General features: G+C 58.9%; 64 protein-coding genes, 3 tRNA genes and 1 pseudogene (2 of these 68 running past the window's edge). 28 read left to right on the plus strand and 40 right to left on the minus strand.

The annotated features are described in order from the left end of the window. Positions 1 to 17, minus strand: partial view of a GIY-YIG nuclease family protein gene (locus AKJ29_RS08250; protein WP_074963753.1) — the beginning only. It extends 562 nt beyond the left edge of the window; the window shows 17 of its 579 coding nt (coding positions 1–17); the start codon lies at positions 15 to 17; the stop codon falls past the left edge of the window. A 136-nt stretch (positions 18 to 153) separates the two neighbouring features. Here AKJ29_RS08250 and AKJ29_RS08255 point away from each other — a divergent pair, with 136 nt between their 5' ends. Both AKJ29_RS08255 and AKJ29_RS08260 read left to right on the plus strand, forming a co-directional pair. Beyond that, positions 154 to 363, plus strand: a complete 210-nt coding sequence (locus AKJ29_RS08255; RefSeq protein ID WP_235477355.1) for a helix-turn-helix domain-containing protein — start codon at positions 154 to 156, stop codon at positions 361 to 363. Between the two features lie 65 nt (positions 364 to 428). Next, positions 429 to 629: a hypothetical protein gene (locus tag AKJ29_RS08260; RefSeq protein WP_055189769.1), complete on the plus strand. Its 201-nt coding sequence runs from the start codon at positions 429 to 431 to the stop codon at positions 627 to 629. A 112-nt stretch (positions 630 to 741) separates the two neighbouring features. Here the strand turns inward: AKJ29_RS08260 and AKJ29_RS08265 are convergent, their stop codons facing one another. Next, a complete protein-coding gene (locus AKJ29_RS08265; RefSeq protein ID WP_055189771.1) occupies positions 742 to 1638 on the minus strand; it encodes an ImmA/IrrE family metallo-endopeptidase in 897 nt (298 codons plus the stop codon). After that, positions 1635 to 1958, minus strand: a complete 324-nt coding sequence (locus tag AKJ29_RS08270; protein ID WP_055189772.1) for a helix-turn-helix domain-containing protein — start codon at positions 1956 to 1958, stop codon at positions 1635 to 1637. The genes AKJ29_RS08265 and AKJ29_RS08270 overlap by 4 nt, the downstream gene beginning before the upstream one ends. Before the next feature lie 195 nt (positions 1959 to 2153). Between AKJ29_RS08270 and AKJ29_RS08275 the strand changes: the two genes are divergently transcribed. From AKJ29_RS08275 to AKJ29_RS08285, 3 genes are read left to right on the plus strand one after another with little or no spacing between them, the layout of a single operon-like run. Next, the gene (locus AKJ29_RS08275; protein WP_055189773.1) at positions 2154 to 3401 is read left to right on the plus strand and encodes a nucleotidyltransferase domain-containing protein; all 1248 of its coding nucleotides are present in this window, start codon (positions 2154 to 2156) and stop codon (positions 3399 to 3401) included. Continuing rightward, positions 3398 to 3877, plus strand: a complete 480-nt coding sequence (locus AKJ29_RS19995; RefSeq protein WP_139231440.1) for a hypothetical protein — start codon at positions 3398 to 3400, stop codon at positions 3875 to 3877. Before AKJ29_RS08275 ends, AKJ29_RS19995 begins: the two co-directional genes overlap by 4 nt. Next, positions 3867 to 4940: a CBASS cGAMP-activated phospholipase gene (locus tag AKJ29_RS08285; RefSeq protein ID WP_055189776.1), complete on the plus strand. Its 1074-nt coding sequence runs from the start codon at positions 3867 to 3869 to the stop codon at positions 4938 to 4940. Before AKJ29_RS19995 ends, AKJ29_RS08285 begins: the two co-directional genes overlap by 11 nt. Positions 4941 to 5122: 182 nt before the next feature. Here the strand turns inward: AKJ29_RS08285 and AKJ29_RS08290 are convergent. The 14 genes from AKJ29_RS08290 to AKJ29_RS08355 all read right to left on the minus strand — a co-directional run bounded on the left by AKJ29_RS08290 (position 5123) and on the right by AKJ29_RS08355 (position 14114). Beyond that, positions 5123 to 5197, minus strand: a tRNA-Phe gene (locus AKJ29_RS08290). A gap of 113 nt (positions 5198 to 5310) precedes the next feature. Next, positions 5311 to 5505, minus strand: coding sequence for a DNA gyrase inhibitor YacG (locus AKJ29_RS08295; RefSeq protein ID WP_055189778.1), 195 nt, complete (start codon positions 5503 to 5505; stop codon positions 5311 to 5313). Then, positions 5502 to 6536, minus strand: a complete 1035-nt coding sequence (locus AKJ29_RS08300; RefSeq protein WP_055189780.1) for a ribonuclease E/G — start codon at positions 6534 to 6536, stop codon at positions 5502 to 5504. The genes AKJ29_RS08295 and AKJ29_RS08300 overlap by 4 nt, the downstream gene beginning before the upstream one ends. A 12-nt stretch (positions 6537 to 6548) precedes the next feature. Further along, positions 6549 to 7130 (minus strand): Maf family protein, encoded by a 582-nt coding sequence (locus AKJ29_RS08305; protein ID WP_055189782.1) that lies wholly within the window; start codon positions 7128 to 7130, stop codon positions 6549 to 6551. Positions 7131 to 7146: 16 nt separating this feature from the next. Beyond that, the gene (infA, locus tag AKJ29_RS08310; protein WP_008186030.1) at positions 7147 to 7365 is read right to left on the minus strand and encodes a translation initiation factor IF-1; all 219 of its coding nucleotides are present in this window, start codon (positions 7363 to 7365) and stop codon (positions 7147 to 7149) included. Positions 7366 to 7451: 86 nt separating this feature from the next. Next, positions 7452 to 8339, minus strand: coding sequence for a carbon-nitrogen hydrolase family protein (locus AKJ29_RS08315; RefSeq protein ID WP_055190506.1), 888 nt, complete (start codon positions 8337 to 8339; stop codon positions 7452 to 7454). Between the two features lie 168 nt (positions 8340 to 8507). After that, a complete protein-coding gene (locus tag AKJ29_RS08320) occupies positions 8508 to 9104 on the minus strand; it encodes a GNAT family N-acetyltransferase (RefSeq protein WP_055189784.1) in 597 nt (198 codons plus the stop codon). Beyond that, the gene (locus AKJ29_RS08325) at positions 9101 to 9496 is read right to left on the minus strand and encodes a ketosteroid isomerase-related protein (protein WP_055189786.1); all 396 of its coding nucleotides are present in this window, start codon (positions 9494 to 9496) and stop codon (positions 9101 to 9103) included. The genes AKJ29_RS08320 and AKJ29_RS08325 overlap by 4 nt, the downstream gene beginning before the upstream one ends. A 138-nt stretch (positions 9497 to 9634) precedes the next feature. Next, positions 9635 to 10099, minus strand: coding sequence for an arsenate-mycothiol transferase ArsC (locus tag AKJ29_RS08330; protein ID WP_055189790.1), 465 nt, complete (start codon positions 10097 to 10099; stop codon positions 9635 to 9637). 3 nt (positions 10100 to 10102) lie between these two features. Continuing rightward, positions 10103 to 10585: a UPF0262 family protein gene (locus tag AKJ29_RS08335; RefSeq protein ID WP_055189791.1), complete on the minus strand. Its 483-nt coding sequence runs from the start codon at positions 10583 to 10585 to the stop codon at positions 10103 to 10105. Between the two features lie 10 nt (positions 10586 to 10595). Further along, complete coding sequence (gene hisD / locus AKJ29_RS08340; RefSeq protein WP_055189792.1) at positions 10596 to 11897, minus strand: histidinol dehydrogenase; 1302 nt, start codon at positions 11895 to 11897, stop codon at positions 10596 to 10598. A 264-nt stretch (positions 11898 to 12161) separates the two neighbouring features. Beyond that, entirely contained in the window at positions 12162 to 12644 is a 483-nt protein-coding gene (locus AKJ29_RS08345; protein ID WP_175502294.1) for a DUF2948 family protein, read from the minus strand. Between the two features lie 6 nt (positions 12645 to 12650). Further along, on the minus strand, positions 12651 to 13916 hold the full coding sequence (murA, locus tag AKJ29_RS08350; protein ID WP_055189793.1) for a UDP-N-acetylglucosamine 1-carboxyvinyltransferase: 1266 nt from the start codon (positions 13914 to 13916) through the stop codon (positions 12651 to 12653). Between the two features lie 15 nt (positions 13917 to 13931). After that, positions 13932 to 14114, minus strand: coding sequence for a hypothetical protein (locus tag AKJ29_RS08355; RefSeq protein ID WP_055189795.1), 183 nt, complete (start codon positions 14112 to 14114; stop codon positions 13932 to 13934). 90 nt (positions 14115 to 14204) lie between these two features. Between AKJ29_RS08355 and AKJ29_RS08360 the strand changes: the two genes are divergently transcribed. The 4 genes from AKJ29_RS08360 (at position 14205) to AKJ29_RS08375 (ending at position 16773) form a co-directional block, all read left to right on the plus strand. Further along, positions 14205 to 14279, plus strand: a tRNA-Thr gene (locus tag AKJ29_RS08360). Positions 14280 to 14518: 239 nt separating this feature from the next. Continuing rightward, the gene (locus AKJ29_RS08365; RefSeq protein WP_055189797.1) at positions 14519 to 15130 is read left to right on the plus strand and encodes an autoinducer binding domain-containing protein; all 612 of its coding nucleotides are present in this window, start codon (positions 14519 to 14521) and stop codon (positions 15128 to 15130) included. Between the two features lie 76 nt (positions 15131 to 15206). Then, positions 15207 to 15794 (plus strand): acyl-homoserine-lactone synthase, encoded by a 588-nt coding sequence (locus tag AKJ29_RS08370; protein WP_055189799.1) that lies wholly within the window; start codon positions 15207 to 15209, stop codon positions 15792 to 15794. Positions 15795 to 16191: 397 nt separating this feature from the next. Further along, positions 16192 to 16773, plus strand: a complete 582-nt coding sequence (locus tag AKJ29_RS08375) for an outer membrane protein (protein ID WP_055189801.1) — start codon at positions 16192 to 16194, stop codon at positions 16771 to 16773. Positions 16774 to 16889: 116 nt separating this feature from the next. On the opposite strand, the gene AKJ29_RS08380 is transcribed toward AKJ29_RS08375, so the two are convergent. Beyond that, positions 16890 to 18782: an acyl-CoA synthetase gene (locus AKJ29_RS08380; RefSeq protein ID WP_235477356.1), complete on the minus strand. Its 1893-nt coding sequence runs from the start codon at positions 18780 to 18782 to the stop codon at positions 16890 to 16892. A gap of 321 nt (positions 18783 to 19103) precedes the next feature. Then, on the minus strand, positions 19104 to 20903 hold the full coding sequence (locus AKJ29_RS08385) for an ABC transporter transmembrane domain-containing protein (protein WP_055189803.1): 1800 nt from the start codon (positions 20901 to 20903) through the stop codon (positions 19104 to 19106). A gap of 235 nt (positions 20904 to 21138) precedes the next feature. Between AKJ29_RS08385 and AKJ29_RS08390 the strand changes: the two genes are divergently transcribed. After that, positions 21139 to 22293 (plus strand): THUMP domain-containing class I SAM-dependent RNA methyltransferase, encoded by a 1155-nt coding sequence (locus AKJ29_RS08390; RefSeq protein WP_055189805.1) that lies wholly within the window; start codon positions 21139 to 21141, stop codon positions 22291 to 22293. 12 nt (positions 22294 to 22305) lie between these two features. Here AKJ29_RS08390 and AKJ29_RS08395 read toward each other — a convergent pair whose 3' ends face one another. Further along, positions 22306 to 22695, minus strand: a complete 390-nt coding sequence (locus AKJ29_RS08395) for a carboxymuconolactone decarboxylase family protein (RefSeq protein WP_055189807.1) — start codon at positions 22693 to 22695, stop codon at positions 22306 to 22308. A 39-nt stretch (positions 22696 to 22734) separates the two neighbouring features. Beyond that, the gene (locus AKJ29_RS08400) at positions 22735 to 23433 is read right to left on the minus strand and encodes a GntR family transcriptional regulator (protein WP_055189809.1); all 699 of its coding nucleotides are present in this window, start codon (positions 23431 to 23433) and stop codon (positions 22735 to 22737) included. A 100-nt stretch (positions 23434 to 23533) separates the two neighbouring features. Between AKJ29_RS08400 and AKJ29_RS08405 the strand changes: the two genes are divergently transcribed. The 4 genes from AKJ29_RS08405 to AKJ29_RS08420 are packed head-to-tail and all read left to right on the plus strand — an operon-like array spanning position 23534 to position 28366. After that, on the plus strand, positions 23534 to 24136 hold the full coding sequence (locus AKJ29_RS08405) for an amino acid synthesis family protein (RefSeq protein WP_055189811.1): 603 nt from the start codon (positions 23534 to 23536) through the stop codon (positions 24134 to 24136). Continuing rightward, positions 24108 to 25850, plus strand: coding sequence for an alpha/beta fold hydrolase (locus AKJ29_RS18465; protein ID WP_063139428.1), 1743 nt, complete (start codon positions 24108 to 24110; stop codon positions 25848 to 25850). Before AKJ29_RS08405 ends, AKJ29_RS18465 begins: the two co-directional genes overlap by 29 nt. Continuing rightward, positions 25847 to 26884, plus strand: a complete 1038-nt coding sequence (locus AKJ29_RS08415) for an LLM class flavin-dependent oxidoreductase (protein WP_055189813.1) — start codon at positions 25847 to 25849, stop codon at positions 26882 to 26884. The genes AKJ29_RS18465 and AKJ29_RS08415 overlap by 4 nt, the downstream gene beginning before the upstream one ends. A gap of 18 nt (positions 26885 to 26902) precedes the next feature. Further along, positions 26903 to 28366: an aldehyde dehydrogenase gene (locus AKJ29_RS08420; protein ID WP_055189815.1), complete on the plus strand. Its 1464-nt coding sequence runs from the start codon at positions 26903 to 26905 to the stop codon at positions 28364 to 28366. A gap of 31 nt (positions 28367 to 28397) precedes the next feature. Here AKJ29_RS08420 and AKJ29_RS08425 read toward each other — a convergent pair whose 3' ends face one another. The 5 genes from AKJ29_RS08425 to ubiT form a co-directional block, all read right to left on the minus strand. Continuing rightward, complete coding sequence (locus AKJ29_RS08425) at positions 28398 to 29621, minus strand: NnrS family protein (RefSeq protein WP_055189817.1); 1224 nt, start codon at positions 29619 to 29621, stop codon at positions 28398 to 28400. Positions 29622 to 29718: 97 nt separating this feature from the next. Continuing rightward, positions 29719 to 30240, minus strand: coding sequence for a DUF2478 domain-containing protein (locus AKJ29_RS08430; protein WP_055189819.1), 522 nt, complete (start codon positions 30238 to 30240; stop codon positions 29719 to 29721). 14 nt (positions 30241 to 30254) lie between these two features. Next, positions 30255 to 31160 (minus strand): ubiquinone anaerobic biosynthesis protein UbiV, encoded by a 906-nt coding sequence (gene ubiV, locus AKJ29_RS08435; protein ID WP_055189821.1) that lies wholly within the window; start codon positions 31158 to 31160, stop codon positions 30255 to 30257. Positions 31161 to 31173: 13 nt separating this feature from the next. Beyond that, positions 31174 to 32151 (minus strand): ubiquinone anaerobic biosynthesis protein UbiU, encoded by a 978-nt coding sequence (gene ubiU / locus AKJ29_RS08440; RefSeq protein ID WP_055190515.1) that lies wholly within the window; start codon positions 32149 to 32151, stop codon positions 31174 to 31176. Beyond that, positions 32151 to 32693: a ubiquinone anaerobic biosynthesis accessory factor UbiT gene (gene ubiT, locus AKJ29_RS08445; protein WP_235477357.1), complete on the minus strand. Its 543-nt coding sequence runs from the start codon at positions 32691 to 32693 to the stop codon at positions 32151 to 32153. Before ubiT ends, ubiU begins: the two co-directional genes overlap by 1 nt. Positions 32694 to 32836: 143 nt before the next feature. On the opposite strand from ubiT, the gene AKJ29_RS08450 reads away from it, so the two are divergent. Both AKJ29_RS08450 and AKJ29_RS08455 read left to right on the plus strand, forming a co-directional pair. Next, complete coding sequence (locus AKJ29_RS08450; RefSeq protein WP_055190519.1) at positions 32837 to 34342, plus strand: UbiD family decarboxylase; 1506 nt, start codon at positions 32837 to 32839, stop codon at positions 34340 to 34342. Then, entirely contained in the window at positions 34339 to 34905 is a 567-nt protein-coding gene (locus tag AKJ29_RS08455) for a UbiX family flavin prenyltransferase (RefSeq protein ID WP_055189823.1), read from the plus strand. The genes AKJ29_RS08450 and AKJ29_RS08455 overlap by 4 nt, the downstream gene beginning before the upstream one ends. A gap of 45 nt (positions 34906 to 34950) precedes the next feature. On the opposite strand, the gene AKJ29_RS08460 is transcribed toward AKJ29_RS08455, so the two are convergent. From AKJ29_RS08460 to AKJ29_RS08505, 10 genes are all read right to left on the minus strand, one after another. Beyond that, on the minus strand, positions 34951 to 35364 hold the full coding sequence (locus tag AKJ29_RS08460) for a CBS domain-containing protein (protein WP_055189825.1): 414 nt from the start codon (positions 35362 to 35364) through the stop codon (positions 34951 to 34953). Beyond that, complete coding sequence (locus tag AKJ29_RS08465) at positions 35361 to 35714, minus strand: P-II family nitrogen regulator (protein ID WP_055189827.1); 354 nt, start codon at positions 35712 to 35714, stop codon at positions 35361 to 35363. Before AKJ29_RS08465 ends, AKJ29_RS08460 begins: the two co-directional genes overlap by 4 nt. Further along, complete coding sequence (locus tag AKJ29_RS08470) at positions 35711 to 36493, minus strand: DUF1538 domain-containing protein (protein WP_055189829.1); 783 nt, start codon at positions 36491 to 36493, stop codon at positions 35711 to 35713. The genes AKJ29_RS08465 and AKJ29_RS08470 overlap by 4 nt, the downstream gene beginning before the upstream one ends. Continuing rightward, positions 36490 to 37245: a DUF1538 domain-containing protein gene (locus AKJ29_RS08475; RefSeq protein ID WP_055189831.1), complete on the minus strand. Its 756-nt coding sequence runs from the start codon at positions 37243 to 37245 to the stop codon at positions 36490 to 36492. The genes AKJ29_RS08470 and AKJ29_RS08475 overlap by 4 nt, the downstream gene beginning before the upstream one ends. 269 nt (positions 37246 to 37514) lie before the next feature. Beyond that, positions 37515 to 38738 carry an NADH:ubiquinone reductase (Na(+)-transporting) subunit F gene (nqrF, locus tag AKJ29_RS08480; protein WP_055189833.1) on the minus strand — a complete coding sequence of 408 codons (1224 nt, stop codon included), beginning with the start codon at positions 38736 to 38738 and terminating at the stop codon, positions 37515 to 37517. A gap of 10 nt (positions 38739 to 38748) precedes the next feature. Further along, positions 38749 to 39357, minus strand: coding sequence for an NADH:ubiquinone reductase (Na(+)-transporting) subunit E (gene nqrE / locus AKJ29_RS08485; RefSeq protein WP_055189835.1), 609 nt, complete (start codon positions 39355 to 39357; stop codon positions 38749 to 38751). Next, positions 39357 to 40010 carry an NADH:ubiquinone reductase (Na(+)-transporting) subunit D gene (locus AKJ29_RS08490; RefSeq protein WP_055189837.1) on the minus strand — a complete coding sequence of 218 codons (654 nt, stop codon included), beginning with the start codon at positions 40008 to 40010 and terminating at the stop codon, positions 39357 to 39359. The genes nqrE and AKJ29_RS08490 overlap by 1 nt, the downstream gene beginning before the upstream one ends. Next, complete coding sequence (locus AKJ29_RS08495) at positions 40010 to 40828, minus strand: Na(+)-translocating NADH-quinone reductase subunit C (RefSeq protein WP_055189839.1); 819 nt, start codon at positions 40826 to 40828, stop codon at positions 40010 to 40012. The genes AKJ29_RS08490 and AKJ29_RS08495 overlap by 1 nt, the downstream gene beginning before the upstream one ends. After that, positions 40821 to 42020: an NADH:ubiquinone reductase (Na(+)-transporting) subunit B gene (locus tag AKJ29_RS08500; protein ID WP_055189841.1), complete on the minus strand. Its 1200-nt coding sequence runs from the start codon at positions 42018 to 42020 to the stop codon at positions 40821 to 40823. The genes AKJ29_RS08495 and AKJ29_RS08500 overlap by 8 nt, the downstream gene beginning before the upstream one ends. A gap of 3 nt (positions 42021 to 42023) precedes the next feature. Next, a complete protein-coding gene (locus AKJ29_RS08505; protein ID WP_055189843.1) occupies positions 42024 to 43376 on the minus strand; it encodes a Na(+)-translocating NADH-quinone reductase subunit A in 1353 nt (450 codons plus the stop codon). 173 nt (positions 43377 to 43549) lie between these two features. Here AKJ29_RS08505 and AKJ29_RS08510 point away from each other — a divergent pair, with 173 nt between their 5' ends. Beyond that, positions 43550 to 44578 (plus strand): FAD:protein FMN transferase, encoded by a 1029-nt coding sequence (locus AKJ29_RS08510; RefSeq protein ID WP_235477359.1) that lies wholly within the window; start codon positions 43550 to 43552, stop codon positions 44576 to 44578. A 106-nt stretch (positions 44579 to 44684) separates the two neighbouring features. Further along, positions 44685 to 44933, plus strand: a complete 249-nt coding sequence (gene nqrM, locus AKJ29_RS08515) for a (Na+)-NQR maturation NqrM (protein WP_055189845.1) — start codon at positions 44685 to 44687, stop codon at positions 44931 to 44933. Between the two features lie 42 nt (positions 44934 to 44975). On the opposite strand, the gene AKJ29_RS08520 is transcribed toward nqrM, so the two are convergent. Beyond that, entirely contained in the window at positions 44976 to 45170 is a 195-nt protein-coding gene (locus tag AKJ29_RS08520; protein WP_055189847.1) for a hypothetical protein, read from the minus strand. Between the two features lie 80 nt (positions 45171 to 45250). Here AKJ29_RS08520 and AKJ29_RS08525 point away from each other — a divergent pair, with 80 nt between their 5' ends. From AKJ29_RS08525 to AKJ29_RS08540, 4 genes are all read left to right on the plus strand, one after another. Continuing rightward, positions 45251 to 45772, plus strand: a complete 522-nt coding sequence (locus tag AKJ29_RS08525) for a CBS domain-containing protein (RefSeq protein WP_055189850.1) — start codon at positions 45251 to 45253, stop codon at positions 45770 to 45772. Positions 45773 to 46163: 391 nt separating this feature from the next. Further along, positions 46164 to 47600, plus strand: coding sequence for an ATP-binding protein (locus tag AKJ29_RS08530; protein WP_055189852.1), 1437 nt, complete (start codon positions 46164 to 46166; stop codon positions 47598 to 47600). Positions 47601 to 47859: 259 nt separating this feature from the next. Then, positions 47860 to 48405, plus strand: a complete 546-nt coding sequence (locus AKJ29_RS08535; protein WP_055189854.1) for a hypothetical protein — start codon at positions 47860 to 47862, stop codon at positions 48403 to 48405. Further along, entirely contained in the window at positions 48402 to 48647 is a 246-nt protein-coding gene (locus AKJ29_RS08540) for a hypothetical protein (RefSeq protein ID WP_055189855.1), read from the plus strand. Before AKJ29_RS08535 ends, AKJ29_RS08540 begins: the two co-directional genes overlap by 4 nt. Before the next feature lie 5 nt (positions 48648 to 48652). Here AKJ29_RS08540 and AKJ29_RS08545 read toward each other — a convergent pair whose 3' ends face one another. Further along, positions 48653 to 48922, minus strand: a complete 270-nt coding sequence (locus AKJ29_RS08545) for a hypothetical protein (RefSeq protein WP_055189857.1) — start codon at positions 48920 to 48922, stop codon at positions 48653 to 48655. Between the two features lie 61 nt (positions 48923 to 48983). On the opposite strand from AKJ29_RS08545, the gene AKJ29_RS08550 reads away from it, so the two are divergent. The 4 genes and pseudogenes from AKJ29_RS08550 to AKJ29_RS08565 form a co-directional block, all read left to right on the plus strand. After that, positions 48984 to 49463 (plus strand): hypothetical protein, encoded by a 480-nt coding sequence (locus AKJ29_RS08550; RefSeq protein WP_055189859.1) that lies wholly within the window; start codon positions 48984 to 48986, stop codon positions 49461 to 49463. Between the two features lie 89 nt (positions 49464 to 49552). Then, positions 49553 to 50155 carry a hypothetical protein gene (locus AKJ29_RS08555; protein ID WP_055189861.1) on the plus strand — a complete coding sequence of 201 codons (603 nt, stop codon included), beginning with the start codon at positions 49553 to 49555 and terminating at the stop codon, positions 50153 to 50155. A 111-nt stretch (positions 50156 to 50266) separates the two neighbouring features. Beyond that, complete coding sequence (locus tag AKJ29_RS08560) at positions 50267 to 50566, plus strand: hypothetical protein (RefSeq protein WP_139231438.1); 300 nt, start codon at positions 50267 to 50269, stop codon at positions 50564 to 50566. Continuing rightward, positions 50563 to 51534 (plus strand): annotated as a pseudogene (locus AKJ29_RS08565) (recombinase family protein); the annotation flags it as partial. The gene AKJ29_RS08560 and the pseudogene AKJ29_RS08565, both read left to right, overlap by 4 nt. On the opposite strand, the gene AKJ29_RS20000 reads toward AKJ29_RS08565, so the two are convergent. Continuing rightward, a complete protein-coding gene (locus AKJ29_RS20000; protein WP_235477367.1) occupies positions 51484 to 51738 on the minus strand; it encodes a hypothetical protein in 255 nt (84 codons plus the stop codon). The pseudogene AKJ29_RS08565 and the gene AKJ29_RS20000 overlap by 51 nt on opposite strands. Before the next feature lie 340 nt (positions 51739 to 52078). Continuing rightward, positions 52079 to 52165 (minus strand) — tRNA-Leu (locus tag AKJ29_RS08570). Positions 52166 to 52336: 171 nt separating this feature from the next. Between AKJ29_RS08570 and lipB the strand changes: the two genes are divergently transcribed. Continuing rightward, a complete protein-coding gene (gene lipB / locus AKJ29_RS08575; protein ID WP_235477369.1) occupies positions 52337 to 53008 on the plus strand; it encodes a lipoyl(octanoyl) transferase LipB in 672 nt (223 codons plus the stop codon). Between the two features lie 87 nt (positions 53009 to 53095). Next, positions 53096 to 53957: the 5' portion of an HPP family protein gene (locus tag AKJ29_RS08580; protein WP_055189865.1), read on the plus strand. The gene runs 284 nt beyond the window's last position; the window shows 862 of its 1146 coding nt (coding positions 1–862); it begins with the start codon at positions 53096 to 53098; the stop codon falls past the right edge of the window.

Here is a 53957-nt window from a genome sequence, read left to right on the forward strand (position 1 = left end):
GACAGACTATGAGTCAACCACGAGGGCGCATGTCCCCCTGCCTCTTCCTGCATTCTTGAATGTCGCCAGTGACTTCGGGCCTTCCGTCAGCCTAAGTCGAATATGACTTATAGTCTATGGTCGAAAGCGTGACCACCATGCGCGATGCCGCGCATGTCAATTCAATCGCGCGTTTCGAGAAATATCCAGAGGATCAGGAGGGAGAAGGACCTTTCGCAAGAAGAGGTCGCCCATCGCGCGGACATTCACCAGACCTACCTGAGCGGCGTCGAAACCGGGAAGCGCAACCCGTCGATCTTGGTGGTCGAGCGCATCGCCAAGGCCCTCGGCGTGGACGTGTCGAAAATCTTCAAGCCGAACTAGGGTTATCCCTGACACGCTCTGGCCTTGCGTCTTATCGATCTTCATCAGCATCTTAGGAGATCGAAATGACCGACATCGTGACACTCAAAGCCATCTGCGAAGAACTCAAAATTGACCCGCGCGAAGCCCGTGAGCGCCTGCGTGCCGCCGCCAGCGACGCCAAGGCAAACCCCGAACTGGCGAAGGCTCGAAAACCGCGCACCGCTTGGCAGTGGGTGAAGGGGTCCGCCGCCGAGAAGGAGGCTCGAAAAGCGCTCGCCATCTGAGACTTGTACTAATGAAATGCTGGGGTCGCTTGTTTGCGGCCCTTTGCATTGGCATGGGACCGAAGGCCATTTCGACGTTTTCTATCGACCTGCTCTTTCGTCAGACCGGCTATTAGGGGCGCGAAAAACGACTGAAGTAGTCGACTGCGTCCTCCTCTTGTTCCTCTTCAATATCCGCCAGTGGCGCGCGCGCACCCAACGTCAAGAGCGACAGGGAAAGATCGTACCGCTCTGAGATCATTGAGTGTTCTGTGACAGGCTCCCTCAGCCAAGTCCCTCCATCGTGTCTAGTCGGTTCGATCAGCCCAACACTTCCGGCATTGCGCGCCACCGGCGACATCAAGGGGATTTCTCGCGGCGGCAATCCAGCAACTTTGATAAACGCACCCGATTTGAACGCAGGTTCGCTGGACCTGGCCCAAAGAACGTAACCATCACGACTTACAACAAGGATGGCTCTTTTCTGGGTGTATGAAAGCCACCGGAGCGTTGCTGCTGTCAACGAGACTTCGTAGCGCTCGGCACAAGCACCCAGCATGTCGAAATCAGCAGCGCGGTTCGCGGGAATCTGTGCTCGAAAATCATCCAGCGGCATTAGTAGACCGGCGGCGAAGCGGTTGGCCTCGGCTTCGACACGATTATATTCGCTATCCCATCTCACCATGTCCTCGGGACGGCATTGAAAGCCGTTTGGGTATTTCTTTCGGTGAAGCAAGTAGTGGCCGAACTCGTGCGCAATTGTGAAATTCACCCGCCCTTTTAAGCGGAGAGAATCGGAGTAGCCGATCCCCCACTCACCAGATCCATCCGGTTTTGGAATAAGTGCGCCCTCAAAACCGTCAAATCCCCGCGGGCGCACGCGTGTAATGGGATCGTCTGGAAATACCTGTTGACTGTACTTTTGAGCCAAACTCGCCACGTCTACTGGAAAGCGAGCGGCCCCAAAGGCTGTAGTCAACAGGATTGAAAGGTCATTCGCCCACCGCTCCGGGCCTTTGTCTTGCTTCATTCGTCATCCCAGAGGTCAAGCATCTTGCGCATCGTATCACGTTTGTCCGGGTCCAATCCGACGAATTTCCGAAAGAAAACCTTGTCCTCAGGAGATAAGTCGTCTGCGGTATTAATTGGCGTGCCGATAAGAACATCGACCGTCGTGTCCAAGGCAGCCGCAATCGCAGCCAATTTGTCCGCAGACGGCCTCGGGGGATTCTTGTTTTCGAGTTCCCAAATGTAACCTTTGCTGCATCCCGCCTTGGCCGCGAGTTGGTCGAGAGTGAGGCCGCTTCCTTTTCGGCGATCCCGAATCCGCTGGCCCATTGGTGTGGTCATGTCCGCCCTCCGTGTGCTTTGTTCAGAGTAGACATATTTTTCCTCCTTGACAAACGTGACGGCAGGTCACACCTTTGTGTTCAGAGTAGCGGTATTTTGCGTGACACGTTTCTTGGCTATCATCAACATATCGGGCAGTGACGATAGGCCAACCCTACACATAGGGGCGGCCAAGCGACCTAGAAAGGGTCCACGATGAACAAGCACTTGGGGACCCCGGCCGCACCGTGGGACAGTGTTTCGGAACAGATGTTGGCGGCCGTGGCCATCAAGATCGAACTACCACCGAGCATGCACGCACTTCTGGCAGAGCGGAAAGCGGCTATCGAGAAGCACCTTGAACGCGATGGAAGCCCTTTGAAAGGGAAGATCCGTCTCTTCTACCAGCAAGGCTCGGCAGCCATCGGCGCAACCATTCGAGCCAAATTTCGCTTCGAAGGTTTCGACATTGACATCATTGTCGAACTGAATACACCGGGCTTGACGCCTTGGGAGGCCCTTGAGTTGCTCTACGAGGCCATGCGGGGGGAGCGTGGCTCGCGTTACTACGACATGACTGAGCGCCAGACTCGGTGTGTGACGATCCACTATGCTGACGGGATGCACCTTGACCTGTCTCCTGCTGAATTGATCAGCGAAATCGACCCGCGCCGTAGCTACATCTTCCATTCCAAACCTGAAGATCAGCGCAACAAAGACCACAGGGTGTTGACCAACAGTTTCGGGTTTGTCGAGGAGTACAATTCGACCTGCCCGGTCGATCTGTCGTTTCAGCAGGAGTACGCTCGGCGGGCACTCCAAGCCGATCAAGGCCTGGTCGTCATGCAGAAGGATGCAGACTCTTTGCCTGTACCAGCCCACTCGACTGTCGTGGGAGGGAAATCAGCGGTCACCGTGGCACTTCAACTTCTCAAAAGGAACCGCAACATCCGATGGGCAACCCGGGACGGGCGCATGCCCGCCTCTGTGATGCTGAGTTGTCTGACGTTGGAGGTCGCAGAATCAGGGCGGACCATTGGTCAGAACCTCAAGATCATCGCGCAGCACATCCTCGACCGCCTGCTGTGGGCGAAAAGCGTAGGTGAACTGATCCATGTGGAGAACCCGCGATGCCCCGGCGATGTGTTCACTGATCGCTGGCCCGAAAACCACTCCGCACAAGACAAGATGATCGCGGACATGAAGCTGTTCTTGGAACAACTCAGCGTGCTTCTCGATGATCGACGGACTTTGCGTGAACGTCGCGACACCTTGAAAGCCATGTTCGGCGAAGACATTGGCCAGCAAGTCGTGGACGACATGGAACGCGAGATTGGTGAGGCTATTCGCACTGGTCGTCATGGCTTCGGCGCGCTCGGCGGCCTTGCTATGAGCCCAACCATCGCACGGGCCAAACCAGCGGTGAAGCCTTCGACATTCTATGGCACGCGGTTTTGGAAATGATGAAATCCCTTCTGGCACAAGTGGACGCAATGCAGCGCGATTGGCCGCAGTTCCAACCCACGAAGGGGTTCGGGCCGCAGTCCGTTGTCTGGTTTGGCGATATTAAGGGCATAGATCGAAAATTTCAGATCAGCATCGAGTACGGCCTGCCGCTGACCGGGCGAACTGAACTATACCGGCGCATGCCCGTGGTTCGCGTCCTGAGGCCCTCGCTAGTCCCAAATTGGGACGCCGAAGAGGAGTCGCCACTCCCTCACGTTTACTTCGAGCTTCCAGACATCAGGTTGTCTCCGCTTTGTTTGTTCGACCCTAAGGCTCGTGAATGGGACCCATCCATGCTCATCAGCCGAACGACCGTTGGCTGGACTGTGCGCTGGCTCGCCGCTTACGAGTTCTGGGAAATGACCGGGCGTTGGATCGGCGGCGGGCGACACGAGGAAATTGGGACAGAAAAGGGCGACAGCCATGCCGCGTGACAGCGAATATGACCACACCGTTCCTCGACGCTCTGACGGAACGAGACAAACTCTCAGACCGGTTCAGCCGTGGCCTGCGGAGAAGCCGTTCAAGATACTTTCCATCGATGGCGGCGGCATCTTGGGCATTCTTCCATGCATGGTGTTGGCTGAAGTCGAGAAACGGTTCCTTGGAGGTGAGCCAATCGGGCAGCACTTCGACATGATCGTGGGCACATCGACCGGGGGCATTATCGCGTTGGGCCTTGGACAAGGGAAATCTGCACAAGAAATCTCCAAACTCTACATTGAGCGTGGCCGGTTCATTTTTCCTGGAAATCGCCTTACGCGGTGGTTTCGCGGTTTGGCGGGCTGGGCATTCACCCCATACAACCGGGCCAACCTCGAAAACGAGCTGCGTCGAGAGTTTGCTGATGGTCTCTTCGGCTCTTCATCTGTCGCAACCTGCATACCGTCCTTCGATGGCAGATATGGTGAGCCATATGTTTTCAAGACGCCTCACCACCCCGACTACAAGAAAGACCAGTATGAACGACTTGTGGATGTCGGGCTTTCCACTGCGGCGGCGCCAACGTTCTTTGCTGCGGTGAAAAGAAACGGATATGTGTTCGCAGATGGTGGCATTTGGGCGAACAATCCCGCCATGATCGGTGTTGTGGACGCACTGACCTGCTATGACATTGATCGCACCCAGATCCGGCTACTGAGCCTCGGATGCGGTCAAGAAAGCTATCGGATGCGCTGGTGGCACCGCATCGGGGGGAAATTCATCTGGGCCAGCGCGTTTGTTGCCTCTGCTATGAGGGCACAATCGCACAACGCGTTGGGTCAAGCCGGATTGTTGATTGGTCGCCCCCATTTGCTGCGGCTAGATGCCCCTGAGGTCGCCAATAGGATTGGAATGGACAATGTCGACAGGGCTTTGGCGGAAATGCCCCCCGTCGCAAGATCGCTTGTGGAAGCATCGGGCCAAAGGATTTCCCAGATATTTCTCCAAGATGAGCACCCGGAACCATCGCGGGCTCAACACACCGAGCCAAGCGACAGTGCGATTTCAGTCTAAGCAGGGCATTATGAAATTCGGCAGGGGCCTTCCCGCCAGATACGAAGGCTTCTTAGCGTCGCAAGCGTTGCGCAGACATCCTGTCTCTGCTCGATATGCTACCCAAATGATACCCACGGGAAGCAAGGGCTAGTTTCGCGCAAAGACGACAGCGTCTAGTCTCTTGTTTTTATTTATTAAAATGGTGCCCGGGGGCGGAATCGAACCACCGACACGAGGATTTTCAATCCACTGCTCTACCCCTGAGCTACCCGGGCACGGGAGAAGCGATTTACGTCTGACACGTTACTGTGCGCTGGACGTTGCATCGTTCGGGTAGCGGGGTTCTAGTCTTGGGCGACGGGGGTGTCCAGAGGAAAAATCGACTTTTTCACTGCGGGCGCAAAGTTTTTTCCGAAAGCGCCTTTGCGATCTCCTCCATCGCTTCATCCGCATCCTCCGGTGCGTCAGCCGGAACGGCGTAGGAGCCGTTCAGCCAACGTCCCAGGTCCACATCTGCACAACGCCGCGAACAGAACGGGCGGTATTTCGGATCGGTATCCTTGGCGCAGATCGGGCAGCTCATGACAGGCTTTCCTTAAGCGCGATACGCTCTCTTTTACGCTGCAATTCGAAATTGCCCAGCACGGTCCACCCCGCCAGAGAGGTCTCAACCCCATCCGCCCTGAAGGCGTTGCGCAAAGCCGTTTCGATCTGGCGGCGTTCTTTCTTGGGGCTGGGGGCAAAATCGACAACAATCTGCCCGCCGAGCCCCCGCACCCGCAACGCACGCGGCAAAACCTTTGCCAGGGCGATATTGGCCTTAAGACCCGCCGCAGGGCTGGCATCCGGGCCGGTATTCACATCCACCGCAACCAATGCCCGCGTGGCTTCAACAAAGGCATACGCCCCGCCCGGAAGACGCACCAGCGCCCCGAGGGCCTCATCAATCAGATCCTCGACACCATGACGTTCAAACGCCCCCTCGGCATCATCAAGCTGGTCGGGCAGGTCCCATTCACGCCAGGCAAGCGCATGGGCATCGGCCCCTTCCACCAAAAGCTCCGGACTGCTCCCCTCAGCATCGGCCAAGACCGCGCGGGACAGATCCAGCATCGCCACGATATCATCCGCCACATCCGCATCGGATCCGCTGACCGAGACCGACCGCAGAATCAGCCCCTCCTCGGCCTCCCCCATCACGTCATGGGCAATTTCCAACAGGCGCTCGCGTTCCTCTTCATCCCGAATGGCGCGGCTGACATTCAGACCGGGCGCGCCGGGGGTGACAATGGCGTAGCGGCTTTTAAAGAGCACTTTTTGCGTGACCGGCACCGCCTTGCCAGCCTCGGCAAATCCGATCACCTGCACCAGGATCGCCTGACCGGGCGAAAGCCCTTTGCCCTGACGCAGAAACGCCGTTTCCCCATCCGGCAGACGCAGCATCATGCCCCCCTGCCCCTTCAACGGACGATCACAGATCGCCCGGTAAATGGCACCGGGCAGAGCGTATTGCTCAGGCGGTTCGATCAGAAGGTCATCCAGTTGCCCATCGACAATGCGCGCAGCCGCGAGGCGGCCCCGATAGGTATCAAGCGCGACAATGCTGCCCTTCATGATCTTCGCTCCTTATATATCGTAAAGCGGAAAGCCGGCGGCGATCAGCAGGTTGGCGGTCTCATGCACCGGCAATCCCACCACCGAGGTATAGCTCCCCTCGATCCAGCTGACAAAAGCGCCCGCCGGACCCTGAATGGCATATCCACCCGCCTTGCCCTGCCAGTCACCCGAGGCCAGATAGGCTGCAAGTTCCTGATCTGACAGGCGTTTCATCTTGACCGCGGTCACGACATCCCGCGCCCAGCGGCCTGTCGCAGTCCGGACCACAACCGAGGTGATCACCTTATGACGCCGCCCCTCTAGCGCGCGCAGGAACGCGGCGGCCTCGGCCTCATTACGGGGTTTTCCCATGATCCGACGCCCAAGCGCGACGGTGGTATCGGCGCACAGCACCACCTCATCGGTGGCCACGTCCATCGCATCGGCCTTGGCACCGGCAATGCGGCGGCAATAATTCAACGGAAGCTCGCCCTTCAGCGGGGTTTCATCCACATCCGGTGGGCGCACCGCATCAGCACGAAAGCCGAGCTGACCCAACAGCTCGGCCCTTCGGGGGCTTCCAGACCCGAGAATCAACTTGGGACGCGTCATGCGCCTGTGATCCCGATTACTTGAAGCGATAATTGATCCGACCTTTGGTCAGATCATAGGGGGTCATTTCGACCTGCACCTTGTCGCCAGCCAGAACGCGGATGCGGTTTTTCCGCATCTTGCCTGCCGTATGCGCGATGATCGTATGGCCGTTTTCCAGCTCGACCAGAAATGTCGCGTTCGGCAGGAGTTCCTTCACGACACCGGGGAATTCGAGCAGTTCTTCCTTGGCCATGTTCACTCCTGTAAAAACACCCGTCCATCACGGGCGCCCTCTAAATGGTCCCAAACGGGAGGGTTTTCAAGGGAAATTCGGCCGTTTCAGCACAAAGTGACATTTGTGACGGGGAAAACGCGGTTTTCCTGTTCATCCCAATGGGTTTTGGTCAGCACATTGCCGTCACGCCGCACCTCTCGGATCGCCTGTAAATCGACCTCGGCCCAGGTCCATCCCGGCGTGTCGAAACTGCCCTGTGCAAGGATGCCATTGGCGGGGAACCCCTTGTCGGGTGGGCCATATATGGCCGCAGCCCCCGTGTTGACATCCACCACTTCGTTCCAATCCGCCCGTCCCTGCGTCGGGGCGTGAACGGTGATGCATTGCCCTTCCAATGCCCGCGCCATGGCCCCCACCCGCACGCGGGTATAGCCCTCCAGCCCTTCCGTGGCAGAGGGCACCAGAATGATCTCGGCCCCCACGTCGATCAGCGCCCGCCCCAACAGGGGAAACTCGCTGTCATAACAGATCAAGACACCAATCTTGCCCAGCGCAGTGTCCATCACGACAAGCGGCCGCCCGCCCTGCACCTGCATCGGGTCCCGCTCCCACCGGGTCATGATCTGCTTGTCATGAATGACCTGCGCCCCGTCCGGGGTGAAAAATGTGGCACGGTTTACCGGGTGTGGAAAATCCGGGTCAAAACACGGGCCGGAGGGACCAAGGATGTGGACACCCCGCGCCGCCGCAAGCCCCGCGAGAACCGCGTTCATCTCATCCATCCGATCCGCAACCGCCCGCATCGAGCCCTGCACGTCAGCGGCAATATCGCGCCCGGCCAGCGACGCGAGCTCCATTGCACCATATTCGGGAAAAACCAAAAGCTCTGCCTTCTGCTCCACCGCCGCCCCGACCCAGCGCGTGAGCTTGCCTTCAACGCTGGCCCAGTCGTCATGCCAGTCAATCGGATAGGCCGCCGCCGCAATACGCAGTTTGCTCATGATCTTCCTCTTATCGTTCAGGGGTGCTGCCCCTCGCCTCTTCGAGGCTCACCCCGGGATATTTTAAACCAGAAAATAGAGGCACCCGTCCCGGTCATTTTCTGGTCAGAAATATCCTGGGGTGAGGACAAAGTCCGAGGGGCAAAGCCCCTGCTTCCCTCACAGGGCGCGGATCCAGAATTGAAGTTGTTTTACATCTTCGTTCACTTTTCCAACATCTTTCCAGGGAAAAGACGCCAGAACCCCGTCAATCTTTTCATATCCCCGCTTTCGCCAAAACTCATCCAACGGGCGATAGTTGGCGGGCCTGGCCGGGTGGTCCAATGGGCGGATCACGCTGCAAAACGCGGCGTATCGGCGCCCGAGGGTGCGGGCATGTGCTTCGCGGATGTCAAAAAAGCGATGCCCGATACCGCGCCCACGAAAGCTCGGCAACAGCACGCTTTCCGCATGATAAAAGATGTCGCCAAGCTCATATCCGCTCTTTGCAAAAGCCGCGGCGAAATCATCGGCATGATCTTCCATCGGCGTGCCGGTTGCCGCCCCGACCAGCCTATCATCCTCAAAGGCCCCAACCAGCACCGCCCCTGCGGATTTGCGATAGCTCTGCAGGTAGCGGTGTTCATATTCGAATGTCCCATCATAAAGATAAGGCCAGTCGCGAAACACCTGCATGCGCAGCCGGGCCACATCTGCCAGATGATCCTCCAGATCCGCACCTGTCAGGGGGCGAACATCAATTCCCGCGGACGTCATGAGACCTGCCGGATCCAGTCGTTGAGGTTGTAATAGGTGGTCACCCGCGTGATCAGCCCGTCCTTGAGCGAGAAGAATGCCCCGGCGGGCAGCACATAGGTCTGGCCATGCGCCTCTGGCAGTCCCGGATCGGTTTTCAGATAGGTGCCATTCACGGTAAATTCGGCCGCGCCACGGGTGCCATCCGCGCTGACCATCACCACCATATCGGTGAGCTGCTCGCTATAGGTTTCATTCATATGGGCGCAAAATTCACCAAACGCGTCTTTGCCCACGCGCCGCGCCCCTTCATTCACGTCATGCACGAACTCATCCGACAGGCAGGCCACCATGCCCGCGATGTCCCCCGCATTGAATGCGGCATAGTAGCGTTGAATAGTGTCGCGGCTCATCCGGTTTCCTCAGCTGATCTCATGGACTTTTTGCCAAACTGCCGCCATGGCACCAGCAGCACAAGCCGGAATGCGACGCTTCACGCCGTATTCCCACCGCAAGTGTCCCGTTCCCGCCCGGCAAAAGCGCCCGGATGATTAAAGTGGTGGCACCCCTTCGGGCAGACCGAAATGCGCCTGCAGTTTTGCGCGGATCTGGTCGCGGGCCTGACGGTAGGCGTCAAGCTTTTCCTCGCGCCGCGTTCCAATCGCGGTGGGATCAATAATGGGCCAGTAGATCACCTCAAGATGACAGCGCCGGGCCAGTTCCTCAGCGCGGGCCTGACTGGCGGGCGACAGCGCAATCACCAGATCGAAACTGGACAGGTCATCCCCCCATTCCTCCATCTGGTCAAAACTGCGCACCTTATGCGCCGACAGTTCGACCCCAAGTTCGGAACAGACCGCCACGGCAAAGCCGTCGATTTCCAGCTCGGAATGCACCCCCGCTGACTGGACATAGATGTCCTGCCCGTAAAGTGCCTTCATCAGCCCTTCGGCCATCGGTGAGCGCACCGAATTATGATCACAACAAAAAAGAACCGACTGCGGCCGATCAACCATGTATTATCCCCAGTGCAATACACAGATCAGAGTGAACAGGCGGCGCGCGGTGTCAAGATCAATTTCCGCTTTGCCCTCAAGCCGCTCCTGCAACACCCGCGCCCCTTCGTTATGAATCCCGCGCCGCGCCATGTCGATGGCTTCGATCTGGCTGGGCGGCAGGGCCTTGACCGCATCGAAATAGCTTTCACAGATCGCGAAGTAATCCTTCACCACCTGACGAAATGGCCCAAGCGACAGAAGAACCAGACCCGCAGGCGTGCCCTCTTCGGTCTGGGCCTCCATCACCAGACGTTTTTCCTGAATGGCCAGACGCAGATGATAGGGGCCTTCCGGCACGACCTGGTCGCCCCGTGCCTCTAGGGCAAAACTGTTGTCTTCCAGCAGATCAAACACCGCCACCTTCCGCTCCTGCTCAATCGCAGGGGTGGGGGCGGCCAGTCCGGTCTCGTCAATGTCGATATGGGTGATACGGTTTGTGCTCATGGTCTCAGGTCTACTCGTTCAGGGCGTCAAGCCGCGCACGCACGGACAGGCCATGCGCCTCAAGGCTTTCGGAAATGGCAAGGGTTTCAGCCGCCGGCCCGATCGCGGCCAGTGCGGCCGGGGTCATCCGCGCCAGGGTGGTGCGCTTAATGAAATCCATCACCGACAGACCCGACGAAAACCGTGCCGAGCGCGCCGTCGGCAGCACATGGTTTGGCCCCCCAACGTAGTCGCCAATGGCTTCCGGCGTGAATTGACCAAGGAAAATCGCACCGGCATGGGTGCATTTCTGCCCCAGCGCATCCGGGTCCGCGACGCAAAGCTCCAGATGTTCCGGCGCAATGCGGTTCGACAACGCCGCCGCCTCATCCAGATCGCGCACGGTGATCACCGCGCCAAAATCACGCCAGCTTGCCCCGGCAATCGCACGCCGTTCCAGCGTCTGCAGACGGGCATCAACGGCATCAGCCACCGCGCGCCCGAACCCCTCATCGGTGGTGATCAGGAGCGATTGCGCGCTCTCATCATGTTCGGCCTGGCTCATCAGATCCAGCGCCAGCCAGTCCGGGTTGTTATCCGCATCCGCAATCACAAGGATTTCCGACGGGCCAGCAATCATGTCGATGCCCACCTTGCCAAACACCCGGCGCTTGGCAGCTGCCACAAATGCGTTGCCCGGCCCGGTGATCTTGTCGACCGGTTGAATGCTCTCTGTTCCATAAGCCAGCGCCGCAATCGCCTGCGCCCCGCCAACCCGGTAAATCTCATCCACACCTGCAATTTTTGCAGCAAGCAGCACAAGCGGATTGACCTGTCCATCCGGCGTGGGCACGGTGATCGCCAGACGCTCAACCCCCGCCACCTTGGCCGGAATCGCGTTCATCAAAACCGAGGACGGATAGGTCGCCAGCCCGCCGGGCACATAAAGTCCTGCCGCCGAGACCGGCGTCCAGCGCCAGCCCAGATCAGCACCGCTGTCATCGGTCCACATGGCATCCGCAGGCAGTTGTTTCTCGTGATAGGCCCGGATCCGCGCCGCCGCCAGTTCCAGCGCCTCCCGGTCGGCCCCTGCCACCTTCGCGCATTCCGCCGCAATCTCGCTTTCGCTAAAACGCAGACGATCTGCCGTCAGCTCCAGACGGTCAAACTTCGCGGTCAGGGCCAGAACCGCCGCATCCCCACGCGCACGCACATCCGCAATGATCCCGGCCACGATATCATCCACTTCGGGGCTGTCCTCGCGCTTCATCGACAAAAGCCCGGCAAAGCGCGCTTCGAAATCGGCGTCCTGACTGTTCAGAAACTGGGGCATGGTGATCTCCTTTGACCAACCTCTAACGGCCCGCCCCCCTGCCCTCAAGCCCGCACCCGCCCCCTCGGCGCAATTTTCCGCCCTTATTTTCTGGTTTGAAATATCCTGGGGTGAATTGGCGCAGCCAAGAGGGGCAAAGCCCCTGTTTACCCGAGCGTTTCGGGAGCAACCTGTGACACATGGTTATTCCGAAACGCCCACGACATTGATGTCTCTTACCGGGTGTCCACTTATTGCTGCGTCCCAACAAAAAATAGAAACGCTTCAGGGATGCTCGGGCGTATGTTTCGAGGGCGCAATATAGGGTCGGGTCACATCCTGAAGCGTGACATCCAGCGTCTCGACCTCCAGCTGGATCGCACCATCCCCCGCCAGTGTCAGTTCAACCACGCCGGTGCCATCCTCTCCGGCGGTAAATGACAGCGACAACAGGGACAGGATCGTGTCCGCGTCTCGCGACACACCCTGACTTTTGACCTTCATCACATCGGATACCGACAGCACCGCCTGCACCCGCTCCACCTCGCGTCCCCGCAGCTTTGCCGCCTCCAGGTCTTCCCAGCGGAATCGGTTCAGAAGCAGGGAAAACCGGCGTTTCCCTGCCTGCCACGACATCTCGGACGCCGGAAACACCGCATCTTGCGTCAGCGTCGACAGAACCTGCAGATCTTCCGTGTCATAGGCCAGAAGGCGCAGCGCCTCTTCGCCGCCATCTTCGAACCGGGCATCCGCGATCTCGTGTGTCATGTGGGCTTACTCCTTGATCCGTTCGATCTTTGCCCCGATCGACGACAGTTTGCGCACCACTTTCTCATACCCCCGATCAAGGTGATAGACCCGGCTGACAATGGTTTCCCCCTCGGCCGCCATGGCCGCCAGGATCAACGAGACCGAGGCGCGCAGATCGGTGGCCATCACCGGTGCGCCCTTCAGCTTTTCAACCCCATGCACAGTGGCCGTCCCCCCATGCACCTCGATATTGGCCCCCATCCGCATCAGCTCCGGCGCATGCATGAACCGGTTTTCAAAGATCGTTTCATGCAGGGTCGACGTCCCTTCAGCGGTGCAGAGCATCGCCATCATCTGCGCCTGAAGATCGGTCGGGAAGCCGGGGAACGGTTCGGTGGTCACATCCACCGCCGAGACACGCCCGTTGCGACGGGCCACTTTCAGCCCCTTTTCGGTCTCTTCCACATGGATGCCCGCCGCGTCGAGCTTTTCGCAAAAGCTCTCAACCAGCGAAATGCGCCCGCCGAGGCATTCCACCTCACCCCCGGCAATCGCAGGCGCCAGCATATAGGTGCCCAGTTCGATCCGGTCGGTGACAACCGGATGGGTGGCGCCATGCAGGCGATCAACCCCCTGAATGATGATCTCGGACGTGCCGTCCCCGTCGATCTGCGCGCCCATCTTGCGCAGACAGGTCGCCAGATCGACGATCTCCGGCTCGCGGGCGGCATTTTTCAGCACCGTTGTGCCCTTTGCCAGCGTGGCGGCCATCATGATGTTCTCGGTCGCCCCCACCGAGGCAAAGCTGAGCTCGATCTCGGCCCCTTTCAGACCGCGCGGCGCCTTGGCGTGCAGATACCCTTCCTTGAGCTCAATCTCGGCGCCCAGTTTTTCGAGGCCAAAGATATGCAGGTCCATCGGGCGGGCGCCAATCGCGCAGCCGCCGGGAAGCGACACAACCGCGTGGCCCAGACGCGCCAGCATCGGCCCCAGCACAAGGTTCGATGCGCGCATTTTGCGCACGATGTCATATTCGGCCACGTGGTTGTTGATGTCATGGCTGGACATGGTCAGGACCTGTCCCTCCTGCATCGACGCGGCTTCGGCCCCAAGGCTTTCCAGAAGCTCGGTCATGGTCTTGATATCAGACAGGCGAGGCGCGTTGGTCAGGGTCAGCGGCTCTTCGCTTAAAAGCGTCGCGGGCATCAGGGTCAGGCAGGCGTTTTTGGCCCCTGCAATCGGGATTTGCCCGTTCAGCGCACCGCCGCCTGTTACAATAATCGAATCCATCTGAACCGCCTCTCTTTACTCTTTCTGCTCTGGTCCGGGCTGTTCACCCGCCTGATATGCCTGATTTTCAGCCTGATCCGCCCGCGCACGGGCCTGGGCCTTGCGCCGCCCCATATTGGCCTTCAGCGCAGCCTTCAATCGGTCTTCACGGGATAGCCCTTTTTTTGCGGGCTTTGCAGGGGAGTTTTTCTGTTCCATGGAAAATTATTTACCCCAGACCCAAAAAAGGGTCCAGAAGGGGCTTGCACCCCTGAGCGAATATGAGTATTCCCCGCCTCACACAACGATGCTGTGGTAGCTCAGTGGTAGAGCGCACCCTTGGTAAGGGTGAGGTCGGGAGTTCAATCCTCCCTCACAGCACCATCCCCCCCCTAAATCAGAAAACAATAAAATACAATCCTCGCGGGTCTTTTGTGACATCTGACCGCATGGGGAGGACCGGCCTTTTCGGTGATTTCTCCATGGATCCCCAATGAAAAAAGAACTTTGCGCACCGGGCATGGCACAAAGGAGTGTGGCGAAGCGCGCGCTATAGCGGATTACCTTAAGGTAATCCGCAATTTTGGGTTGTAAAGCCCCGTTAAGGTAAACAGAATTTGCCCATGGGACGTAACCAGAGTATCGATTCTTTGTTGGCAGAACTGACCCCCTTGGCGGAAGCGGGGTATTTCATCGGTTTGCACATCCGGTTTGCCTCGCCGCTGATGACATTTCAGACCTTCCCGCAGGCCTGGACCGATCACTATACCCAAAATGCCTACGCCCTGCGCGATCCGCTGATCGCAACCGGGATTTCCCATACCGGCGCCATCCGCTGGAGTGCAATCACCCTGCCGGATCCGTTTGGCATTATGGACGAGGCCAAGACCTTCGGACTGGTCTATGGGGTCTGCGTCTCTTGTGGGCCTGTGACCTCGCGCACGGTTGCAAGCGTGGCGCGCAGTGATCGCGAATTCACCGACGAAGAGATTGCCACGATTACGGGCATCGTCCTGAGATTGCATCATGAAACCCAGCCCCCTGACAGCCTGACCAATGCCGAAATCGAAGCCCTGCGTATTCTGGCGGCAGGGGAAAGATATGCCAATGGCGCTGCCCTGCTTGGCATTTCGGAAAGCGCGCTGAAGGCCCGACTGAGCTCGGCGCGCAAGAAACTGTTTGCGCGCACCTCGGCCGAGGCCATCCAGCGCGCCAAAGATTACCGCCTGATCTAGGCGGCGACCCCGGGACATCGACCACTGCCACTGGCGGTGTCCTCTACATTTGCTCAATCTTACCTGGAGGGAAGTCATGCAAACCACCACTCTTTCGTTCGAAAATCTGCACAACCATGGCGAGCTTTTCGCAAATCTGCTTCGCGCAAGACGGCAGAGCTTCATCGTTCAAAACAACTGGGACCTGCCCGAGGCGCTGGGGATGGAATATGACCAGTATGACACCCCGGCCAGCCGTTGGGTTGCGGTGCATGAATTTGGACAGATCCTTGCCGGGATTCGGCTGACCCCAACCACCACGCGCTGCGGCATCTACAGCTACATGATCCGTGACGCTCAGCTGGGCCTGCTGGAGTCGATCCCCCAGGATCTGCTTTATGACGAGGCCCCGGTGGCCGATACTATCTGGGAATCGAGCCGCGTTTTCGTGGCACATGACACGCCGCAGCGCATTCGCAACGTGGTGCATGGGATGCTGATCAGCCAGATGACCAAAACCGCCCGCGATCTGGGGGCAACCCAGGTTCTGGGTCTCATTCCCGCAGCCTGGCCCCGCTTTGCCAAACGGCTGAAACTGGATATCGAAGCCGCCGGGCGCATCATGCATCTCGACGGTGTCGACAATCAGGTGGTGAAGATCAACCTGACCAAGAAGCTGCACTGACCCTGCCGAGTGCAGGGCAAGAAAGGGCGCAACCCTGCGCCCTTTCTTGCCGGTTTTGGCCATTTTTTTTCACCGCTCTGGCGGAACAATATTATTTTAGCTAATCTTTCAGAGCATTTTCGCACCACGGATGCGCCTTAAGGCGTCCCCGCCCGCGCAATGATTATCTGTGTTCAAGCGGCGTTTCGGCTGCCATGAACACCCGTTCATGTGCAGCGAAGCCGGGGGGCCGGCATTCAGTAAAACGTTTTGGGACAGGTCCGGTGACCTGCCTTTCCAGTGCTCCTTGTTTATCCCGAGTTTATCCCGAAGCGCCCAAAACATTGACATCTCTTGCCGCGTTTCGGCTGTCCCCCCCTCTGGGAAAGGCCGGACCGCTTTAGGAAAGGATCAGACCATGTTCAAAACGATTTCCTGTTTTTCAATTATAGCACTTATGGCTGGCGGCAGCGCCCATGCGGGCAATCCCAGCCCCGCCCCTGCGCCCCAACCGGTTTACGTGACCCCGGCCCCACCCCCCTCGGTCGACTGGACCGGCGGGTATATCGGCGCAGAAATTGGCTATGGCGATATTGGCACAAATGCTCCCGGCGCAAATGGGGACGGGCTGATCGGCGGGATCATCGCCGGGTATGATTACGATTTCGGCACCTGGGTGGCCGGGCTTGGCATTGATTATGACGTCACCGATATCGATATCGGCGACGAGGCCAATCTGGAGCACGTCCTGCGCCTCAAGGCCCGTGGCGGACCCAAGCTGGGGCGGGGGCTGGCCTATCTCACCGGCGGTTATGCCCACACGTCCCTTGAGGATCGGGACGACAGCGGATATTTCATCGGTCTTGGATATGAACACCGCATGACCGACAATTTCAGCGTCGGGGCTGAGCTTCTGTATCACGAATTCTCGGATTTTGACGGATCCGGCGTGGATGTGGATGCCACCACCATCCAGCTGCGCGCCAGCTATCGGTTCTGATCTGGTCAAAGCGTTTCGGGGTCACGCGCCTGACACCTGATGTCGCGGCGCTTTAAACGCCAAACGCCCGGGATAGGTCCCGGGCGTTTGCAGTGACTTTCTTTGTGGACTGCGCGTCATTCCATCCATTCATAGGGTCGGGTGAACTCCCCCAGAACATGGGAAATCGCTTCGTAATCCACCTCACCGCGGGCTTTGAGGCGGGCCACAAGACCGCGTTTCTTGTCGTCGATCACCTCAGCCACGAACGCTTCATGCCCAGCCTCAGAAAGGGCCTGATCATAGATCCGGGCAATAGCCTTTTTACGCAGATCCGGTTTGAACACCTTGCCCACGGCGGTTTTCGGCAGCTCGTCCAGGATCTCGATATATTTCGGCAGGGCAGCCTTTTCATGGATATGGGCCTTGGCATAGGCGCGCAGCTCTTCCGGGGTGGTAGAGCCCCCTGCAACCAGTTCCACATAAGCGCAAGGCAGTTCACCCGCATAACTGTCAGGCTGGCCAATGGCGCCCACCATGGCAATGGCCTCATGCCCGGCCAAACATTCCTCGATCTCGGCCGGGTCGATATTGTGACCACCGCGAATGATCAGATCCTTGGCGCGGCCGGTGATCCACAGATAGCCATCTTCGTCCAGACGCCCGAGGTCGCCGGTGCGCATATAGGTGCCGTCCGCGAACATGCCGGCATTCTTTTCGGCCTCGGTATAGGTATTGCCGGTGAACACACCGGGGTTGGTCAGGCAGATCTCGCCCACCTCATCCACACCATGTTCCTTCAGGATCGTGCCGCTTTCATCGCAGCTGAGGATCTTGATGTCGGTATAGGGGAACGGCACCCCGACCGACCCCACCTTCTTGGCCCCGGTCGGAGGGTTGCACGACACCAGACAGGTGGCCTCGGTCAGACCATACCCTTCGACGATGTTCACACCGGTCGCGTCAACAAAGCGGTTGTAAAGCTCGATCGGCAAGGGGGCAGATCCCGAAAACGCCGTCTTCAGCGTTGACACATCCGCATCCACCGGGCGCTGCATCAGCGCGGCAAAGGCCGTTGGAACCGAAATCATGAAGGTGACCTTGTAGCGTTCAATCAGCTTCCAGAAATTGTCAAACACGCCGTCACCGCGATACCCCGCCGGGGTCGGATGCACAAAATGCGCGCCGGACATCAGGCAGGCCATCCAGATCACGTGGACCGCGAAGACGTGGAACAGCGGCAGCGGGCACATGATCACATCTTCTTCGTTGAACAGAAGATTGGCCCCCAACCAGCCATTATAGACCATGCCCGAGTTTTTATGCTGCGCCACTTTCGGCGTGCCGGTCGTGCCGCCGGTATGGAAATAGGCCGCCACGCGATCCTCGTCGCTATCGGAAAAGTCCAGAACCTTGTTCTGCTTGGCCATCTCGGCATTGAAATTCAGCACGCGGGCATTGTGTTTCACCGGCACTTTCGGGCGGATGAGTGGCACAATCCAGCTTTTCGGCGGCTTGAGATAGCGGTTGAGGTCAATTTCCAGCACCGTTTTCACATTGGGCGCCATCGCCACGGCTTCATTGGCAAGCTGGGCGACCTCGGCCTTGGGAAAGGCCCGTAGTGTGACCAGCACCTTGGCATTGGTTTCACGCAGGATGCCCGCCACCTGCTCGGCATCCAAAAGCGGGTTGATCGGGTTCACGATCCCCGCAATCCCGCCCCCCATCAGCGCATACATCGTCTCGTTCGAGTTGGGCAGCAGATAGGCGATCACATCATTTTCACCAATCCCCAGCGACCGAAACAGGTTTGCCGCCTGACAGGACCGCTCCAGCATCTCACGCCAGGTCACGGTCTCCTTCGGATCCGCCGCCCCGGATGTCAGCTGAAACGACACGGCCGGACGGTTCGGGAATTTCTTCGCCGTGCGTTCCAGCATCTGGTAAAGCGACTTTGGCGTGTCGCGTGCCTCCCATGTCATTTCGGCCTCAACCGCGTTCCGGTCAATCATCGAGCCAAAATCATACATTCTTCTTCCTCCCGCGCCCTTTCATGTGGGTCGTCTGATCCGAAAAGAATGATCTTAAACGTGAGACCGGGCAAGGGGAACCTGACGCGCAAGAAAAGTGCAGTTGCGTCACTTCATAAAAACAACGAAAAAAACGAAAAACGGACCGATCCCGGAGGGTCGATCCGTTTCTTAACGTGTTTGCAATAGCTTACCTTGAAGCGTTTCAGTTTTAACCTGGCACAGGGGAAAACCGAAACGCCGCAAAAGCTATCAATGTCGTGGGCGTTACGGAAGAAACATATGTCTCAAGTTTATCCTGAAACGCTTTAGGTCAGACCCTCAGGCCCCGCCTTCCGTGAATTGCAGCTTGGCCAGACGCGCATAAAGTCCGCCCCCCTCGACCAGCTCATCATGGGTGCCCTGGGCCACAATCCGCCCCTCTTCGAACACCACAATCCGGTCCGCCTTTTTCACCGTTGCCAGACGGTGGGCCACGATCAGCGTGGTGCGCCCCTGCGCCAGCTCATCCACCGCAGCCTGGACAAGACGCTCACTTTCGGCATCCAACGCCGAGGTCGCCTCATCCAGCAACAGAACCGGCGCGTCGCGCAGGATTGCACGGGCAATGGCGATGCGCTGCTTCTGTCCGCCTGACAGCATCACGCCGCGTTCACCCACATAGGTGTCATACCCGTCCGGCAGGCTGGTCAGGAACTCATGCGCCGCCGCCGCCCGGGCCGCCGCCTCCACCTCGGCATCACTTGCGTCGGGGCGGCCAAAGCGAATGTTTTCCCGCGCCGACGTGGCAAACACCACCGCATCCTGCGGCACCATGGCGATATATTTGCGGAAATCATCACGGCGCATGTCGCGCAGATCCACGCCATCCAACTCCACCGAGCCGGAGTCAGGATCATAAAACCGTTCCAGCAGCTGTATAATGGTTGACTTCCCGGCCCCGGACGGCCCCACAAGGGCCACGGTCTCACCGGGTTTCACCTCCAGCGTGATCCCTTCAAGAGCTGCGAAATGCGGCCGCGACGGATAGTGGAAAGTCACATCCTTGAACGAAATCGCCCCTTCGGGACGGGCAGAGATCAGCTTGGGCTCAGCCGGGTCCTGCACCTTGTCCTCGGCATTCAAAAGCTCAACCAGCCGCTCAGTGGCCCCCGCTGCCCGCTGCAGCTCCGACCAGATCTCGGACAGGGCGCCCACCGCGCCCGCCACCATGACCGAATAGATCACAAACTGGACCAGCGCGCCGATCGACATCCCCCCGTCGGTCACATCATGCATCCCGATCCACAGGATCCCCACCACGCCTGAGAAGATCAGCGTGATCACGATCACCGTCATGATGGCCCGCGTCGTGATACGGATCCGCGCGCTGTCAAAACTTTCCTCGGTCAGGTCGGCAAACTCACGGCGGCTCAGATCCTCATGGGTAAAGGCCTGCACAGTCTGCACCGACAAAAGCGATTCCGACGCATTGCCTGAACTTTTGGCGATCCATTCCTGGTTCTCACGCCCCAGATTGCGCAGGCGCCGCCCAAGGATGATGATCGGCACCACCACAATCGGCACCAAAAGCAGCACAAGCCCTGTCAGCTTGGCCGAGGTGAACAGCATCAGGATCAGACCACCCAGGAAAATGAACATATTGCGCAGGGCCACCGAAACCGACGATCCGATCACCGACAGGATCAGCGTGGTGTCGGTGGTGATCCGGCTCAGAACCTCCCCGGTCATGATGCGTTCATAAAAGGCCGGGCTCATGCCCACCACGCGGTCAAACACCGCCTTGCGAATATCCGCAACAACCCGTTCGCCCAGACGCGTCACCAGATAATAGCGCAGCCCGGTGCCCAGCGCGAGCAACCCCGCCACCGCAAGGGCGGCTACGAAATACTTGTCCAGCAGATGTCCCGCGCCCCCGTCAGCGTCAAAACCATCCACCACCCGACGCACCGCAATCGGCAGGATCAGCGAAATCCCCGCCGTGAACACCAGCGCGGCAAACGCACCGAGGATCCACAGCTTATGCGGTGCCATGAAGGGCCACAGCCCACTCAACGCACCAATCCGCTTGGATTTCTCCCGCTTGTCGATATCCATACCGGCGTTCTGTCGTCTTGCCATGCGGCTCTCCCTCATCGGGGCAGAAATGCCCCCGGCTCTGGCGAGGAATAACGACCCTGCCGCGCGGGAACAAGAGGCCGGGCCGGAATTGACGCCGGAAACACCCTTCCCCAGCCCCCTTTCCCCTGATCCCACGACTGCCATGCCGCAAAACCGGATCCATCGGTTGCACCGCGGGGTTTGCCACAGGACATGACCGCTTTCCCTTTGTAGCCCCGCGGGCTACACCAGCGCCATGACACAGCAGCACCCCGCGAAAAACACCCGCCTCGACATCTTCCTTGTCGCCCCCCCCGGCCTTGAACAGGCCCTGCGGGGTGAGGCACTTTCTGCCGGGTTTTCCGCGCCAAAATGCGTGCCCGGCGGGGTGCAGTTTCAGGGGCGCTGGCAAGAGGTCTGGCGCGCGAACCTGACCTTGCGCGGCGCAACCCGTGTTCTGGTGCGCATCGACCAGTTTCCCGTGACCCACCTGTCGCAGCTCGACAAGCGCGCCCATCAGGTGGATTGGGCCGCAGTTTTGCCGCGCGGGATCCCGGTCCGGGTCGAAACCACCTGCCGGAAGTCGAAAATCTATCACGACCGCGCGGCCAGTGAACGCATTGAAAAGGCGCTGGTTGATGTGATCGGGGCGCAACTGCCTGACCGCGCCGAAGAGGCCGAGATCACGGTGAAGGTGCGGATTGAAAAGGACCTCTGCACCATCAGCCTCGACAGCTCAGGCGAAAGCCTGCACAAGCGCGGCCACAAAACCGCCACCGGCAAGGCGCCGATGCGCGAAACCCTCGCCGCGCTGTTCCTGCGGGAGATGGGGTTTGACGGCAATCCGCCCGTGCTGGACCCGATGTGCGGCTCCGGCACATTTGTGATCGAGGCCGCAGAGTGGGCGGCGGGGCTGCTGCCGGGGCGCAGCCGCAGTTTTGCCTTCGAAAAACTTACAACTTTCGACTTTGAGACCTACCAAAAGTTGAAAGAACGCCCTGCGCGCCCCCTTATAAACTTTAAAGTTTCCCCGCCGCAGTTCTTTGGCTCGGACCGCAACGCGGGTGCGGTTGAGAACAGTCGCAAGAACGCAGACAGCGCGGGGGTGGCGGCGCTCACCCAGTTCACCCACGCCGCGATCAGCGATCTTCAACGCCCTGACTGTGATCCGGGCATCGTTATTGTGAACCCGCCCTATGGCGAACGAATTGGCGATAAAAAACAACTCTTTGCGTTGCATGGCCGACTGGGTCAGGTGCTGCAAGAGCGGTTTTCCGGCTGGCGTGTGGGCCTCATTACCTCGGATGGGGGGCTGGCAAAAGCCACCAAACTGCCGCTCCTGCCCCCCGGCCCGCCCGTGGATCACGGCGGCCTGCGGGTCAAACTTTACCAGACGGATCCGCTGCCCTGATCTGATCGGGACTCACGCGCCCTTCGGCAAAATATCTCTCTCTTCCAAGACCTTACGCGCAATGCGAAAACACTCCACCCCCTGCGGCACGCCGCAATAGATCGCAATCACATGGATCGCGGCACGGATTTCTTCGAAGCTGACGCCATTGTTGATCGCGCCATTCAGATGCAGTTCCCATTCGTGCATCTTGCCCAGCGCGCCAATCATCGACAGGTTCATGAGCGAGCGCGTTTTCGCGTCAATCGCCTCATCCCCCCAGCCAAAACCCCAGCACCACGCGGTCATCGCCTCCTGGAACGGACGAGAGAACTCATCCGCTGCTGCCAGATTTTTCTCAACATATTCAGCACCTAAGGTCGCTTTTCGCTTGGCCATCCCGGCCTTGAACAGATCATCCATTATTGGTCCTTTCAGGAAATTTGGAAACCGCAGCGGCGCTCATTCCAGCCCTGCCTCGGTCCCCTGTTCTGTCTCAGCCAAGAGCCGTTCCGCAATTTCGGTGGTGTCATCCAGATGTTGGTTGACAGCCCTGCGCGCCGCCTGCGGATCCCCCGAGGTAATGGCATCACAAATCGCCTGCATATGCTCCGCGCCCGACCGCACCCGGTCGGTTGAGGACAATGTCATCATCCGCAACCGGGAGATCCGCCCATTCAGTCGCTGCACGATTTCCCACGCAATGTGATGCCCGGCCCCCTGGAAAATCTCGGAGTAGAAATCTGCAGAGGCCCGAAACAGATTGCCCGGCTCGCCCCCCCGTTCCCGCTGCAACCGCACCAAAGCAGCACAGAGGGTCTTGGCCCGCTCGGGCGTAATCCGACGCGCACAACTCTCGGCGGCAGCAGTTTCCAGCATTCGGCGGATGTCATAGATCTGGCGCGCATCATCGCGGCTCATCCTGGCTACAATCGGGCCGCGTCCGGGCAGGATCTCCACCAGCCCTTCCGCCTCAAGATACCGAATTGTTTCACGAATTACGGTTCGACTGACCCCTAACTGATCACATAACGGGCGCTCGACCAGGCGGTCACCCGGCTTGAAATGCCCCTCGATGATCGCATCCCGCACCCGCTCCTGCACCATGTCACGCAGGGTTTTGGGGGGCTGTTCAATCGGTGAAAGTGTCGGTTTGGTCATGGGTCTCCCTTAGCAGTGACACGCATTTCAGGCAAGAGCATATTGACTGACTGCATTATGGTATACCATGATACTGATATCGAATCGAGAAAGGCCGCCCATGCCCGCAGAAATCCGCAAAACACTGCTCCATATTGAAGACACGCTGATCGAAGGGGGCAAACCCGCCGCGACCCCTCTCAGGATGATTGCCGCCATTGCCGTGATCAAAAACCCCTGGGCCGGGCAAGGGTTTACCGAGGATTTGCGTCCCGCAATCCATGACTGTGCGCCGGGGCTGGGCAAGCTCCTGACAGATATGGTGCTGGACGCGGCAGGGGGTGGCGACAAGGTCGAGGGTTATGGCAAGGCCGCCATTGTCGGCATGAATGGAGAGGTCGAACATGCCTCTGCGCTGATCCACACCCTTCGTTTCGGCAACCACTATCGCGAAGCCGTCGGGGCAAAATCCTATCTGGCCTTTACCAACACCCGCGGCCCGGCCAACGCTCCGCTGCAAATTCCACTGATGGACAAAAACGATGGCGGCCGGCGCAGCCATTACCTGACCATCGCCCTGCAGGTGGCGGATGCGCCCGGAGCCGATGAAATTGTTGTGGCGCTTGGGGCCTCGATCGGTGGGCGCCCGCACCACCGCATTGGTGATCGCTATCAGGATCTGAAGGAATTGGGGCATGACCTCGACAATCCTGCCGCCGTATAAGTCCTGCCCCCTTCCGGGGGGCACGCTGGCCTATCGCGAGGCGGGGCTTGGCCAGACCGTGGTTCTGATCCACGGGGTTGGCATGCAATCTGCCGCCTGGGCGCCGCAAATTGCCACTCTGGCCCGCTCACATCGGGTGATTGCGCTGGACATGCCCGGTCATGGTGGCAGTTCCCCCCTTTCCGCACAGGCACAACTGGCAGATTTTGTGGTCTGGCTGGGCGGGGCTTTGGATGCCTTGGAGTTGGGCACGGTCAGCCTGATCGGTCACTCCATGGGCGCGCTGATCGCCGCAGGATATGCTGTCACCCACCCCGAGCGGGTTGAGCGTGTTGCGCTTTTGAACGGTGTCTTTCGCCGCAGCCCATCCGCCCGCGCGGCGGTCCTGTTCCGCGCAGAAACGATCCGTTCCGGCGCGTTCGATCTGGAGACACCGCTGGAGCGTTGGTTCGGCTCGACCCCGGAAGAAATTCAAGCCCGCAGTCAGGTGTCAGGCTGGTTAACCGAAGTTAATATCGACGGCTACGCAACGGCCTATACTGCTTTTGCGCGCGGGGACCAGACCTATGCGGATCAGATCAAACAGATCCAATGCCCGCTCCTTGCCCTTACCGGAGACGGCGACCTGAACTCAACACCTGCCATGGCGCAGGCCATGGCGGCCGAGACCCCAGACGGACATGCTGTCATCATTGAAGGCCACCGTCACATGGTGAACCTGACAGCCCCGGAGGCGGTCAACGCCGCCTTGGCAACCTGGCTCACATCCTCAACAAAGGAGCACATCATGCGTGAGATTGATCCCCGTGCCCTTCGCAACGCCTTTGGGGCCTTCCTGACCGGGGTCTGCGTGGTGACCACCCATGATGCGGAGGGGCACCCGGTTGGGTTCACCGCAAATTCTTTCTCCTCGGTGTCCCTCGACCCACCACTGGTGTTGGTCTGCCTTGCCAATACATCAAGCAATTACAACACCTTTGCCCAGACCGATGGATTTGCGGTCAACATCCTCTCCGAAGGGCAGATCGATGTGTCAAACACCTTTGCCCGCCCGGTTTCCGATCGCTTTGCAGCGGTGGACTGGCAGGCGGGGCCGAAGGGCAGTCCGATTTTTTCCGGCACCTCCGCCTGGTTTGATTGTTCCATGTTCAACACGATCGAGGCAGGGGACCACCTGATTTTGATCGGCCGGGTCGAAGCGTTCGAGAACGGCACCGCCCCCGGTCTGGGCTATGCCCGTGGCGCCTATGTCACCCCCGCAGCCGAAGTCGAAGCCCTGTCCAATCAAGCCGACCTGATCATCTCAGCCCTGATTGAACACAACGGCAAGGTCCTGCTGGTCGACACGCAAGAGGGGAAACTTACCCTGCCGGAAACCAAGGTTAAGAAAGACGGGGCATCTGCGGCCCTGACCCGACTGATCGACGGTCTTGGCATCTGTGTCGATCCGGGCTTCATTTACTCGGTCTACGAAGATGAAACGCGCGGACATCAGCATATCTCGTTCCTCTGTCAGGCGGCGGAGGGCACCCCTGCGCAGGGCAGTTTTTTCGACCTGTCCCCCGCTGCCCTGAAAGACATCGCCGACCCTGCCATGCGCACCATGCTGGAACGGTTCGCGGCCGAAAGCCGGATGGGGAATTTTGGGGTCTATTATGGCAATCGAAACAGCGGCCATGTGCGTCCGCTGTCGCAAGGGAGTTCGTCCAAATGAAGTTTTCACTTTTTGCCCATATGGAGCGCATCTCACCCGATCAGGACCAGAAGCAGCTTTATGACGAGTTCATCACCCTGTGCAAAATCGCCGATCAGGGCGGGATGCACGCGATCTGGACCGGCGAGCATCACGGGATGAACTTCACCATTGCCCCGAACCCGTTGCTGAACCTGATTGACGTGGCGCGCCACACCAAAAATGTGCGGCTTGGCACGGGCACGGTGGTTGCGCCCTTCTGGCACCCGATCCGGCTGGCCGGTGAAGCGGCGATGACCGACATCCTTACCGACGGTCGGCTGGAGCTGGGCATCGCACGCGGCGCTTATGAGTTTGAATATGAGCGCCTTATGCCCGGCATGGACGCCTGGGAGGCAGGCCAGCGGCTGCGTGAGCTGGTGCCGGCGGTCAAGGCGCTGTGGAAGGGCGATTACGCCCATGATGGCGAGTTCCACCAGTTCCCCAAAACTACCTCGGCCCCGCAGCCAGTGCAGGCAGGCGGCCCGCCGGTCTGGATCGCCGCACGCGACCCGAACAGCCATGAATTTGCCGTGGCCAATGGCTGCAACGTGCAGGTCACACCGCTGTGGAAAGGCGACGAAGAGGTTGCCGATCTGATGGGCAAGTTCAACGCCGCCTGTGAGAAGCATTCGGACCAGCCGCGCCCGAAGATCATGCTGTTGCAACATACCTATGTGGCCGAAGATGCAGCCGACACCGAGTTGGGGGCGGAGGAGCTCAATCGGTTCTATTGCTATTTCGGCGCCTGGTTCATGAACAAGCGCGAGATCACGCAGGGATTGATCGAACCGCTGACAGAGGAGGACATTGCAAACCATCCGTTCTACTCTGCACAGGCCATGAAACGGGATCTGGTGATTGGCACCCCGGACGAGGTGATTGCGCGCCTCAAGGGATATGAGGCGCTGGGATATGATGAATATTCCTTCTGGATCGACAGTTCGATGAGCTTTGAGCGCAAGAAAGCGTCGCTGGAGCGGTTTATCAAGGACGTGATGCCCGCATTCCAATAGCGGTTAAGGGACAAAGAAATGCAGAGATTTCAGCAGTATATTGGCGGCGCCTTCGAAGATGGGACCGCACAATTCGACAGTCTCGACCCCGCCTGCGGGCAGGTCTGGGCAAAGATGCCCAATGCCTCACCCGAGGATGTGAACCGGGCGGTGGAGGCGGCTGAAACGGCATTTTTCTCATCTGACTGGGCGGGGATGACCGCAACCTCCCGCGGCAAGCTGCTGATGCGACTGGCGGATCTGATCGCAAAAAATGCACCACGGCTGGCAGAGCTGGAAACCCGCGACACTGGCAAGATCATCCGTGAAACCTCGGCGCAGATCGCCTATGTGGCAGAGTATTTCCGCTATTACGCCGGGCTGGCCGACAAAATCCAGGGCGCGCATCTGCCGATCGACAAACCGGATATGGAGGTCTGGCTGCGGCGTGAGCCCCTCGGGGTTGTGGCCGCAGTCGTGCCGTGGAATTCGCAGCTGTTCCTGTCTGCGGTCAAGATCGGACCTGCGCTGGCGGCGGGCTGCACCATGGTGCTGAAAGCCTCAGAAGACGGGCCGGCACCGATGCTGGAATTTGCCCGGATCTTTGATCAGGCAGGCTTTCCCAAGGGCGTATTGAACGTGATCACGGGCGGGCCAGAGGTGGGCGCGGCCCTCACCCGCCACGAAAAAATTGCCCATGTGGCCTTTACCGGCGGACCGGAGACCGCGCGCCATATCGTGCGAAACTCGGCAGAAAACCTTGCCTCGACCTCATTGGAACTGGGCGGCAAATCCCCCTTCATCGTGTTTGACGACGCGGATCTGGAAAGTGCCGTCAATGCCCAGGTGTCCGGGATCTTTGCAGCGACCGGGCAAAGCTGCGTGGCGGGGTCACGCCTTGTTGTGCATGAAGACATCAAGGCGGGTTTTCTTGCCCGGCTCAAGGAAAAGGCCGAAGCGGTGGTGATCGGCGCACCGGATGACATGGCGACCGAGGTCGGGCCCCTTTGCACAAGGCGCCAGCGCGATCTGGCGCTGGACCTGATCGAACGGTCGGTGGCGCAGGGGGCAAAGCTCATCACCGGCGGGCAACCCGTTGACCGCGAAGGGTTCTATTTCCCGCCAACCATTCTGGATTGCGACGCGGCGCCCGATGCGGACAGCCTGACCCACGAGTTTTTTGGCCCGGTGCTGTCCGTCGTGTCCTTTCGCAACGAGGAAGACGCCATACGCATCGCCAATGAGACAAAGTTCGGCTTGGCCTCTGGCCTGTTCACCCGGGACCTGACGCGCGCGCATCGGATGATCCGCGCCATCCGGTCAGGCATTGTCTGGGTCAACACCTATCGGGCGGTCAGCCCGATTGCGCCGTTCGGAGGGCACGGGCTGTCTGGTCATGGGCGCGAAGGGGGGATCGAGGCCGCGATGGAGTATACCAAGGTGAAATCGGTCTGGTTGCGGACCTCAGATGACCCGATCCCGGATCCATTTGTAATGCGGTAACGGCGTGACGCGCTGATGGTCACGCTGGCAGTCAGAAACGCTTGGGGACCGGTTTTGCGCACCAGACCGGCCAGTAATGCACGGTGAAAAGCGCAAAACCTGCAAGCCACAGCAGGGCTGAGAGGTGGTTTGCCCAGCCATCCGCCCCGGGATAGGCCCCGCCAAGACGCAACAGAACCGACCCGATGATCAGGTGATAGACAAGCGTCAGCCGCCCACCGGCATGGAGCGGCAACCCGGCATGAGCAAGGCTCGCCCGCGACATGATGGCCAGGGTCATCACACCAATCCCCCCCGCCATCCAAAGGTGAAGCGCCCCCGCATAAGGCAGCGCCACCGGATCCAGAATGGACAGGCCCATGGCAATAAACCCAAGCGGCACAAAGAGATAGCCCATATGGAGCACCCAAAGCAGGGCTTCACCACGCGTCAGCCATCCTTTCCAGCGCAGCAGCCGCAGCAAATGCCCGCCCCCCACCAGCAGCATCACGGGGGCAAGTGCGGTTTGGGTGGGCGACACGCTCCAGCCAAGCAACACCAGCACGGATGCGGCAAAAACGATAAGGTCAAATGGACCAAGAGCAGCCGGGCGCCCCTCCTGCCCCTGTTTGACCAACCAGTTGCGGGTAAAGCTGGGGATCACCCGCCCGCCAACAAGGGTGATCAGCAACAGGGCCGCCGACAGGCCAAGGCGCAGGCCGGGGCCACGGGCAGGAAATCCTCCGTTCAGCCCCTCGAGGTGAAACAGCGCATTGCCGAGAATGTAGAGCGAAAACAGCGCGAGCAGCGGCAGGTTTTTCCAGTTCCGACCGGCGAGGACTTCGCGCAGGGACATTGCCAGAAGCGCAAGCGGGAAGGCCAGATCCAGCGCCATGACAAGCGGGCCCGGAACAAGTGCCGAGACCAGCATCACCGCGCGCCCCACCGCCCAAAGGCCGGTCAGGACCGCCAGCGGCCAGCCCAGAATTGGCAGGCGCCCGGTCCAGTTTGGCACGGCGGTCAGCATGAAACCGGCCAGCGCCGCACCAAGATAGCCAAACAGCATTTCATGGGCATGCCAGCCGATTGGATCAAGATGGGTGGCCAGCACCCGTGTCCCGGTCAGCTCGACCAGCCACAGCACCATGGCCAGCACCGCCCAGAGGCCAGCCCCCAAAAACAGCGGTCGGTAGCCAAAGCTCAAAAGCGCGGGACCGGTCCAGCGGCGCACCCGCGCCGAGCTGTTTCGGGTGTTGGAGGGATGCGGGTCGGCCATGGGTTTGCCTCTGAATTCGAAGGGAAAAGCGTTTCGGGTTCAATCCGTGACGGGGAAATACCGAAGCGCGACAGAAGATATCAAAGTTCTGGGCGTCTCAGGTTTGGGGAACGTCACCGAGGACAGAGCGACACCAGTTCAGGATCGCGTCTTTCTCCGGGGCAAGTTCAACCGCTTCGCCCCCGGCAAACGCATCGAACTCAGCGCGGCTGTTCACCCCCACACCAACCAGAACCGGCACGTCCCGAGTGACCGCCTTGCCGATGGCCGAGACAAAGCCGCGCCCATTCAGCTCTTCCGGGCCGAACTTGTTCAGCACAAACAGGTCCGCGCCGGACAAATCCCCGCCTTCCACCGCGGATACCGCGTTGGCAATCGCGCCGGGATCCAGGCGGCAAGCATCTGATCCCGCCCCCAGGTTCTGGGTGATCTGGATCACCGGTCCACCGGGCAACACGCGCACTTTCATGTCACATCCATTGTCGAACTGGCTGTCATGGCTGTGATCCTTGACGATGCCGGCCAGCTGTCGTCCCTGCGACTGCAACAATTCAGCCACCTCGCTGAGCAGTTGATCCACCTTGCCACGTTCCGTGGAACTGATCCGTGCAATTCTCATGTCACATTTCCCTTTTACGCCAGAGCACCATCCCCGGACCAATCCACCCCACGCGCACCGGTCAGAAAGCCATCTGACAGGCGGGTATTGGCGTCCAGTTCAGAAATTTCCTGTGCCGCCATGTCCGGCATCATCTCCCCTGCCAGAACCTGCGCATAGATCGCACATAGTCGCAGGAAGCCATTGGATTGCGGCGACAGGCGCAGCGCGGTGACGCCCGCATCCCGCAATATGTCAATCTGGTGCACCGTGCAGGCATAGCTGTCAGACAGGGTCTGAACCCCGTTCATGGTCAGGAAGGGTTTGTCTTCCATCGTTCGCACGTCAAGCCCATCCAGATCCTCTTCGCAGGCAAACTGGCAATTGTCCTTGGTGCGCCCATGACGACGGGCGTGATAACAGCGCCCGGAAATGGCCAGTGGCAGGCGCCCGTGGCCCCAGGCCTCGATCACCAGTCCCAGCTCTGCCCCTTTGGCGCCCAGCGCCTGCACCGACGCAAGCGGCAATTCAGGTGGCAGGCAGATCCGGGTTGCCCCCCGGCGGGCCAGCCAGTCGAGCGTGCCTTCATTATAGACATTCACCAGCGGCCCCACGGAAAACGCCGTTCCTTCGGGCAGATAGCTGATCGCAGTCAGGTCATTGATTTCGACCTCAACCCCCATCTCTGCCAGCTCTGCGGTCAGTTTGCGTTCCCGTTTCAGGGTCACCAGCGCAAGCGATGTCAGGGCCACATCCTTGCCCGCCTCCTGCAAGGTGGCGACGGCCTCGGGAATGCGGTCGTGATAGAAGGGCAGGCGTTTTGAGCACACAAGCTCGCCCAGCGACACCCGGTCCACCGGCGCTTTGGCAAGGTCCGAATAAAGCTCGGACCAGCGATCGGCAGTCCAGAAAAACTGGTTCGGTCCAACGGTCAGTTCCATGGTCATCTTTCCTTCACCGCCATGTTTTCTTGTAAGCACCCGTGGTCATCGCGCCCCCTTCGGACAGGCGGGCAAGCATGCCTTCCGGCATCGGCAACCCGGCCTCAAGCGCGTCCACCGCCGCCCGGAAATTGCGCACCACCTGCGCCACATAAGACCGCGACCGCTGCCGCCCCTCGATCTTGAGGGCGGTCACGCCGGCCTTTTGCAATTGCGGGATCAGCTTCTCGGCGTTCAGACTCACCGGGTCCTCAAACAGATGCCCGTCTTTGCCACCAGCGGTAAAACACCCTTTGCACAATGTGGGATAAGGGGCGTTTTCATCTTTGCCGACACGGTGGATCGTGTATCCGCCCAACTTTGCATCCAGCACCCCACCTTCGTCGTGATATTCCACATGGCTTGCAGGCGAACAGACCCCGTTCATATTGGGCGAGCGCCCGGTGGCATAGGAGGAAAGCGAACAGCGCCCCTCCGCCATCACGCACAAGCCACCAAACACGAACACTTCGGTCTCGACCTCAGTTTCCGCATTGATCGCGGCAATTTCCGGCACCGACAGCACCCGCGGCAGCACCACGCGTTTCACGCCGAACTCCCTGGCATAAAAGTTGATCACATCCGCATTCGCTGCCGCCGCCTGCACCGAGAGGTGACGGCGCAGGTTCGGGTGGTTGCGTGCGGCATAATCCAAGAGACCAACATCCGCGAGGATCACCGCATCCGCGCCGCAAGTCTCGGCATCCGCCACCGCCCGATGCCAGATTTCCTCTCGCCCGGCACAGGGGAACGTATTGATTGCAATCAGCACTTTCGAGCCGTTCTGGTGGGCAAAACGGATGCCTTCGCGCATCTCCTCCCGGTCAAAATTCAGCCCCGGAAAATTGCGGGCATTGGTTTCGTCGGCAAAGCCGCAATAGATCGTGTGGGCGCCCGCCTTGACGGCAGCACGCAGGGCGGCAGGGGTGCCGGCGGGACAGACAATTTCCATCACCATGCGCCCAACTCCTCTTGCCGGCTGAGCACAACACCGGTGCGTGCTTCGGCAAAGGCCAGCGCCTTTTGCACATAAGCCCCAAGCGGGCCAGAGATCCGCGCCACCTCCTCGCTCAGGTCCAGTTCCGCATCATCCACCGCATTGCGCAGGGCCAGCGCGGCAGAGGTGTCCCCCTCGATCACCAGATCACGTGAGAAAAACAGCGCATCCCCATCATAAGCCCCGTGCACAAGCCCTAAAAGGGCGGCCAGCGGCCCGGCGATCCGCGCCTCTCCGCGTCCGGTGCCCCGCACCACGCGAATCTTCGGCTTGCCCCCTCCCGGCTGCATCTCAATCACAAAGGGCAGGTCGGTCGGGTCGAGCACAAACGGCGTGTGGACATGCTCCCCCAACCGGCGAAACAACCCCGGATGCTGCACCGCAATCTTGCGGGCATATGCAGTGAGCGAAAAGGACAGTGGCATCAAGGGCAAGCCCCGCAGGGCCCGCGCGGCAAGCCGCGGGACATGCGGGATCGTCAATGTTGGCTGGGTCAAATGGAGCTCCTTTCCCACCCGAGTTGAACCTGGTTCTGGTCAATTGCTACGCCCCTGGCCCCTGCGACAAATTGATCATTGTCAATTCAGAGGCAGATTTTTGCTGCTAGGACCCGAAGGACCTGATGCAGGAGATCCCAGTCGTGCGTACCCACCCGTCCTTTCCCAGCCTGCGCCATTACCTCAACTGGTGCCGCGAGAGCGGCCAGTTTCAGAGCATTTCCGATCCGGTTTCAATCCGCCACCAACTGACCGCCGTGCATCGTCAGGTGCTGGAACACGGCGGGCCGGTTTTGCAGTTTGATCATCCGGTGGCGGAGGGGGCTGGACCACTCATGCCTGTGGTGACAAACCTGTTCGGCACAACCGCCCGCGTGGCCGCCGGGCTGGGCATCGGACTGGAACACGTGCCCGAGCTTGGCGCATTCCTGGCGGCGCTGCGTGCCCCCACCCCACCCGAAGGCATGCGTGATGCGCTGTCACGCTGGCCGATGCTGAAAGCGGCCCTGGCAACCCGCCCCAAAACGGTGCGCAAAGCCGCCGTGCAGGAGGTTATCTGCGAAGGCGACGCGGTCGATCTGGCCTCGATCCCCGTCTGCACCCACTGGCCCGGCGATGCGGGCCCGCTGATCACATGGCCCATTGTTCTGACCCGCCCCCAAGGCAGCTCTGCCGAGGATGTGGCGCGCTACAACGCGGGCGTCTATCGGGCGCAGGTGATTGGCCGCGACAAAATCATCATGCGCTGGCTGGCCCATCGGGGCGGCGCGCATCATCACGCAAGCTGGGTCCGGGCGGGCGAGAAGACCCCCGTTGCAATTGTGCTTGGTGCAGACCCAGCAATGCTTTTGTCAGCGGCCCTCCCCCTGCCTGAAAACGTGTCCGAGCTGACATTTTCCGGCGCATTGAACGGCCAGCGTCCCCGGCTGGTGCCGGCCCGGACCATTCCGATGATGGTGCCCGCCGAAGCCGAGATCGTGATCGAGGGGTATGTCTCCCCCACGGAGATGGCCCCGGAGGGACCGTTTGGCGACCACACTGGCTATTACAACAATGCCGAGGATTTCCCGGTCCTGACCGTGACCGCGATCACCCACCGCAAGGATCCGCTGTATCTCTCCACCTATACCGGCCGTCCCCCCGATGAACCGGCCATCATTGGCGAGGTTTTCAACCAGCTGGCATTGCCCACCATTCAGGCACAGATCCCCGAGATCCACGACCTCTGGCTGCCACCAGCGGCCTGTTCCTACCGGATGGCGGTGATTTCAATCCGCAAACGTTATCCCGGTCAGGCGCGCCGGGTGATGATGGCGCTTTGGGGGATGCTGGCACAGTTCAGCTACACCAAGATGATCATCGTCGTGGACGAGGATATCGACCCGCGCAACTGGGATGACATCTCCTGGGCGCTGGCCACGCGGATGGATCCGTCCCGCGATGTGATGATGGTGGAAAACACACCGATGGATTATCTGGATTTTGCCTCTCCCGAGCCGGGGCTTGCGGGGAAAATGGGGATAGATGCCACCAATAAGCTGGGGGCAGAAACCCGCCGCGAATGGGGCACCGTCATGCAGACCGCCCCCGAAGACGCCGCCTTTGCCACCGACCTTCTGGCACGGGTGATGCCGGAGATGACATCATGAAACAGCGGGTGATATTGGGTTTATCGGGCGCCTCGGGCGCCGCCCTCGGCCTGTCGGTTGCACGACAGCTTGCACAAATGGAGACGATGATCGACCTTGTGGTCAGCCCGGCGGCAGAGCGCACCCTGGCGGAGGAATGCGGCGCAGGAGCTCTTGACGAACTGCGCACGCTTGCCGCGGTCCATTACGATGTGCGCAATATTGGCGCCAGCATCGCCTCGGGATCCGTGCCCGTGGCCGGGATGATTGTCGCCCCCTGCTCCATGCGCAGCCTCGCGGCGATTGCCAATGGTCTGGACGATAACCTGCTGACCCGTGCGGCCGGGGTGCAGCTCAAGGAGCGACGCAAACTGGTGCTTCTGGCGCGCGAGGCCCCGCTGACACTGGCCCATCTGCGCAATATGACCGCAACCACCGAGATGGGGGCCATTATCCTGCCGCCCGTTCCCGCCTTTTACCTCAAACCGAGCAGCGTGGATGACATCGTAACGCAGATTGCCGCCCGTGCGATTGACCTGCTCCGACTGGGGGCTGCGCAGGCACAGGCCTGGTCGGAAACGTAACTTCGGTCCGGCACCGGGGCGCGTGGCCGAAGCCCCCCCTGCACGTTACTCTTTTGGAAACTGGTCGCGGAACTCGGCCAGGGTCAGGTCGCGCAGGGTTACATAGCCCACCACCAGATCCATCTCGGTCACCAGCGCGTGGGTCGCCTCAAGCCGGGTCAACAGGCGGATCGCATAACGCGCCTGCATCGCGGCGGACACGGTCAGGGTGGGTTTTTCCATGATCTCGTAAATGCTGACGCGGTTTGGATTGCGATTGCGCGAGATCACATCCCGGCCAATCATGCCGATGGTGATCAACCCATATTCATCCGCGTCATCCCGCTTGCCGATCACCAGCGCGTCCACCCCGGTTTCTTCCATGATTTCCAGTGCCTTGCGGGTTGAAGACAGCCCGTCCACCACACGCGGATCCGGCTGCATGGCATTGCGCACACGGGTCACTTCCGGTTGGCTCATAGCTCATCCTCCTTCAGCACATCACACAGAGCAGCCACCTGAGTTTCCAGCCCGATCGCATCTTCGATATCAATCTGGAACACCACACCGCTGCCCGGCTCCTCACAAAAAGCGCCGACGTCGGCAACCGCGTCCATGATTGAGGCCGCCTTGTGCTCTTCTACCAAAAACAAGGCCATATCGCGCTGACCGGCAACGGTCAGACCCAGAAAGGTCTTTTTCTGTTTCAGCCCTTCACCGCGCACAGAGGTGATCACGCTGGCCCCGGTGGCCCCGGCGGCGCGGGCGGCATCCAGCACCGTGTCGGTCTTGCAATCCTCAACCAGGGCAATGATCAATTTGAATTTCATGGCGCATCCTCTCTGTCGCCTTTGATGACTTGTTTCATACCATTACGTCGCGCGTTCCATTCCACAAGCTGCGCATAGCCCATAACCGTGATCATCGGGAAGAGGCTGGCCAGCGCCACCAGCCCAAACCCGTCCAGCACCGGGCTGCGACCCGGCACGGTCGAGGCCAGCCCCAGCCCAAGCGCCGCCACCAGCGGCACGGTCACGGTAGAGGTGGTCACCCCCCCGCTGTCATAGGCCAGCGGCACGATCATCCGCGGCGCCGTCATGGTCTGGGCAATAACAATCACGTAGCCGACGATCATGTAAAGATAGAGTGGCGTCCCTGTGACAATTCGGTAGGTGCCGACCGCCAGGCTCAGCGCCACACCAATCGCCACAGCGATCCGCAACCCCCAGGCGCTGACCGCCCCGCCTGAAACATCCCGCGCCTTTAACGCAACGGCGATCAGCGAGGGTTCGGCAATGGTGGTGGAAAACCCGATGGCAAAGGCAAAAAGATAGGTCCAGCCATGAGCGCTCCAATCAGCCGGATTGCCGATAAAAGACGGATCCGTCAGCTGCCGCGCCATGCTTTCGCCAATCGGGAACAGCGCATGTTCAAGGCCAAACAGGAACAATCCAAGGCCCAGAACCACGTAAACCGATCCAAGCAGGACCTGCCGCAGATGCGGCACCGGTTTACGCAGCACAACCACCTGGAAAAACGCCAAAATGACCGCGATGGGCAGAATGTCCAGCACCGTGGACAGGATGGTTCGAATGAGGTCTGCAATCATCCCGTCTCTCCTCCGGCAACGGCCACGATGCCAAAGCCCAACACGAAAATGATCGGCAGAAGAGAGGCAAAGGCCACCAGCCCGAACCCGTCAATCATCGGGTTGCGCCCCTTGATCACAGAGGCCAGCCCCACCCCCAGCGCGGTGGTCAGCGGCACGGTCACGGTTGAGGTGGTCACGCCCCCGCTGTCATAGGCAATGCCGATGATTTCAGGCGGTGCAAACCAGGTCATGATCACGACAATCACATAACCGCCGATGATCAGATACTGAATGGGCCAGCCCAACAGGATACGCAACACGCCAATCACCAGCGAGGCCCCCACCGCAACCGCAACCGTATAGCGCAGCGCATCTGCATAGGCGTTCTGCGCGGCAGGCTCATCCGCCACGGCGCCGATCATGCTCATGGTGCGTGCGGCTTCTCCGGTGACGGCAATCAGTGCGGGTTCCGCCACGGTGGTGCCGAACCCCAGCGCAAAGGAAAAAAGCAACAGCCAGAACAGGTTACCCTTGTTGGCAAAGGCATCTGCAAGGCTTTCCCCCAGTGGAAACAGGGCAAGCTCCAGCCCGCGGATGAACACGGCCAGTCCGATCATCACGAACAAAAGCCCGATCAGCTTGGTCGAAATGTCATCAATCGGCTGCTTCAGCACCAGAAACTGAAACACCGCCACCACGCCGACAATGGGCGCAAGGTCGCGCGCCGTGTCCAGCGTCAGGCGGGAAAGAGCCTTGAATTCAGCGATCATGGGCGGGTGCTCAGCCTCGGTGTCTTATTAAACAATCTAGCGGACAGGCCCGCTTATGAACATGTATCAGATCAAGGTAAAAGATTTGTGCCGGGGGGGAAAGGAAACTATGCGCGAAAACTGCGCCGTGGTTGCGGATTTGATACGCCTGCTGCGCCCGCCTTGCCGGAAGAAAAACTTGCCGACAGGAAAAAGGGCTGTCCGCAAAATGCGCACAGCCCTTGTTGTCTTTTCCGTCCCGTCCAATCCAGTCGGTCCGGTCAGGCGTGTCAGCCGCCGAAATCATCCAGCATGATGTCTTCGCGATCTACCCCCAGCTCCAGGAGCATATTGATCACCGACGAGTTCATGATGGGCGGGCCACACATGTAGAATTCGCAATCTTCCGGCGCCGGGTGGTCCTTGAGATATTCATCATGCAGCACGTTGTGGATGAAGCCGGTATAGCCGGTCCAATCATCCTCGGGCATCGCATCCGACAGGGCCACATGCCAGGTGAAGTTCGGGAACTCCTTGGCCAGTTCGTCGAAATCTTCGACAAAGAACATCTCGCGCTTGGAGCGTGCCCCATACCAGAAGGTGATCTTGCGATCCTTGTTCTTGAGGCGCTTCAATTGGTCAAAGATATGCGAACGCATCGGCGCCATACCGGCCCCGCCACCGATGAACACCATTTCCTTGTCGGTCTCACGGGCGAAGAACTCACCATAGGGGCCGGAAATGGTGACTTTGTCACCGGGTTTGAGGTTGAAGATGTAAGACGACATCTTGCCCGGCGGGATGCCCTCGGCCCCCGGGGGCGGAGAGGCAACACGGACATTGAGCATGATCATGCCCTTTTCATCCGGGTAGTTGGCCATCGAATAGGCGCGCTCGACCGGCTCATCCACGACGCTCTCATATTGCCACAGATTGAACTTGTCCCAGTCTTCGCGATACTCGTCTTCGATGTCGAATTCAGTATAGCTCAGCTTATGCGCGGGCGCCTCGATCTGGATATAGCCCCCGGCGCGGAAATTCACATCCTCGCCTTCGGGCAGATCCAGCACCAGCGCCTTGATGAAAGTGGCGACGTTTTCATTGGAACGCACGGTGCATTCCCACTTTTTCACGCCGAACACTTCTTCGGGGACTTCGATCTCCATATCCTGCTTCACCGCCACCTGACAGGACAGGCGGTCGCCACAGGCCGCTTCGCGCTTGGTGATGTGGCCTTCCTCGGTCGGCAGGATCGAGCCGCCGCCGGAATGCACCTTCACCCGGCATTGGGCACAGGTGCCGCCACCACCGCAGGCGGAAGGGACAAAGAGCTTCTGTTCCGCCAGCGTCTGCAACAGTTTGCCACCAGCAGGGACCGAGATGGTTTTCTCGCCGTTCACGGTGATGTTCACATTGCCGGTCGAGACCAGTTTCGACCGCGCGGCGAGGATGATTGCCACCAGCGCCAGCACGATCAGGGTGAAGAGGATGATACCTAGGCTAAAAGTTTCCATGTCTTCCCCCTCAGAGTTTCACGCCAGAGAAGGACATGAAGGCCATTGCCATCAGCCCTGCGGTGATGAAGGTGATCCCCAACCCTTGCAGGCCATCGGGGATGTCCGAATACTTCAGCTTTTCGCGCACCCCGGCCATTGCCGTGATCGCCAGCGCCCAGCCAAAGCCCGACGACAGACCGTAGGTCGCAGCCTCGGCAAAGTCATAGCCCCGCTCAACCATGAACAGCGACCCGCCAAGGATGGCGCAGTTCACGGTGATCAGCGGCAGGAACACACCCAACGCGTTGTAAAGCGGCGGGAAATACTTATCGAGCACCATTTCCAGGATCTGCACCAGGGCTGCAATCACCCCGATATAAGAAATCAGACCAAGGAAGGTCAGATCCACATCGGGAAACCCGGCCCAGGCCAGCGCACCGGGCGCCAGCAGGTAGCTCAGGATCAGGTTGTTGGCCGGTACGGTAATCGCCTGAACGATCATCACCGAAATGCCCAGACCGATGGCGGTCGAGATCTTTTTCGACACGGCAATGAAGGTACACATGCCAAGGAAAAAGCTAAGCGCAAGGTTTTCAACAAAGATCGCCTTGACGGCAAGTGAGATGAGCCCTTCCATCAGTGCCCCCCAACGTTCTGAATTTCATATTCACGTTCCTCGACCTGCGCAGGCTTCCATGTGCGGAAGGCCCAGATGATCAGACCGATGATGAAGAATGCCGATGGCGGCAGCAGCAAGAGGCCGTTCGGCACATACCAGCCACCGTTATTCACGGTTTCCAGGATGGTCACACCAAACAGGCTGCCCGAGCCAAACAGCTCACGCACAACACCGACCAGCATCAGGATCAGCCCATAACCCAGACCGTTGCCGATCCCGTCGATGAAACTGTCGACCGGCGGGTTCTTCATGGCAAATGCCTCGGCCCGGCCCATCACGATACAGTTGGTGATGATCAGGCCAACAAAAACCGACAGGGTTTTCGAAATCTCAAACGCATAGGCCTTGAGAAGCTGGTCCACCAGGATCACGAGGGACGCGATGATCACCATCTGCACGATAATGCGGATCGAGCCGGGAATGTGGTTGCGAATCATCGAGATGAACATCGAGGAGAACGCCGTCACAAAGGTCACGGCAACCGCCATCACAAAGGCCACCTGCAGCGACGAGGTCACCGCGAGCGCCGAACAGATCCCCAGAACCTGAAGCGCGATCGGGTTGTTATCGAGCAATGGGTCGATCAACATATCTTTGCGTTTATGCGCCATCAGATGTTCCCCGCTTTCAGATTTTCCAGAAACGGCTTGTAACCCGCTTCACCCATCCAGAAATTGACAAGGTTATTCACCCCTGCCGTGGTCAGAGTGGCCCCGGCCAGCGCATCCACATGATACTCCGCCCCGGCGGCCGGCATTGCCTTACTCACGCTGATCTTCAGATCTCCGCTCGCATCCGCCAGCTTTTTGCCTTTCCACAGTGCCTTCCAGCGCGGGTTGTCCACCTCGGCCCCAAGGCCCGGCGTTTCCGCATGTTCGTAAAACTGCAGACCAAAGATGTCATTGCCGTTCTCTTCCAAGGCGATATAGCCGTAAAGCGTCGACCACAGGCCATAGCCGTGCAGCGGCAAGATCACCTTGTCGATGGCGCCAGCCTCGTCGCGCAGCAGATAAACGGTCACGAACTGCCCCTGACGGCCAATCCCTGCGGGGTCGTCCTCCAGCGCAACCGAGGTCGCGGGGTCATCGGCGGCCTTGCGGTCATCAAAGCTGGCCGGATCAAAGGCGTCGGTGAAGGCCCCGGTTTTCAGCTCCAGAACCTGTGGTTCAAAGGCCGCAAATGCCTCCAGAACATCTACGTTCGGGTCATAGATCCCGGCGACCTGCAGAATGTTGATCTGCTTGTCTTTAAGCGCATTCACCACCTGCAACGGGCGCAGGGCCACGGCGGCGGCGGACACGACCATCGAGGCCACAAGGCAAAGGGTCACGGCCACGAAAACGGTTTTGGCAACGGAATCTGCGGGCAGATCCAGGAACCGGCGGATCGCGCCCTTCGGCGCAGTGTCGTTTTGAAGATCGTTAGGCATTTCGCTTCGCCCTACGTTTGATATTGGCCTGAACAACGAAGTAGTCGATCAACGGCGCAAAGACATTGCCGAACAGGATGGCGAGCATCATGCCTTCCGGGAAGGCCGGGTTCACAACGCGGATCATCACCACCATGAAACCGATCAGGGCGCCATAGAAATAACGGCCCATATTGGTTTGAGCGGCCGACACAGGCTCGGTGACCATGAACACCAGACCAAAGGCGTACCCGCCAACAACCAGATGCCAGTACCACGGCATGGCAAACATCGGGTTGGTGTCCGACCCGATCCAGTTCAAGAGCGTCGAAAACCCGATCATCCCGATCAGGCAGCCCAGCACCAGACGGTAGTTGGCAATGCGGGTGGCCAGCAGGAAAACAAGACCAATCAGCGCCGCCAGGGTCGACGTTTCCCCCATCGAGCCAGGAATGAACCCAAGGAAGCTGTCCCACCATGTCACGCCACGCGCGGCAAGTTCCTGAAAACCATCCGCGGCAGAGACAGCCAGCGCGGTTGCCCCGGTGAACCCATCCACCGGCACCCAGACACTGTCGCCCGACAGTTGCGCGGGGTAGGCAAAGTAAAGGAACGCCCGGCCGGTCAGCGCCGGGTTGAGGAAGTTCTTGCCGGTGCCGCCAAAGACCTCTTTACCGATCACCACACCAAAGATGATGCCCATCGCCACCTGCCACAGAGGCGTGGTGGCCGGAAGGATCAGCGCGTAAAGCATCGAGGACACAAGGAAGCCTTCGTTCACCTCGTGTTTGCGCACGGTGGCAAAGATCACTTCGAAAATGCCGCCCGCCACGAGGGTCACGATATAGATCGGCAGGAAGTAAAGCAGCCCATGCAGCATATTGGCCAACGGATTGGCGGCATTAAAGCCAATGCCCAGCGCTTCAATGATGCCCGCGCGCCAGCCCGAGGGGCCAAATTCGGCAATCGCAAGGTTGCTCTGATAACCCGTATTATAAAGAGCCATCAGAATGCTGGGGATCGTGGCAATGACCACATAGGTCATAATCCGCTTCATATCCACGTAAGACCGCGCATGCGGTGCCACGGTGGTCACGGTTTTCGGTGTATAGACGAAGCTCTCCACCATCTCGTAGATGGGATAATACTTCGCCAGTCTGCCGCCCTTTTCAAAATGCGGCTCGATCCGATCGAAAAAGTTTCGCAAGCCCAAGGTTTACCCCTCCTTCTCGATCTTCGTCAGACAATCGCGCAACGCGAGACCGTATTCATATTTCGCCGGACAGGCAAAGCCGATCAGACCAAGATCCTCTTCGTCCAGCTCTAGTGCGCCCAGCGCCTGCGCCTGATCGGTATCCATCACCAGCATCGCGCGCATCAGCTGCGTCGGCAGGAAATCCTGCGGCATCAAGGTTTCGAACGTGCCGGTCGGCACCATCGCACGGCGCCCCCCGTTCAGGTTCGATGTCAGCGGGAAGGTGCGCCCCGACAGGCGCGCAAGCGCAGAGCCCAACACCGGTTGCACCGCGTATTTCGAAAACATCGGACGGATCCAGCCCATCGGGATCTGTTTCTGATCCTCTTCGATCAGGGTGATCTGGCGTGCATAGCGGCCCAGATAGGCGCTTTCACCCGCGCCCGCGCGGCCGCTCAGAACAGAACCGGAAATCATCCGCACCGGCAGATCCGCGGGCAGGTCACCCGCCGCCAGATCCGCCATCGACGCACCAGCCACCGTGCGCAGGAGACGAGGATCCTTGCAGACCGGACCGGCCAGAGCAATCACCCGGCGCGCGTCATATTCACCAGTCAGGAGCAGGCGACCAATCATGATCACGTCCTGATAGGAGATGGTCCAGACGGTCTTGTCCGCGCGGGGCGGTTCCAGGAAATGCATATGGGTGCCGGAAAGCCCCGCCGGATGCGGCCCGGCAAAAGCTGCGGCCTCCACCCCGGCCAGATCCTGCCCCGGCAGAGAGGTTCCATCGCTGTGACACAGATAGGTCTTTCCGTCCGAGAGCGAGACCACTGCCTCAAGCCCGCTGGTGAACGCCTCTGCCTCTTCGGCAATGATCAGGGCCGGGTCCGCAGCCAGCGGTTCGCTGTCCATCGCATTGACATAAATCGCGGCAGGACGCGTGTCCGGGGCTGGAGTCTTGGAATAAGGACGGGTGCGGAACGATGTCCACAGACCGGCGGCGCACAGACGTTCCACCACGCCCTCGGGTGAGGACACATCCCCTACCCCGGAAAAATCAACAGGCTCGGCTGCGCTCTCATCCACCTCGATCTCGATGCTGATCAACTTGCGCCGCGCGCCCCGATTGATCGCAGAGATCCTGCCGGTCACAGGGGAAACCACCTGCACATCAGGCATGTCCTTGTTGACGAGCACAGGGGCACCAGCCCCAACCACATCACCCACCTCAACGGGGATACGTGGCTTCCACCCAAGATAGTCATCTCCAAGGATACCGACACGACGCAGTTCAGCCCCGTTTTCGATGTCAACCCTTGGCGCTCCGGATATAGGGATATTCAATCCCTTGCGTAGCAAGAAACGCTGCACAGTGTTCCCCTCTTCAGATTGGCTGGGTAGCTTATGCAATGAGATTGCCCTGGGTGAAAGTGGTCATTTCCCCTCTTACCCAAACTTTTTTGGTTGAATTGAACCGCAATGTCGCACAAAAGCGCCTTGTTGTAGTGCAAAACGACCGATCCGTGACCGAAAGGGGTTTCCACGTGCCTGATCTGACCAAATTCTCACGCCGCAGTTTCCTTCTGATGCCTCTGGCTTTTGCAGCCTGCAAACCATCGCAGGCCTTCTACAAGCTGACCGGCCTCACCATGGGCACGGTCTACAACGTGGTTGCCCGTGATCCGGGGAACGGGGTGAGCGAAGCGGACATTCAGATTGCCATCGACAGTGCCCTGGCCAAAGTGAACCAGCAGATGTCGAACTGGGATCCGAAATCCGAAATCTCGCGCTTCAATGCGCAGACCGGCACCGCCCCGGTCCAGGTCTCTGCCGATCTGTCCAATGTGATGCAGGCCGCGGAACAGGTGCATGTGGCCAGCGATGGTCGTTTCGACACCACAATCGGGCCGCTGATCGAGCTTTGGGGCTTTGGCGCTCCGGGGGCACAGGCCACGCCCGACATGACGCAGATTGCCGAGGCCCAGGCGCGTTCAGGTCACGCGAACACGCTGCAGGTTGGCACCAATGCGCTGCAGAAAACCCGCACTGACGCACAGGTTTATCTGGCGGCCATCGGCAAAGGCTATGGCGCTGACATGGTTGGCAAGTCGCTGGAAAAACTCGGCATTTCGGACTACATGGTGGAAATCGGCGGCGATCTTTACGCCTCAGGCCGCAATGAGGCCGGCCTGCCCTGGCAGATCGGGATCGAGAAACCCGCAGCCCTTTCCGGTGGGATGCAGGACGTGATCGGCGTTTCGGGTCTGGGCCTCGCATCCTCCGGCGATTACCGCAACTACTACGAAAAAGACGGTGTGCGCTACTCGCATGTGATCGACCCGAAAACCGGCCACCCGATCACCCACAAGACCGCCTCGGCCACGGTGCTGGCAGAAAACTCGATGCTGGCAGATGCCTGGGCCACGGCGATGCTGATCCTGGGCCGCGAGCGTGGTCTGGAAATCGCAGAAGCCCACAAACTCGCCGTGCTGTTCATCGACCGCGACGAAGCGGCAAGTGATCTGCGGTTCAAAACCTCGGCCAGCTCGCGTTTTACCGCGCTGACCGCCTGACAGTTTCGAGATCAAGCCGCGACCCGGCTTGATCTCCGCCTTGCCCGCCCCGATATGATATAGGGACACGCGGCAAGACCTGCCCGACAAAAAGAGGCGCACCGAAATGACCACCTTCTTCATGACTTTCGCCATTTTGCTGATTGTGATGCTGGGCATGGCGCTCGGGGTGATTCTCATGGGGCGCACCATCAAGGGAAGCTGCGGCGGGCTGAACGCAATCAGCGGCGCGGATCATTGTCTGGTCTGCAACAAGGAAATCGACCCGGACAGCCCCCTGCGGGACCGGCTGGAATGCCCGCGCAAGCGCGAGGCCCGCGAAAAGGCCGAACGGCTGGCTGCCGGCAAGGGCTGATACCCCTCCCGCCCTTCACAACATTCGCGACCAGCGACTGAGTTATCCCGCCGACAGCGGCACAAACGCCAGCACGGCCAGCGCGCTTGCGGCCAGCCCCCCAAATACCCAAAGCTGCCAGCGTGGCCCTTCTGCCTTCCACACACGGCGATACTGATAGCCGCACAGGCAGGCCAGAACAAAGATGATCGTCGCCCAGAACGAGCTCAGCATCAGGCTATCTGTCGCAACTTCCATGTTTTTTCTCCGCTTTCCGATATTTGGGTTATGCTGAAACCATACGAGAATGACAATCCGTTCGGGAAGGAGAGGCCGCCATGCCGACATCTTATCAATCACCGATGCGCGGAGATGACAAAACTCCGCACACCCACAGTCAGAACACACGCAGCATTCAGCGGGTCGAAAAATCCCACATCCACACGATTCTGGATCACAAAGGGCATGAGGTGATCACCACCTCGCCGACAGCCAGCGTCCGTGACGTGGTCGCAATCCTGCGAGACAAACGCATTGGTGCCATCGTGGTGATTGATCCGGAAGGGGAGCTGGTCGGCATCCTGTCGGAACGTGACATCGTGCGGGCCCTTGCGGATCGCCCGGATCACACCCTGCCGGGAAAGGTTCAGGAGCTGATGACGACGGATGTTCAGACCTGCAGCCCGGATGACAGCAGCGAATCCGTTCTGACGCGCATGACCAAGGGCCGGTTCCGGCATATGCCGGTGATCGAGGGGGGACAGCTGGTCGGATTGATCTCCATCGGCGACCTCATTCATCAAAAGCTGCTGGAACTCGAACACGAAGCTTTGCAACTGAAACAGCTGATTGTCGGGTAAGGCCCTGATCCCCTGCCCTGCGACAGCGGTATGTGGCGCGTAACTTCTCATTGATACGAGGTGACGATGGAACGAGGCTGGCCCTCAAGAGGGTCGAAACCTCTTCACCTGTGAACTCAGGCATGCGTGTCTGCACCGGAGTGTTCTTTCCGGCTAGCATTGATGAACTTGCTGCGCTGCACGGCATACATCCATGGACATTACGGCGGCGGATTGGAGAGTTAGAGGGGAGCAGTTGACGAGACGTCATGTGCTGTTTGGAGTGTCATTTTAGCAGCCAGTTGCGTTTTTCCGGCGTATCCGCGCTCTAAGATGACAGCGATTACCCCCTGATTTCAGCGGCCTAGCGCAATTTGTTGACTTAACATCACCGCCGTGATACTAATCATACATGTTGGAAATTTCAAAAGGCGATATCTTAAAAAGCCTCAAGCGTGACAACCCATGGTGGGAAGCTGCCTACGAGATTCCTCTCAGCCCGACAGAGAAAAAGCGGGCCTATTTCACTCCATTCACGCAGCTCGCACTGGATTGGGGCGTTCGGCGCTCAACAATTCTCATGGGACCACGCCGTGTTGGCAAGACCGTAATGCTGCGCCAGATGATCGAACAAGCCATTTCAGATGGTTTCGACGGTCAAAGCATCCTCTTCGTCTCCATCGATACACCGCTTTATAGCGGTATGCCGCTGACGCGCCTGATCGAACTATTTGAAGAAGTCACTGCGCACGATCCAAATGAGCGCCGGATTATCGTTTTTGACGAGATACAATATCTCAAGGATTGGGAAGTTCACCTTAAGGTGCTGACCGACCAATATCCCGACACGCGATTTATTGCATCTGGCTCTGCCGCAGCCGCCTTGCGATTAAAGAGCCAGGAATCCGGTGCTGGTCGATTTACTGACTTCTTCTTGCCCCCACTGACATTCGCAGAATTTCTGGCATTTCGAGACCTTGAAGACGAACTGATCGAAGTTGCCCAGTCTGGTGCCACCTTGCGCTTTGCGACGCCCGACATCGAACGCTTGAACATTGAGTTCATCAATTACCTAAACTTCGGCGGCTACCCAGAGGCCGTATTGAACGAGCGCATTCAATCTGACGTTCAGCGCTATCTGGGGCGAGATATCATCGACAAAGTTTTGCTGCGTGATCTCCCCAGCCTCTACGGTATTCAGGACATTCAGGAGTTGAACCGGCTCTTCACCACAATCGCCTATCACACAGGGCAAGAAATCAGCCTCGATGGGCTGGCACAAAGCTCGGGCGTTGCGAAAAACACGATCACAAAATACCTCGATTACTTAGAAGCGGCGTTTCTGATCGTGCGCGTGCGCCGTGTCGATGACTCAGGTAAAACGTTCCAGCGGATGCGCCATTTCAAGGTCTACTTGACCAACCCGTCGATGCGTTCGGCCTTATTTGCCCAGCTTTCTGATGGCGACCAAGCCATGGGGGCAATGGCCGAAACGGCGATTTTCAGCCAGTGGTTTCATTCTGGCCTGATGAAAAACCTGCACTATGCCCGTTGGAAAAAGGGGCGCACAGAACTGGAAGTTGATTTGGTCCGTGTTGATCCTGCGCGCCTCAAGCCGACATGGGCATATGAGATCAAATGGTCGGATCGGTTTGCGGATCAGCCGGGCGAATTGCGCGGTCTCATCGAGTTTGCCAAGCGCAACTTCGGCGAAGAAATCCCAGCGGGAGCCACCACCAAAACGATCACGCAAAATAGCGAAATCGACGGGATTGCCATCCGTCATTTCCCTTGCGCACTGCATTGCTACCAGGTTGGTAAAAATGTTGCGGAAGGCCGCGCGCCATAGCGTGCGGCGAAAACCAACAACCGTTGCTTTGATTGCCGTCTAATTTGTAAACTTTGGGTTTACAAAATAGACCATCCATAAAGTCGCTTATCAAAACAAACTCAATTGGCGGGCAGCTGCTTCATTACGTTTCCACGTTTCCGACTGCGCCGCATGATCCAGCCACGCCATGACATAGTCTACAGGTGTGCCAATATCTGCGATCTGCTCAGTTGTGGCAGTTCGAGCACCGCGCGAAATGGCGGCTTCTGCTGGGGGAATGACCCTGACTGCGGATGGTCGATTACTTATCGGTCAGGCGCAAGCCACGGGTCCAACAAACGTTCGTTCAAACACCGCCTCCGTTGTTGTCGAAACTTCTCTGTTCTCTGAAGATGCCATCTCATTGACGGGTATCTCTGCCGAAGTGACCGCAGGGGCCACCTTGGCGTCCGCAACAGACCTGACAATTACGGCTGATACGGTCACGCTTGGGGCTGACGCGCTTGCCGCAGCAGGTATGGACGCAGATGGAAATCTCAGAACAACGGGCGATCTGTCCGTAACGACCGGCATCCTTGCAGCAACTGATGCAAGCCTTGCGGCTGCTGGTGACGCATCACTGACCATCGATGAAATTCTGAACATGCCGCGCACGCATCAAGTGCTTCAAGTCACGGGGGTGGGGACATGGATTTGTCCCAAGGTGCGGCAAAATGAGATCGCCCCGACTTGCTTCATGCTCGGTGAAAATCACGTTGAGGGCGGACGGCTGGAACCTGATCCGAAGGTCACTCTCCCGACTGGATTGGAGGACATTCAATGAGAGTAATTCGTTTTTTTATCTGGGTCGGGCTGCTGGCCATCATTCTGATGATCTGGAATGGCGCGGGTTCACCCTATGTGATCTGGAGCTATTCCTACCATGACAACGGCACCAGCGATCCCTTTGCGGATCGTTACTACACGAGCTGCACCTTCACCAACTTCCGCACCTCCGTCACGCAGCCTGCCCGTGCAGGGCGCTGTGGCTGGGTCAAGTGGATCAGCAGTGGAGCGGTTCAATGACAGGATCAATGCACCGATTGGATGTACAGCGCATCAACTGGCTCGGGAATGCTTGGCGGCAAACTGAAACACTTGGTCAACTCAACGCGCACCATAGCTTTGAGGCAATCCAGGATCAGGCTTTGTTTGACTGTGCCCTTGGCAATCAAACCGTCGCAATGCTCCCGATCTTCGATCCCGAAGATCCGGTAGGGTGCAACTGTCTCCCACAGTTCGACATAGCACAATGGGGCCAACCATTCTTCCACCTCTTCAATGTCTTTAAAAATTACCATCTGAGCAATCTATCAGATCGCTGTTTTGCAACGCAAATTTCTGACGCAAAGGGGCTTGCCCATGAGCTTTGAAACCGACACCGCCATGCAAAACATGTATCGGGATGCTCTGATGGAGCAAACCGTCAGAAAATTGCAGACCGATCCCGATTGGCGGCGTTTTCGCGCCATCACGGACGCGGCCCAACGCCAAACTGCCGAAGAGAATGAGAGCTACAAGGCGGATTACGCGCTGCGGGTAGATAAAGCGCGCCAAGACCTGATCCGCAAAGCTGGGGCTAAGACCTTTGATCATCCAACGCCTTATGGCACGGATCGCTTCAACAAAGACTACATCAACAGGCAAGCTCAGAAAATCGTGCGCCACGAACACGAGGGCAAACTGCATTCGATACGTGAGGCTGAGGTCGCAGGGTACGAGGCGCTCGGTGAGGACATCCGCTCACGCGGTCGGCTGAAAGATCATGCGCGTGACGACTTTGCCCGCGCGGTTGATCGGCGATCTGGCCAGGATAGGCGCATGCCAGGTCCTGAGCGATGACCTGCCATCCAATGACCATCTGGAAGCACCAAAATGACCAATTAGGGCAGGTATTGTGACGTAAACAAACGGCAACGAAAGGACATAAAATGAATACCGGATATATTGACCCGAAACGCCAGGAAGCTCGACAAAGCTACACCGGCAGCCGCCTAACGGATAGCCAGTTTGATGAGGCCTGGAATATTTCGAGCATTATCAATCGTGAAATCCACAGAACAGGATCGTTCCGCGAAAAGCTTACAGACTTTGCTCACGCATTTGCGCGCAATGAGAAGTTCGACGCCATGCGCGGAGAGACGATCTTGCGCGATATCTACAGCGCGCGCTATGGCGAAAGCATGAATCAGACCCGTGAAGGGCTGATGGAATGTGAGGCGACGTTGCGTGACACTGGCGATGATCAAGCCCTGCATCACGCGCGTATGGTTGAAACGCTAATCCAGGATGGGCCAACCATGCCCTTCTATCGCGCTTACGATATTTCGGCGGTGGAAATGGCACGACAGCATGGCGTTACCGAGTCCGGCGCGAAATCCATGATGAAAGAAGCCTTTGAAAAGGCTGAGGGGCGCGATCTCTACATTTCGGGCAAAGAACTCGAAGAACGGCATCACAAGCCAGTTCACGAGGCTGAACGCGCCATTCAGCGGTCCGACCGGCAACGCCAACGCACAGGGCCACAGATGTAAAACCCAATAAGTTGTTGCAACAATTGGGAAAATATGCCTATCATGTTCCCTTTTTATTCATGCGCAAGGGCCGCGCATGATCGGAACATAGGAGTAAGAAAGAGAGCAGAGATGAACGAACCCGCACCACACCATCCATCAAAGACACCAAGCCTCCGCTTCAACTGGCAGGATTGGTTGCCATATTTTGACGACCCGGATGTTCCGCTGGATCAGAAACGGGAATTGATCGAAACGCTGTGGTCGCTCGTGTTGTCTTTCGTGGATTTGGGGTTTGATCTCAATCCAACCCAAATCTCCTGTGGAGAAGAACTGGACCTCAAGGCCCTACTTGAGGCGGCTGTGCTATACTCCGACCAATCAAACATTAAAAATACCGCTGACCAAGGCGGAGAAAGGGAGGCGTCATGAGCCAGAAAACAATCACCAAAGCCGTCATTTACTGTCGGGTATCAGGGGCCAAGCAGGTTCGTGAAGGCGATGGGCTCGCGTCCCAGGAAAATCGCTGTCGAGAATACGCGACCTATAAGGACTACGATGTTGTTGAGGTGTTCAAGGATGATATGTCGGGCAAGTTCGAGCGCCGTCCGGCGATGGATCGAATGCTGGCCTTCCTGCGGTTACATCCCAAAGACTCGGTTGTTGTCATCATCGACGATATCAGCCGATTTGCCCGCAATGTGCAGGCGCATATCGCGCTGCGTGAAACCCTGAGCGATGCTGGCGGCATCCTGGAAAGCCCATCCATCGAATTTGGCGAAGACAGTGACTCGCGACTGGTTGAGCACATGCTGGCATCAGTGGCGCAGCATCAGCGCGAGAAGAACGCCGAACAAACGTCCAATCGTATGAAAGGGCGGATGATGAACGGCTATGCCGTATTTGCGGCTCCCATCGGCTACACATACAAGAAAACCGGTTCTCACGGGAAACTTCTTACACGCGATGAGCCCGTCGCCTCGATCATCGCCGAAGGACTTGAGGGGTACGCCAATGGTCGCTTTTCCTCACAGGCAGAACTGCGACGCTTCTTCGAAAGCCAACCCGATTTTCCGAAGGACCTGCCGGGTGGGAAAATTCGCCAGCAAAAGGTCAGCGATATCCTGAACCGTGTTATCTACGCTGGTTACGTCGAACACGAGCCATGGGGCATCACGCGCCGCAAGGGATACCACGAGGCGCTGGTGTCGCTAGAAGTCTTTGAGAAGGTGCAGGCGCGCAAGAACGAAACCGCAGTCGCCCCCAAGCGTAAAGACATCAACGAAGACTTCCCCCTGCGAGGGGCTGTCGTGTGCGGTTGCTGTGAACGTCCAATGACGGCTTGCTGGTCAAAGAGCGCCACTGGCAAACGCTATCCATATTTCTGGTGCCAGACGCGCGACTGCACCGAATATCGCAAGAGCATTCGCGGCGAAAAAATCGACGATGGTTTTGAAGAGATCATGCGCGGCATGGCCCCTAGCCGAAATCTGCTCGAACTGGCGATGGCGATGCTCAAGAACGCTTGGCAGCAACGTATTGATCAGGCTGTGAATGCCAACTCGTCTCTCAAGAGGCAGATTACTGATCTTGAGAAGCAGCAAGATACGCTGATCGAACGCTTGGTCGAGACTTCAAATCCAAAGGTCCTGGCTGCGTTTGAGGGTAAAATCGCGAAACTTGAAGAAGACAAGCTGCGACTGAACGACAAACTGACCCAGAACCAGCAACCCAAAGCAACAAAGGGTGAAATTTTCGAACTTTTGAAAGGCTTTCTGTCAAGCCCTTGGAATCTTTACGAGAAAAGCTCTCTCAACACCCGAAAAACCATTCTCAAAACGGCTTTCAAAGCACCTTTGGCATATGACCGTAAAACCGGGTTTCGAACTCCGCAAACATCTGCAATATTTGAGTTTTTCGCGGATTTCACATCAAAATGTGAAATGGTGCGGTCGAGAAGACTCGAACTTCCACTCCTGTTAAGGAACAGCGACCTCAACGCTGCGCGTCTACCAATTCCGCCACGACCGCACATCTAGGCTTGGTGAGGGGCGATATAGCGAAGGCTGAGGGGGATGTGAAGAGGAAAAGCGCCAGATCTGCAAAAAGATTTTCGCAATCCTCGCCCTGCCTCCGGGCACCCTGTCGGGTCCGACATGCTGGCCTTTGACATTTCGCCTGTTCACTGCCAAATGAAACCCTATGAAAGCACCTGAGAACATGCCGCCCGTCACCTGGGAAACCGCCGATACTCTTGTTGATTATGAACAGGCCGTTGCCCGGATGGAGGCCCATGCCGACGCGATGGCCCGTGGTGAGGCCGGTGAGATGATCTGGCTGTTGGAGCATCCGCCCCTTTATACAGCAGGCACTTCGGCCGACCCGAAAGATCTGGTCGCGCCAGACCGGTTCCCGGTCTACCCGTCAAAGCGCGGCGGGCAGTATACCTATCATGGGCCAGGACAGCGCGTGGCTTATGTGATGCTGGATGTGGGGGCGCGGGGGCGCGATGTGCGGGCTTTTGTGGCCGCCCTTGAGGATTGGGTGATCAAGACACTGGCCGAATTCAACGTGACCGGAGAGAAACGCGATGGGCGCGTCGGCGTCTGGGTTGTGCGCGATGACAAACCGCTGACCGTTCTGGGGCAGAAACCCGAAGACAAGATCGCCGCGATCGGTGTGCGCCTTCGAAAATGGATCAGCTTTCACGGCATTTCGATCAATGTGGAGCCGGATCTGGAGCATTTCTCGGGCATCGTGCCCTGCGGAATCTCTGAACATGGGGTGACCAGCCTGGTGGATCTGGGCCTGCCGGTCACGATGGAGGATGTGGATGTGGCGCTGCGGTGCTGCTTTGACGAGGTGTTCGGCTAGGACGGGTCCGAAAACGATCTGCCCCCTCACCCCGATTGAACGCTCCCCGGTCAGCGAAACTTTCCGCACTTCAACAGAGGGGTGCCTATGTCCATTCTGAGATCTTTCGGCCCCGCAATTGCCGGAGCCTCAGCCACCGAAGCGCTGCGGGCAGGGGTCGGGGCGCTGTTCGGGTTGGGGCTTGTCGGACTATTGCTCTTGTCACCAGACATTGATTTGCGGCTGGGTCTGTATCTTGTTGCGCCGTTCGGGGCGACCTCGGTTTTACTGTTTGCGGTGCCGAACAGCCCGCTGGCCCAGCCCTGGTCCGCAATTGTGGGCAATACTGTGGCCGCGCTGATTGGGGTGGCTGTTTGCCTGCTTGTGGCAGACCCCGTCCTGCGGGTTGCCCTGGCCGTCGGGCTTGCGATTGTTGCCATGGTTCTATGCCGCGCCGTGCACCCCCCGGCCGGGGCCGTTGCCATGACCGCAGCACTGTCCCCTGACGTCATTTCACATCTGGGGTTCTGGTTTGCCCTCACCCCCATTGCAGTCGGCACCACCGCATTGGTGCTGCTTGCGATGCTCTATGCCCGGATCACGCGGCGACACTATCCCTTTCGGCAGTTTGATGACCCCGGCACTCACGGCACGGATGACCCTTCCCCCACCGAGCGCCTTGGGCTTTCCGAGGAAGACCTGACAGGCATCCTTGAACGATACCGGCAATCGTTCAATCTTGGCGTAGAGGATCTGGCCCGCATGATCGGCGCGGCTGAACTGCAGGCGGCGGCACAGTCCTCTGGACCGCTGACAGCAGCAGATATCATGTCCCGAGAGCTGGTGCTGATCGGCCCCGACGCACGTCTTGGGGAAATCGCGGATCTGTTCAGCCTGCATCGGTTCGCATCCCTGCCCGTGGTAGGGCCGGATGCAGAATTTCTGGGGGTGATCTTTCAGATCCATCTGA

This window comes from Aliiroseovarius crassostreae (assembly GCF_001307765.1).
GTDB classification, from domain to species: domain Bacteria; phylum Pseudomonadota; class Alphaproteobacteria; order Rhodobacterales; family Rhodobacteraceae; genus Aliiroseovarius; species Aliiroseovarius crassostreae.

Coding starts and splice junctions, on each gene's coding strand:
- AKJ29_RS08255 (WP_235477355.1), top strand. CDS start 154: ATGTCAATTCAATCGCGCGTTTCGAGAAATATCCAGAGGATCAGGAGG.
- AKJ29_RS08260 (WP_055189769.1), top strand. CDS start 429: ATGACCGACATCGTGACACTCAAAGCCATCTGCGAAGAACTCAAAATT.
- AKJ29_RS08265 (WP_055189771.1), bottom strand. CDS start 1,638: ATGAAGCAAGACAAAGGCCCGGAGCGGTGGGCGAATGACCTTTCAATC.
- AKJ29_RS08270 (WP_055189772.1), bottom strand. CDS start 1,958: ATGACCACACCAATGGGCCAGCGGATTCGGGATCGCCGAAAAGGAAGC.
- AKJ29_RS08275 (WP_055189773.1), top strand. CDS start 2,154: ATGAACAAGCACTTGGGGACCCCGGCCGCACCGTGGGACAGTGTTTCG.
- AKJ29_RS19995 (WP_139231440.1), top strand. CDS start 3,398: ATGATGAAATCCCTTCTGGCACAAGTGGACGCAATGCAGCGCGATTGG.
- AKJ29_RS08285 (WP_055189776.1), top strand. CDS start 3,867: ATGCCGCGTGACAGCGAATATGACCACACCGTTCCTCGACGCTCTGAC.
- AKJ29_RS08295 (WP_055189778.1), bottom strand. CDS start 5,505: ATGAGCTGCCCGATCTGCGCCAAGGATACCGATCCGAAATACCGCCCG.
- AKJ29_RS08300 (WP_055189780.1), bottom strand. CDS start 6,536: ATGAAGGGCAGCATTGTCGCGCTTGATACCTATCGGGGCCGCCTCGCG.
- AKJ29_RS08305 (WP_055189782.1), bottom strand. CDS start 7,130: ATGACGCGTCCCAAGTTGATTCTCGGGTCTGGAAGCCCCCGAAGGGCC.
- infA (WP_008186030.1), bottom strand. CDS start 7,365: ATGGCCAAGGAAGAACTGCTCGAATTCCCCGGTGTCGTGAAGGAACTC.
- AKJ29_RS08320 (WP_055189784.1), bottom strand. CDS start 9,104: ATGACGTCCGCGGGAATTGATGTTCGCCCCCTGACAGGTGCGGATCTG.
- AKJ29_RS08325 (WP_055189786.1), bottom strand. CDS start 9,496: ATGAGCCGCGACACTATTCAACGCTACTATGCCGCATTCAATGCGGGG.
- AKJ29_RS08330 (WP_055189790.1), bottom strand. CDS start 10,099: ATGGTTGATCGGCCGCAGTCGGTTCTTTTTTGTTGTGATCATAATTCG.
- AKJ29_RS08335 (WP_055189791.1), bottom strand. CDS start 10,585: ATGAGCACAAACCGTATCACCCATATCGACATTGACGAGACCGGACTG.
- hisD (WP_055189792.1), bottom strand. CDS start 11,897: ATGCCCCAGTTTCTGAACAGTCAGGACGCCGATTTCGAAGCGCGCTTT.
- AKJ29_RS08345 (WP_175502294.1), bottom strand. CDS start 12,644: ATGACACACGAGATCGCGGATGCCCGGTTCGAAGATGGCGGCGAAGAG.
- murA (WP_055189793.1), bottom strand. CDS start 13,916: ATGGATTCGATTATTGTAACAGGCGGCGGTGCGCTGAACGGGCAAATC.
- AKJ29_RS08355 (WP_055189795.1), bottom strand. CDS start 14,114: ATGGAACAGAAAAACTCCCCTGCAAAGCCCGCAAAAAAAGGGCTATCC.
- AKJ29_RS08365 (WP_055189797.1), top strand. CDS start 14,519: ATGGGACGTAACCAGAGTATCGATTCTTTGTTGGCAGAACTGACCCCC.
- AKJ29_RS08370 (WP_055189799.1), top strand. CDS start 15,207: ATGCAAACCACCACTCTTTCGTTCGAAAATCTGCACAACCATGGCGAG.
- AKJ29_RS08375 (WP_055189801.1), top strand. CDS start 16,192: ATGTTCAAAACGATTTCCTGTTTTTCAATTATAGCACTTATGGCTGGC.
- AKJ29_RS08380 (WP_235477356.1), bottom strand. CDS start 18,782: ATGTATGATTTTGGCTCGATGATTGACCGGAACGCGGTTGAGGCCGAA.
- AKJ29_RS08385 (WP_055189803.1), bottom strand. CDS start 20,903: ATGGCAAGACGACAGAACGCCGGTATGGATATCGACAAGCGGGAGAAA.
- AKJ29_RS08390 (WP_055189805.1), top strand. CDS start 21,139: ATGACACAGCAGCACCCCGCGAAAAACACCCGCCTCGACATCTTCCTT.
- AKJ29_RS08395 (WP_055189807.1), bottom strand. CDS start 22,695: ATGGATGATCTGTTCAAGGCCGGGATGGCCAAGCGAAAAGCGACCTTA.
- AKJ29_RS08400 (WP_055189809.1), bottom strand. CDS start 23,433: ATGACCAAACCGACACTTTCACCGATTGAACAGCCCCCCAAAACCCTG.
- AKJ29_RS08405 (WP_055189811.1), top strand. CDS start 23,534: ATGCCCGCAGAAATCCGCAAAACACTGCTCCATATTGAAGACACGCTG.
- AKJ29_RS18465 (WP_063139428.1), top strand. CDS start 24,108: ATGACCTCGACAATCCTGCCGCCGTATAAGTCCTGCCCCCTTCCGGGG.
- AKJ29_RS08415 (WP_055189813.1), top strand. CDS start 25,847: ATGAAGTTTTCACTTTTTGCCCATATGGAGCGCATCTCACCCGATCAG.
- AKJ29_RS08420 (WP_055189815.1), top strand. CDS start 26,903: ATGCAGAGATTTCAGCAGTATATTGGCGGCGCCTTCGAAGATGGGACC.
- AKJ29_RS08425 (WP_055189817.1), bottom strand. CDS start 29,621: ATGGCCGACCCGCATCCCTCCAACACCCGAAACAGCTCGGCGCGGGTG.
- AKJ29_RS08430 (WP_055189819.1), bottom strand. CDS start 30,240: ATGAGAATTGCACGGATCAGTTCCACGGAACGTGGCAAGGTGGATCAA.
- ubiV (WP_055189821.1), bottom strand. CDS start 31,160: ATGGAACTGACCGTTGGACCGAACCAGTTTTTCTGGACTGCCGATCGC.
- ubiU (WP_055190515.1), bottom strand. CDS start 32,151: ATGGAAATTGTCTGTCCCGCCGGCACCCCTGCCGCCCTGCGTGCTGCC.
- AKJ29_RS08455 (WP_055189823.1), top strand. CDS start 34,339: ATGAAACAGCGGGTGATATTGGGTTTATCGGGCGCCTCGGGCGCCGCC.
- AKJ29_RS08460 (WP_055189825.1), bottom strand. CDS start 35,364: ATGAGCCAACCGGAAGTGACCCGTGTGCGCAATGCCATGCAGCCGGAT.
- AKJ29_RS08465 (WP_055189827.1), bottom strand. CDS start 35,714: ATGAAATTCAAATTGATCATTGCCCTGGTTGAGGATTGCAAGACCGAC.
- AKJ29_RS08470 (WP_055189829.1), bottom strand. CDS start 36,493: ATGATTGCAGACCTCATTCGAACCATCCTGTCCACGGTGCTGGACATT.
- AKJ29_RS08475 (WP_055189831.1), bottom strand. CDS start 37,245: ATGATCGCTGAATTCAAGGCTCTTTCCCGCCTGACGCTGGACACGGCG.
- nqrF (WP_055189833.1), bottom strand. CDS start 38,738: ATGGAAACTTTTAGCCTAGGTATCATCCTCTTCACCCTGATCGTGCTG.
- nqrE (WP_055189835.1), bottom strand. CDS start 39,357: ATGGAAGGGCTCATCTCACTTGCCGTCAAGGCGATCTTTGTTGAAAAC.
- AKJ29_RS08490 (WP_055189837.1), bottom strand. CDS start 40,010: ATGGCGCATAAACGCAAAGATATGTTGATCGACCCATTGCTCGATAAC.
- AKJ29_RS08495 (WP_055189839.1), bottom strand. CDS start 40,828: ATGCCTAACGATCTTCAAAACGACACTGCGCCGAAGGGCGCGATCCGC.
- nqrM (WP_055189845.1), top strand. CDS start 44,685: ATGACCACCTTCTTCATGACTTTCGCCATTTTGCTGATTGTGATGCTG.
- AKJ29_RS08520 (WP_055189847.1), bottom strand. CDS start 45,170: ATGGAAGTTGCGACAGATAGCCTGATGCTGAGCTCGTTCTGGGCGACG.
- AKJ29_RS08525 (WP_055189850.1), top strand. CDS start 45,251: ATGCCGACATCTTATCAATCACCGATGCGCGGAGATGACAAAACTCCG.
- AKJ29_RS08530 (WP_055189852.1), top strand. CDS start 46,164: ATGTTGGAAATTTCAAAAGGCGATATCTTAAAAAGCCTCAAGCGTGAC.
- AKJ29_RS08535 (WP_055189854.1), top strand. CDS start 47,860: ATGACCCTGACTGCGGATGGTCGATTACTTATCGGTCAGGCGCAAGCC.
- AKJ29_RS08540 (WP_055189855.1), top strand. CDS start 48,402: ATGAGAGTAATTCGTTTTTTTATCTGGGTCGGGCTGCTGGCCATCATT.
- AKJ29_RS08545 (WP_055189857.1), bottom strand. CDS start 48,922: ATGGTAATTTTTAAAGACATTGAAGAGGTGGAAGAATGGTTGGCCCCA.
- AKJ29_RS08550 (WP_055189859.1), top strand. CDS start 48,984: ATGAGCTTTGAAACCGACACCGCCATGCAAAACATGTATCGGGATGCT.
- AKJ29_RS08555 (WP_055189861.1), top strand. CDS start 49,553: ATGAATACCGGATATATTGACCCGAAACGCCAGGAAGCTCGACAAAGC.
- AKJ29_RS08560 (WP_139231438.1), top strand. CDS start 50,267: ATGAACGAACCCGCACCACACCATCCATCAAAGACACCAAGCCTCCGC.
- lipB (WP_235477369.1), top strand. CDS start 52,337: ATGAAAGCACCTGAGAACATGCCGCCCGTCACCTGGGAAACCGCCGAT.